This is a genomic window from Pseudanabaenaceae cyanobacterium SKYG29 (assembly GCA_025055675.1).
In the GTDB taxonomy this organism is placed as follows: domain Bacteria; phylum Cyanobacteriota; class Cyanobacteriia; order Pseudanabaenales; family Pseudanabaenaceae; genus M5B4.
In genome coordinates this window covers 57,140-114,810 of the sequence record JANWWT010000007.1, presented here as the reverse complement: position 1 = coordinate 114,810, position 57,671 = coordinate 57,140, and the positions used below count along the sequence as shown (strand labels likewise).

Annotated in this window: 49 protein-coding genes and 1 tRNA gene (2 of these 50 running past the window's edge); 33 read left to right on the top strand and 17 right to left on the bottom strand. The window is 48.9% G+C overall.

Going from position 1 to position 57,671, the window contains the following annotated elements; all coding sequences use genetic code 11:
- From metH to NZM01_11790, 5 genes are all read left to right on the top strand, one after another.
- Positions 1 to 627, top strand: partial view of a methionine synthase gene (gene metH, locus NZM01_11810; protein ID MCS6960718.1) — the final stretch only. It extends 2,895 nt beyond the left edge of the window; 627 of the gene's 3,522 nt are visible here — the last part of the coding sequence; the start codon falls outside the window, past its left edge; its stop codon occupies positions 625 to 627.
- 57 nt (positions 628 to 684) lie between these two features.
- Positions 685 to 2,163 carry a S8 family serine peptidase gene (locus tag NZM01_11805; protein MCS6960717.1) on the top strand — a complete coding sequence of 493 codons (1,479 nt, stop codon included), beginning with the start codon at positions 685 to 687 and terminating at the stop codon, positions 2,161 to 2,163.
- Positions 2,164 to 2,235: 72 nt separating this feature from the next.
- Positions 2,236 to 2,517 carry an ATP-dependent Clp protease adapter ClpS gene (gene clpS / locus NZM01_11800; GenBank protein MCS6960716.1) on the top strand — a complete coding sequence of 94 codons (282 nt, stop codon included), beginning with the start codon at positions 2,236 to 2,238 and terminating at the stop codon, positions 2,515 to 2,517.
- Positions 2,501 to 3,346, top strand: coding sequence for a CPBP family intramembrane metalloprotease (locus NZM01_11795; GenBank protein MCS6960715.1), 846 nt, complete (start codon positions 2,501 to 2,503; stop codon positions 3,344 to 3,346). The genes clpS and NZM01_11795 overlap by 17 nt, the downstream gene beginning before the upstream one ends.
- A gap of 55 nt (positions 3,347 to 3,401) precedes the next feature.
- Complete coding sequence (locus tag NZM01_11790) at positions 3,402 to 3,923, top strand: hypothetical protein (protein MCS6960714.1); 522 nt, start codon at positions 3,402 to 3,404, stop codon at positions 3,921 to 3,923.
- Here NZM01_11790 and pheT read toward each other — a convergent pair.
- Positions 3,920 to 6,304 (bottom strand): phenylalanine--tRNA ligase subunit beta, encoded by a 2,385-nt coding sequence (gene pheT, locus NZM01_11785; protein MCS6960713.1) that lies wholly within the window; start codon positions 6,302 to 6,304, stop codon positions 3,920 to 3,922. The genes NZM01_11790 and pheT overlap by 4 nt on opposite strands.
- A 179-nt stretch (positions 6,305 to 6,483) precedes the next feature.
- Here pheT and NZM01_11780 point away from each other — a divergent pair, with 179 nt between their 5' ends.
- Genes NZM01_11780 through rseP form a run of 5 tightly spaced genes read left to right on the top strand, consistent with a single transcriptional unit; the run spans position 6,484 to position 14,330 of the window.
- The gene (locus NZM01_11780) at positions 6,484 to 8,196 is read left to right on the top strand and encodes a diflavin flavoprotein (GenBank protein MCS6960712.1); all 1,713 of its coding nucleotides are present in this window, start codon (positions 6,484 to 6,486) and stop codon (positions 8,194 to 8,196) included.
- A complete protein-coding gene (locus NZM01_11775) occupies positions 8,197 to 9,690 on the top strand; it encodes a DASH family cryptochrome (protein MCS6960711.1) in 1,494 nt (497 codons plus the stop codon).
- Positions 9,691 to 9,705: 15 nt separating this feature from the next.
- Entirely contained in the window at positions 9,706 to 11,859 is a 2,154-nt protein-coding gene (locus tag NZM01_11770) for an EAL domain-containing protein (GenBank protein ID MCS6960710.1), read from the top strand.
- The gene (locus NZM01_11765; protein MCS6960709.1) at positions 11,856 to 13,217 is read left to right on the top strand and encodes a response regulator; all 1,362 of its coding nucleotides are present in this window, start codon (positions 11,856 to 11,858) and stop codon (positions 13,215 to 13,217) included. Before NZM01_11770 ends, NZM01_11765 begins: the two co-directional genes overlap by 4 nt.
- A 45-nt stretch (positions 13,218 to 13,262) precedes the next feature.
- Positions 13,263 to 14,330 (top strand): RIP metalloprotease RseP, encoded by a 1,068-nt coding sequence (gene rseP / locus NZM01_11760; GenBank protein MCS6960708.1) that lies wholly within the window; start codon positions 13,263 to 13,265, stop codon positions 14,328 to 14,330.
- On the opposite strand, the gene NZM01_11755 is transcribed toward rseP, so the two are convergent.
- Positions 14,327 to 14,794: a hypothetical protein gene (locus NZM01_11755; protein MCS6960707.1), complete on the bottom strand. Its 468-nt coding sequence runs from the start codon at positions 14,792 to 14,794 to the stop codon at positions 14,327 to 14,329. The genes rseP and NZM01_11755 overlap by 4 nt on opposite strands.
- Positions 14,795 to 14,803: 9 nt before the next feature.
- Between NZM01_11755 and cax the strand changes: the two genes are divergently transcribed.
- Together cax and NZM01_11745 are read left to right on the top strand one after the other, a co-directional pair.
- Positions 14,804 to 15,880, top strand: a complete 1,077-nt coding sequence (cax, locus tag NZM01_11750; GenBank protein ID MCS6960706.1) for a calcium/proton exchanger — start codon at positions 14,804 to 14,806, stop codon at positions 15,878 to 15,880.
- A gap of 113 nt (positions 15,881 to 15,993) precedes the next feature.
- A complete protein-coding gene (locus NZM01_11745; protein ID MCS6960705.1) occupies positions 15,994 to 16,314 on the top strand; it encodes a hypothetical protein in 321 nt (106 codons plus the stop codon).
- 194 nt (positions 16,315 to 16,508) lie between these two features.
- Here NZM01_11745 and recF read toward each other — a convergent pair whose 3' ends face one another.
- Together recF and NZM01_11735 are read right to left on the bottom strand one after the other, a co-directional pair.
- A complete protein-coding gene (gene recF, locus NZM01_11740; protein ID MCS6960704.1) occupies positions 16,509 to 17,633 on the bottom strand; it encodes a DNA replication/repair protein RecF in 1,125 nt (374 codons plus the stop codon).
- Complete coding sequence (locus NZM01_11735) at positions 17,633 to 18,859, bottom strand: hypothetical protein (GenBank protein MCS6960703.1); 1,227 nt, start codon at positions 18,857 to 18,859, stop codon at positions 17,633 to 17,635. The genes recF and NZM01_11735 overlap by 1 nt, the downstream gene beginning before the upstream one ends.
- A gap of 38 nt (positions 18,860 to 18,897) precedes the next feature.
- On the opposite strand from NZM01_11735, the gene NZM01_11730 reads away from it, so the two are divergent.
- Positions 18,898 to 19,992 carry a low-complexity tail membrane protein gene (locus NZM01_11730; protein ID MCS6960702.1) on the top strand — a complete coding sequence of 365 codons (1,095 nt, stop codon included), beginning with the start codon at positions 18,898 to 18,900 and terminating at the stop codon, positions 19,990 to 19,992.
- A 16-nt stretch (positions 19,993 to 20,008) separates the two neighbouring features.
- Here NZM01_11730 and NZM01_11725 read toward each other — a convergent pair whose 3' ends face one another.
- From NZM01_11725 to NZM01_11710, 4 genes are all read right to left on the bottom strand, one after another.
- The gene (locus NZM01_11725; protein ID MCS6960701.1) at positions 20,009 to 20,305 is read right to left on the bottom strand and encodes a KH domain-containing protein; all 297 of its coding nucleotides are present in this window, start codon (positions 20,303 to 20,305) and stop codon (positions 20,009 to 20,011) included.
- Positions 20,298 to 20,549, bottom strand: coding sequence for a 30S ribosomal protein S16 (gene rpsP, locus NZM01_11720; protein ID MCS6960700.1), 252 nt, complete (start codon positions 20,547 to 20,549; stop codon positions 20,298 to 20,300). Before rpsP ends, NZM01_11725 begins: the two co-directional genes overlap by 8 nt.
- 130 nt (positions 20,550 to 20,679) lie before the next feature.
- Positions 20,680 to 21,228: a ferritin-like domain-containing protein gene (locus NZM01_11715; GenBank protein ID MCS6960699.1), complete on the bottom strand. Its 549-nt coding sequence runs from the start codon at positions 21,226 to 21,228 to the stop codon at positions 20,680 to 20,682.
- 145 nt (positions 21,229 to 21,373) lie between these two features.
- Positions 21,374 to 22,177, bottom strand: coding sequence for an undecaprenyl-diphosphate phosphatase (locus tag NZM01_11710; GenBank protein ID MCS6960698.1), 804 nt, complete (start codon positions 22,175 to 22,177; stop codon positions 21,374 to 21,376).
- A gap of 52 nt (positions 22,178 to 22,229) precedes the next feature.
- Here NZM01_11710 and NZM01_11705 point away from each other — a divergent pair, with 52 nt between their 5' ends.
- From NZM01_11705 to NZM01_11695, 3 genes are all read left to right on the top strand, one after another.
- Positions 22,230 to 22,388, top strand: a complete 159-nt coding sequence (locus NZM01_11705) for a photosystem II protein Y (GenBank protein MCS6960697.1) — start codon at positions 22,230 to 22,232, stop codon at positions 22,386 to 22,388.
- A gap of 74 nt (positions 22,389 to 22,462) precedes the next feature.
- A complete protein-coding gene (locus NZM01_11700; GenBank protein ID MCS6960696.1) occupies positions 22,463 to 23,659 on the top strand; it encodes a citrate synthase in 1,197 nt (398 codons plus the stop codon).
- A 17-nt stretch (positions 23,660 to 23,676) separates the two neighbouring features.
- The gene (locus NZM01_11695; GenBank protein MCS6960695.1) at positions 23,677 to 24,306 is read left to right on the top strand and encodes an energy-coupling factor ABC transporter ATP-binding protein; all 630 of its coding nucleotides are present in this window, start codon (positions 23,677 to 23,679) and stop codon (positions 24,304 to 24,306) included.
- On the opposite strand, the gene NZM01_11690 is transcribed toward NZM01_11695, so the two are convergent.
- Positions 24,307 to 24,657, bottom strand: coding sequence for a hypothetical protein (locus NZM01_11690; GenBank protein MCS6960694.1), 351 nt, complete (start codon positions 24,655 to 24,657; stop codon positions 24,307 to 24,309).
- 65 nt (positions 24,658 to 24,722) lie between these two features.
- Positions 24,723 to 25,424 carry an SDR family oxidoreductase gene (locus tag NZM01_11685; GenBank protein MCS6960693.1) on the bottom strand — a complete coding sequence of 234 codons (702 nt, stop codon included), beginning with the start codon at positions 25,422 to 25,424 and terminating at the stop codon, positions 24,723 to 24,725.
- Between the two features lie 86 nt (positions 25,425 to 25,510).
- On the opposite strand from NZM01_11685, the gene gyrA reads away from it, so the two are divergent.
- Entirely contained in the window at positions 25,511 to 28,081 is a 2,571-nt protein-coding gene (gyrA, locus tag NZM01_11680) for a DNA gyrase subunit A (GenBank protein ID MCS6960692.1), read from the top strand.
- Between the two features lie 21 nt (positions 28,082 to 28,102).
- A tRNA-Ser gene (locus tag NZM01_11675) sits at positions 28,103 to 28,189 on the top strand.
- Here the strand turns inward: NZM01_11675 and NZM01_11670 are convergent.
- Both NZM01_11670 and NZM01_11665 read right to left on the bottom strand, forming a co-directional pair.
- Entirely contained in the window at positions 28,154 to 29,299 is a 1,146-nt protein-coding gene (locus NZM01_11670) for a HAMP domain-containing histidine kinase (GenBank protein MCS6960691.1), read from the bottom strand. The genes NZM01_11675 and NZM01_11670 overlap by 36 nt on opposite strands.
- A 3-nt stretch (positions 29,300 to 29,302) precedes the next feature.
- On the bottom strand, positions 29,303 to 30,031 hold the full coding sequence (locus NZM01_11665; GenBank protein MCS6960690.1) for a response regulator transcription factor: 729 nt from the start codon (positions 30,029 to 30,031) through the stop codon (positions 29,303 to 29,305).
- An 81-nt stretch (positions 30,032 to 30,112) separates the two neighbouring features.
- Between NZM01_11665 and NZM01_11660 the strand changes: the two genes are divergently transcribed.
- Positions 30,113 to 31,267: a cysteine desulfurase gene (locus tag NZM01_11660; GenBank protein MCS6960689.1), complete on the top strand. Its 1,155-nt coding sequence runs from the start codon at positions 30,113 to 30,115 to the stop codon at positions 31,265 to 31,267.
- Here NZM01_11660 and NZM01_11655 read toward each other — a convergent pair.
- Genes NZM01_11655 through NZM01_11645 form a run of 3 tightly spaced genes read right to left on the bottom strand, consistent with a single transcriptional unit; the run spans position 31,251 to position 33,543 of the window.
- Positions 31,251 to 31,943, bottom strand: a complete 693-nt coding sequence (locus NZM01_11655) for a response regulator transcription factor (GenBank protein ID MCS6960688.1) — start codon at positions 31,941 to 31,943, stop codon at positions 31,251 to 31,253. The genes NZM01_11660 and NZM01_11655 overlap by 17 nt on opposite strands.
- Before the next feature lie 40 nt (positions 31,944 to 31,983).
- Positions 31,984 to 33,090: an alanine racemase gene (alr, locus tag NZM01_11650; GenBank protein MCS6960687.1), complete on the bottom strand. Its 1,107-nt coding sequence runs from the start codon at positions 33,088 to 33,090 to the stop codon at positions 31,984 to 31,986.
- A 51-nt stretch (positions 33,091 to 33,141) separates the two neighbouring features.
- Positions 33,142 to 33,543 carry a hypothetical protein gene (locus NZM01_11645; protein MCS6960686.1) on the bottom strand — a complete coding sequence of 134 codons (402 nt, stop codon included), beginning with the start codon at positions 33,541 to 33,543 and terminating at the stop codon, positions 33,142 to 33,144.
- Positions 33,544 to 33,620: 77 nt separating this feature from the next.
- On the opposite strand from NZM01_11645, the gene NZM01_11640 reads away from it, so the two are divergent.
- From NZM01_11640 to queA, 6 genes are read left to right on the top strand one after another with little or no spacing between them, the layout of a single operon-like run.
- On the top strand, positions 33,621 to 34,010 hold the full coding sequence (locus tag NZM01_11640; GenBank protein MCS6960685.1) for a rhodanese-like domain-containing protein: 390 nt from the start codon (positions 33,621 to 33,623) through the stop codon (positions 34,008 to 34,010).
- Between the two features lie 42 nt (positions 34,011 to 34,052).
- Positions 34,053 to 35,357, top strand: a complete 1,305-nt coding sequence (gene hemL / locus NZM01_11635) for a glutamate-1-semialdehyde 2,1-aminomutase (GenBank protein MCS6960684.1) — start codon at positions 34,053 to 34,055, stop codon at positions 35,355 to 35,357.
- 59 nt (positions 35,358 to 35,416) lie between these two features.
- The gene (locus NZM01_11630) at positions 35,417 to 37,249 is read left to right on the top strand and encodes a serine/threonine-protein kinase (GenBank protein MCS6960683.1); all 1,833 of its coding nucleotides are present in this window, start codon (positions 35,417 to 35,419) and stop codon (positions 37,247 to 37,249) included.
- 2 nt (positions 37,250 to 37,251) lie between these two features.
- The gene (locus NZM01_11625; protein ID MCS6960682.1) at positions 37,252 to 37,908 is read left to right on the top strand and encodes a ComF family protein; all 657 of its coding nucleotides are present in this window, start codon (positions 37,252 to 37,254) and stop codon (positions 37,906 to 37,908) included.
- 3 nt (positions 37,909 to 37,911) lie between these two features.
- Positions 37,912 to 38,793 (top strand): RsmB/NOP family class I SAM-dependent RNA methyltransferase, encoded by an 882-nt coding sequence (locus NZM01_11620; GenBank protein ID MCS6960681.1) that lies wholly within the window; start codon positions 37,912 to 37,914, stop codon positions 38,791 to 38,793.
- The gene (queA, locus tag NZM01_11615; protein MCS6960680.1) at positions 38,786 to 39,832 is read left to right on the top strand and encodes a tRNA preQ1(34) S-adenosylmethionine ribosyltransferase-isomerase QueA; all 1,047 of its coding nucleotides are present in this window, start codon (positions 38,786 to 38,788) and stop codon (positions 39,830 to 39,832) included. The genes NZM01_11620 and queA overlap by 8 nt, the downstream gene beginning before the upstream one ends.
- On the opposite strand, the gene leuS is transcribed toward queA, so the two are convergent.
- Positions 39,829 to 42,363, bottom strand: a complete 2,535-nt coding sequence (gene leuS, locus NZM01_11610) for a leucine--tRNA ligase (protein MCS6960679.1) — start codon at positions 42,361 to 42,363, stop codon at positions 39,829 to 39,831. The two genes, queA and leuS, sit on opposite strands and share 4 nt — an antisense overlap.
- 150 nt (positions 42,364 to 42,513) lie before the next feature.
- On the opposite strand from leuS, the gene NZM01_11605 reads away from it, so the two are divergent.
- The 8 genes from NZM01_11605 to NZM01_11570 all read left to right on the top strand — a co-directional run bounded on the left by NZM01_11605 (position 42,514) and on the right by NZM01_11570 (position 54,938).
- The gene (locus NZM01_11605) at positions 42,514 to 42,879 is read left to right on the top strand and encodes a response regulator (GenBank protein ID MCS6960678.1); all 366 of its coding nucleotides are present in this window, start codon (positions 42,514 to 42,516) and stop codon (positions 42,877 to 42,879) included.
- A gap of 6 nt (positions 42,880 to 42,885) precedes the next feature.
- Positions 42,886 to 43,416, top strand: coding sequence for a hypothetical protein (locus NZM01_11600; protein MCS6960677.1), 531 nt, complete (start codon positions 42,886 to 42,888; stop codon positions 43,414 to 43,416).
- A 2-nt stretch (positions 43,417 to 43,418) separates the two neighbouring features.
- Positions 43,419 to 43,937, top strand: a complete 519-nt coding sequence (locus tag NZM01_11595) for a chemotaxis protein CheW (GenBank protein ID MCS6960676.1) — start codon at positions 43,419 to 43,421, stop codon at positions 43,935 to 43,937.
- 236 nt (positions 43,938 to 44,173) lie between these two features.
- Complete coding sequence (locus NZM01_11590) at positions 44,174 to 48,640, top strand: GAF domain-containing protein (GenBank protein ID MCS6960675.1); 4,467 nt, start codon at positions 44,174 to 44,176, stop codon at positions 48,638 to 48,640.
- 1 nt (position 48,641) lies between these two features.
- On the top strand, positions 48,642 to 50,606 hold the full coding sequence (locus NZM01_11585) for a hypothetical protein (GenBank protein ID MCS6960674.1): 1,965 nt from the start codon (positions 48,642 to 48,644) through the stop codon (positions 50,604 to 50,606).
- Positions 50,596 to 53,391, top strand: a complete 2,796-nt coding sequence (locus NZM01_11580; GenBank protein MCS6960673.1) for a hybrid sensor histidine kinase/response regulator — start codon at positions 50,596 to 50,598, stop codon at positions 53,389 to 53,391. Before NZM01_11585 ends, NZM01_11580 begins: the two co-directional genes overlap by 11 nt.
- 4 nt (positions 53,392 to 53,395) lie before the next feature.
- On the top strand, positions 53,396 to 53,890 hold the full coding sequence (locus NZM01_11575; protein ID MCS6960672.1) for a chemotaxis protein CheW: 495 nt from the start codon (positions 53,396 to 53,398) through the stop codon (positions 53,888 to 53,890).
- On the top strand, positions 53,883 to 54,938 hold the full coding sequence (locus NZM01_11570; protein ID MCS6960671.1) for a hypothetical protein: 1,056 nt from the start codon (positions 53,883 to 53,885) through the stop codon (positions 54,936 to 54,938). Before NZM01_11575 ends, NZM01_11570 begins: the two co-directional genes overlap by 8 nt.
- Here NZM01_11570 and mfd read toward each other — a convergent pair.
- Positions 54,915 to 57,671 carry the 3' portion of a transcription-repair coupling factor gene (gene mfd / locus NZM01_11565; protein ID MCS6960670.1) on the bottom strand. It continues 567 nt past the right edge of the window, so 2,757 of the gene's 3,324 nt are visible here — the last part of the coding sequence; its start codon lies beyond the right edge, outside the window — the gene reads right to left on this strand; its stop codon occupies positions 54,915 to 54,917. The genes NZM01_11570 and mfd overlap by 24 nt on opposite strands.

The following is a 57,671-nucleotide window of genomic DNA, read 5'->3' as shown; positions in this document are numbered from 1 at the left end:
TTGGCGGCCTGGCAAGAGAGAGTGATCCAAGAGCACTTACTAGAACCCCAAGTAGTATATGGTTATTTTCCTGCAGTGGCAGAAGGGAATACAGTCTTTATCTTTGATCCTGAGGAACCTAGGGGAGAATCGATTGCTAGTTTTACTTTTCCGCGGCAGAAGTCAGGACGCCGTTTGTGCATAGCAGACTTTTATGCCCCCAGAGAACTGGGAATAAGAGATGTTTTTCCTATGCAGGCGGTGACTGTGGGAGAGATAGCGACGGAATATGCCCAAAAACTCTTCCAGGACAATCAATACACTGACTATCTTTACTTCCATGGTTTAGCTGTGCAGATGGCAGAGGCATTGGCGGAATGGACACACGCCCGCATTCGGCGCGAGCTGGGCTTTGGGGAACAGGAACCAGACAACATCCATGCCGTCCTACAACAGAAATACGTGGGATCGCGCTATAGCTTTGGCTACCCTGCTTGTCCTAACATGCAAGACCAGTACACCCTCCTTGATCTGTTAGAGGCAAAACGAATTGGCATGTACATGGACGAAAGCGAGCAACTCTACCCCGAGCAGTCCACTACTGCCATCATTGCCTATCACCCCGTTGCCAAATATTTCAGTGCGTAACTTAAACTACCTTTTGGGCATAATAGTCCTAAGAGTGTGCCCCATTGAGGTAATACTATGCAGCCCTGTGATTTGTTTTATGCAGGTGGGATAGACGATCGGGGTATGCTCAGCCCTGAGGTTTTTCCCCTGAATGTGACCCCTGGTAATTCTCTGCCCACAGCCCTAGATATTGGCAACCTGCAGGGGGAATTTCAGTTTACTGATGCAGTGACTGTCACGGACCCCATCGATGTCTTTCGTTTTACCCTGACGGGGACGGGCAACATCAGTATTGATTTGACACAGTTGAGTGCCGATGCTGACCTATTCTTGGTGCGGGATTTCAATGGCGATCGGTTGGTCAACAACAATGAGATTATCGCTAGTTCGGAGCGCTGGGGCAATGCTCCTGAATCTATCCGTCTAACTAACCTGCTGCCAGGAGAATATTTTCTGCTAGTGGAGCAATACCAAGGCAATACCACGTACAACCTCACAATCCGCACAGAGATTACCACCCCCCCCAGTGCAGGGAACTTTAATCCCGTTTTTGGCTTTGGCTTGGTAGATGCCAGTGCGGCGGTTGGTATGGCGTTGGGACAAAAGATTACACCTGGGTCTCCTGTTACTTCTAATGTGCCTAACAACTGGGGTGACCTCAACTTAATCAATGTGCCAGCAGTCTGGGCAAAGGGTATAACGGGAGCGGGGGTGACAGTGGCAGTTCTGGACACAGGGATAGATATTTCTCATCCTGACCTGGCAGCTAACATCTGGGTTAATTTGGGGGAAGTCCCTGGCAACGGTATCGACGATGAGGGAAATGGCTTCGTGGATGATGTCCATGGTTGGGATTTTGGCGACCGGGACAACACTCCTTTCCCTGGCAGGGAAAATGGCTCTAGTCATGGCACCCATGTGGCAGGCACGATCGCTGCTTTACGCAATGGTATCACTACAGACAGCCGGGGCAACCAGTTTGAGGTACAGGGAGTAGCGCCCGATGTCAAGATCATGGCTGTACGCGTATTGGGAGGGAGATTTGGGAATACAGCTAGTACCCTTGCCCAGGGAATTCGCTATGCCGTGGACAACGGCGCAGACATTATTAACCTGAGTTTGGGGGCCAACATGAATGCCAGTGTGCTCCGTGCTGCCCTCAGCTATGCGGAAGAAAAGGGGGTAATTGTGGTATCGGCAGCGGGCAATGAGGCTAATCGCGGGGCAACGGTACCCAGTTTCCCGGCGCGGGATGCGGCTTTGGCGGACGTGGGCATTGCTGTGGGGGCGATCGATCGCAATGCTAATATTGCCAGTTTCTCTAATCCGGCGGGGGTAGTGTTGGGGGAATTTCCCTTTGTTGTCGCCCCTGGGGTGAGTGTGCTTTCCACTTTACCCAATAATCGGTATGGCAGTTTTAGCGGTACTTCCATGGCTACGCCCCATGTGGCAGGAGTGATCGCCCTGATGCTGCAGGCTAACCCTAACCTTACCCCCCGCCAGGTGGAAGAAATTTTAATTGCTACTTCCCGTCCCCTCCCCCTGACTGCTTGATAATGGTTAGGATAGATACAGTAGAAATAATACTTAGTCTATACTTTGGCAGTAGTAGTTAGTGGAAAACCTATGTCTACCCAAACGATCGAGCGCACTAGTACAGTCCGCAAGTTAGCGCCGCGCTACCGTGTTCTGCTCCACAACGACGACTTCAATACGATGGAGTATGTCGTGATGACCTTGATGCAGGTAGTCAACGGTTTAACCCAGCCCCAAGCTGTGGATATAATGATGGAAGCTCACACTAATGGGGTCGCTCTAGTAATTACCTGCGTCAAAGAGCACGCGGAGTACTACTGCGAAGGCTTAAAAAGTAAGGGACTGACAAGCACCATTGAACCCGAAGACTAATCCGCTGCAAAAAATTAGAGCACTCCGTGCCCCTGGCAGATTGGGGCTTTTTTTGTCTTGCCTCCTCCTGTTTTGGCTGCCCATTGCCATCCCCGTTTACTTGACTGTCGGGGAGCAAAGTGGGACATATTTGATGATTTGGCTCTACTGCCTGTTCGTCTGGTTTATTGGCTTCTGGGGCAAACGCATTGAGGAACAATCCCACCCTTACCGATACTATGGACTTCGGTTCGATCGGGGGGCGCTAGGGGAGTTTTTCCTTGGCTTGGGGGTTGGGGCAGGTAGCTACTTGTTACTACTGCAAATTCAAGTGTGGCTAGAGTGGGCAGAGTGGCAGTACCTCAATGAGGCACCTAAATATATTCTCCCTGGGTTATTACTGGGTCTGGGGGTGGGCTTTGCGGAAGAACTCCTATTTCGGGGTTGGTTGTTGACGGAACTGGAACGGGACTATAGCCCTAATCGCTCTCTTTGGATCAGTACTACTATTTTTACTGTCTGCCATTTTTTGAGTTGGGATGCCATCTTTTACCGCTGGACTCAGTTTTGGGGTCTCCTGCTCCTAGGGCGCAATTTGGTATTGGCGCGGCGCTTGACTGAAGGAAGATTGGCGTTACCGATCGGTTTCCATGGGGGCTTGGTGTGGGTGCATGCTGTTGTCGATATGGGGCGCTTATTTTTGGGGCTGGAAGTAGTACCGTCGGTTATTACAGGGATCAGGGGAAATCCCTTGGCAGGACTGCTGGGTTTGTTATTTTTACTGGGCTTGGGCAAAATTGCTGATGTCATCCTCTACCGCCAGCGGAAACCACCTAAGCTCCCCTCCTAGTTTACGTTTAAGCAATACTAGTAAATAATGGAGTAACCGACCATCGTGACAGCCTATGCCCGAGCAAGAACAATCTAGTGTATCTGCCTACACTACCACGATCGATATTATGGACGAGCCGCTGGAGAGCTTCCACCGCTGGACAGGCTTTAACACCTACAAAGACCCCAATTGCAATACTAGGTTCCAAATGCGCGACTTTCCCATCGATTTAGGGATGGCGGTACTGGGTTACGCGATCCTCTGTGACTGGTCGGTAAAATCCCGTAAGATAGAGTTTAAGGGCAAGACTAATATTTTATACGAAGTACGCGGTTTTGGCGAACCACGCCCCGTCCCCCTCCACCGCCAAAATTGTAGTGAAGAGGTGGCAAAATTTTTACAGGAACGATTGATTCGTAGTCTGGATTTTTTGCGCGTTTGTTTTAAGCACTCCGATATTCCCCATGTCCATGTCATCTGTATGCGCAATTTTTATATCATGAGTGCCGTTTGGCGACCTTACCAAAACAAGCTGTGGATGGTGCCCGTCGATCAAATTGAGTCCTTCCGCCAAAAGATAGATAATCCCCGCTAACTGCGTAAAATTACTGAGAATTTTTCCTCCAGCATATCCCTCACTCTCTGATGCACAGGGTTAACATCATCGTCGGTCAGGGTGCGATCGGCTAAACGATAGACTAAACGAAAGGCTAAACTGCGATGTCCTGCCGGTACGCCTTCGCCTCTGTATTCATCAAAGAGAGTTACTGACTCCAAAATATCCCCCGCCGCCTGCACAATCGCCCGTTGAATTTCTGCCACTGTAATATCGATCCTGGCAAAAAAAGCAATATCTCTATCACTGGCAGGAAAGAGAGAAAAAGGCTGGAAGACGGGTACAGAACGATCGAGAATGACATCATACAAAACTTCTAAATCCAATTCAAAAACATAGATGGCAGGGGGTAATTCTCTTTCAGCACGGTATTGGGGATGGAGTTGCCCCAGGGTACCCAAACGATTGCCATTTAGCCACAGGGACGCTGTCCTGCCGGGATGTAAGCGTTGGTCTTTGCAATCCGGTTGATATTCCACGGTCAAATTAAACCGATCGAAGATAGCTTCTAGTAAACCCTTCGCCATAAACCAGTCCATAGGAGGTTGCGCCCGCCACGATCGGTCTAGCCTTGTCCCTACAAGCCCTGCCACATGGTCAGCTTCGATCACTTCCCCGTCTTGCAGACGAAAGACCCGCCCTATCTCAAAAGCAGGAATAATGCCATTCCCTTGACTTAAATTAAAACAACAGGCATCAATTAAACCGCTGATTAGATCAGACCGCAAGGCACTGTATTCCTGGGCAATGGGATTGGTTAACAGTACCTGATCAGACTGACAATCATTAGGTAAGCGCAAGGAGTTGTGCATCACTTCTGTCAAGCCTAGACCCAACAGGCAGGAACGCAACTGCCGTAAAAACTCCTGCTCTGGGGGCAAATATCCCCCCACCGTCAAAGCGGGTAGACTCTCACTAAAGCGGTCGTAGCCGTAGATGCGGGCAATTTCTTCAATTAAATCTATAGGACGCTCAATATCAGCGTAACGGTAGGGGGGCACTGTCACCTGCCACCTATCTGCTTCCTGCTTGGTCAAAGTAAAACCAAGACGACCAAGGGTATCCTCTACAATCTCGCCTGTTATCTCTATCCCCTCTTCCAAGTAGCCTAAAATACTCCGTACTTGGTCCAGACTTAACTCGATCCTGCGGGTCAAAGGTTGGCGATAATCTACCACCGCCTGCTGGCTAACCGTACCTCCTGCTAGCTCCTCAATCAGTTGTAGAGCATGGCGAGCGGCAATTTCTAAGGTAGCTTGGTTGACACCCCGTTCATACCTTGCTGATGCCTCTGTGCGCAAACCCTGACTGCGGGCTGACCTGCGAATCACTGCTTGATCAAAGAGCGCCGCCTCTAACAAAATATTGGTGGTGCTGTCACTGACTTCACTGCTCTCCCCCCCCATCACCCCTGCTAGGGCAACCGCACGATCGTTACTGGTAATAACTAAATTGACAGTTTCCAGGGCACGTTCCTGTCCGTCCAGGGTTTTCAGAGTCTCTCCCCGCCGAGCGTGCCGCACACCAATCTTTAGCTCAGGGTCCAGTTTGTCCCGATCGAAACTGTGCAGAGGCTGCCCCCACAGGAGCAAAATGTAATTAGTAATATCTACTATGTTGTTGATGGGACGCATACCGCAGGCCTTTAGTTTCTGTTGCAGCCAAGGGGGGCTGGGAGCCACTTTTACCCCCTCTACTACTGTGCCAATGTAGGCGGGACAGGCTTTGGGGTCAGCCACCGTCAACCAGTCGGCTAGGGGAATAGAGATCGTTTTTACCTCTGGCAACTTCAATTTTCCCCCGGTGAGGGCAGCTACTTCCCTGGCAATCCCCACGACACTGAGGGCATCCGCTCGATTTGCAGTGGAAGTGACATCTAAAATCACATCGTCTAAACCCAGATAGGGGCGTACATCTGCCCCCAAGGGTAATTCCAGGGGAAATTCATGGATACCGGCAGACTCTTTCTCTAACCCCAGTTCCGCTAAGGAGCAGATCATCCCCTCCGAGCGTTCCCCCCGCAATTTTGCCGCCTTAATCCGCAACCCCTCCCCCGCCTTGGGTAAAAATGTTCCCACCGTCGCCACTGGCACATACAAGCCTGCCCGCGCATTCGCTGCCCCACAGACAATCTGCAAAGGTTGCCCTTGCCCCACATCCACTTGGCAGACCTGCAATTTATCCGCGTTGGGATGGCGCACTGCCTGTAAAATCTTGCCCACCACAACACCCTCAGCCCAACTCCAGCGGTCTTCAATGTCTTCTACTTCAAACCCTGCCATAGTCAACTTTTCCGCCAGGGCATAGGCATCGAGGTCGAAATCTACCAACTCACGCAGCCAACGGAGGGAAATGCGCATAGGGGAACCACATCTAAGGCAGGTCTATATTAGCAAAATCCCAAGAGTCTATAGCCTGTCCTTGCAGTCTACTATTAGTAAAATAAATCACATTTCTGCTCAAGTCCGCCCCTAGACAGGATGACACAGTGCTAAGATGCCAGTAGTTTATACCTAGTACAACCCCAAGGAGATAAGCCATGACTACCACTCTTGCTGCCCCTCGATTGTCCCTGCAGACCCTGACGATCGCAGAAGAGACGGTAACTATACGGTCGTTAGATTGGGACAGAGACAGATTTGATATTGAATTTGGCTTGCAAAACGGCACTACCTACAATTCCTACTTAATTTGGGGGGACAAGATTGCTCTGGTGGATACCTCCCACGCTAAGTTTCGTTCTCTTTACCTGGAAGAGTTACAAAGACAAGTTGACCTCTCCCGCCTAGATTATTTGATTATCAGTCATACAGAGCCAGACCACAGTGGCTTAGTCAAGGATGTCTTGCAGCTAGCGCCCCAGGTGACTGTAGTGGGGACAAAGGTAGCATTGCAATTCCTGCAGGATTTAGTGCACATAGACTTTAAGCAACAGGCAGTCAAAAATGGCGATCAGCTGGACTTAGGCAAGGGACATCTATTGCAGTTTGTCAATGCTCCCAACCTCCATTGGCCCGATACAATGATGACCTATGACCACAAGACGGGAGTCCTTTTTACCTGCGATATTTTTGGCATGCATTACTGCGATAGTTCGGTATTTGACGAAAACCTACCGGCTATTCTGCCTGACTACCGTTTTTACTACGAATGTCTGATGGCTCCCAATGCCCGATCGGTACTTTCTGCCATGAAACGGATGGATGAGTTGCCCCCTGTGCAGATTGTAGCCAATGGGCATGGACCGCTGCTGAAGTACAACCTCAAGGAACTGACGGAGAATTACCGCACCTGGAGCCAAGCCCAGACTAAACATGATACTAACGTGGTAATTTTCTATGTGTCCGACTATGGTTACAGCGATCGCTTATCCCAGGCGATTGCGCGGGGGGTAGGGAAAACAGGGGTAGCCCTGGAAATGCGGGACTTGCGCACTACTGACCTGCAGGAAATTCGGGAACTGGTGGAACATGCCAGCGGGGTTGTGTTCACCACGCCGCCCCAGTCTCTGCCCTCTGTACAGACAGCTGTAGCAACCATCCTCGGTTCTCTGCAGCCCAAGCAAGCGGTGGGTATTTATGAGTCCTTTGGCGGGGATGAGGAAGCGATCGATTTAGTCGCCAATCGGTGCAAAGACCTGGGGATTGTACTGGGCTTCCCCCTCCTGCGCATCAAAGCTACTCCCAGCCAGACTACCTACCAAATGTGTGAAGAGGCAGGCACTGACCTAGGACAACTCCTAACCCGCAAACAGAACATTCAACAAATTAAAGCCCTCGACAGCGATTTAGACAGGGCAATGGGTCGGATTGCCGGCGGACTCTACATTGTTACTGCCAAGAAGGGGGAAATGACCAGTGCTATGGTGGCTTCCTGGGTTTCCCAAGCCAGTTTCAAACCCCTGGGGATTACCGTTGCCGTGGCTAAGGACCGCGCCATTGAAGCCCTGATGCAGGTGGGAGATCACTTTGTCCTCAACATTTTAGAAGAAGGCAACTATAGCCATCTCCTCCGCCACTTCCTCAAACGATTTGCCCCCGGTGCCGATCGGTTTGCAGGAGTTAAAACTCAACCCTCGGCTAAGGGTATCCCCATCCTCACGGAAGCCCTCGCCTATGTAGAATGTCAAGTAGTCAGCCGTATGGATGCCCATGACCACTGGGTTGTCTATGCTGTAGCGGAAGATGGTAAAGTATCCAAGCCAGACGCTCTCACCGCTGCCCACCACCGTAAAGTCGGCAATCACTACTAGATGTCCCCCATTATTCTTTGGTTGCGCAACGACCTACGTCTACACGACCATCAACCACTTGTTGCCGCCCTGCCAGCCCAGGTAATTCCTGTCTATTGCTTTGACCCACGGCAATTTGGGACTACTGACCTGTTGCAGTTCCCCAAGACGGGAGCCTGGCGGGCGCAGTTTCTCCTAGAGAGTGTTGTAGACTTGCGCAAGCAGTTGCGGGAGCGGGGTAGTGATTTATTGGTCTATCGGGGCAAGCCAGAGGAGATTTTACCTGAATTGGTCCAAAAGTGCCAAGCAACGGCAGTCTACTACCATCAGGAAGTCGCCTCCGAAGAAACCAGGGTAGAGAGAAAATTAGCAGACAGGTTAGCTCCCCTGGGGGTAAAGCTAGTGGGCTTTTGGGGACATACCCTCTATCCCCTCCAGGATTTGCCCTTTGCTATTGCCGATTTACCTGAAGTTTTTACCAATTTCCGCCAAATTGTGGAAAAATCCCTCACGCCGCCCCCGCCCCTCCCCACCCCCAGCCATATCCCCACTCCTGACCTCCCCCCCAGTGAACCTTTGCCTACCCTAGAGGAACTGGGATTACCTGTGCCTGTGGTGGACGATCGGGCTGTTCTACAATTTCGGGGAGGTGAAACCCAAGGTTTAGCCAGATTGCGGGATTACATTTGGCAGCAGGACTGTCTTAGGACATACAAAGAAACCCGCAATGGTATGCTGGGGGCAAACTACTCCTCCAAATTCTCCCCCTGGCTAGCCCTGGGCTGTCTCAGTCCCCGCTACGTCTATGCCCAAGTAAAACAATACGAAACCGATCGCATTAAAAACGACTCCACCTACTGGTTGGTGTTTGAACTGCTGTGGCGGGACTATTTTCGGTTTATTGTCCTGAAACACGGCGATCGGGTATTCCACCGCGAGGGATTGCGGGGAATTGACCTGCCTTGGCGTACCGATCGGGACTTATTCGAGCAATGGCGGCTAGGCAAAACGGGCTTTCCCCTAGTAGATGCTAATATGCAGGAACTGCTACTAACAGGGTTTATGTCCAATCGGGGCAGGCAGAACGTTGCTAGTTTTTTGACCAAGAATTTGGGGATTGATTGGCGCTGGGGAGCCGAGTGGTTTGAGTCCCAATTGATCGATTACGACGTATGCAGCAACTGGGGCAACTGGAACTACACTGCAGGGGTAGGCAATGACGCCCGAGGATTCCGCTACTTTAACATCCGCAAACAAGCCCAGGACTACGACCCCCAGGGGGAATACGTCAAACATTGGCTGCCCGTTTTGCGTTCCCTCCCCCCCCACCTTGTGCATACCCCCTGGCAGTTGAACCCTACCGAACAAAAACTCTACCACTTCACCCCCGGTAGGGATTACCCTAAACCCATCGTCGACCTCGATCGCTCCGTGGGGGAGCAGGAGAAAATCTATAATCAGGCGTTGAAAGCCAAAGGGAAGCAAGATAAGATCAAAAAGCGTAGGCGATCGTGACCCTGCCCTAAACCTATGTCCGACCCAGTTAATGGGGTGATTCTTATTGTTGATGACAACCCCAAGAACCTAGAGGTACTCTCGGAATGCCTGGACGAAGCTGGGTTTGATGTCAGAGTAGCCTTGGACGGGGAAAATGCCCTACGCAAAGCTAGCCTGGAATTGCCCGATTTAATCATATTGGATGTGATGATGCCAGGGCTAGATGGGTTTAGCACCTGTGAGCGCCTAAAAGCTTCTCCCCAGACAAAAGACATTCCCGTTATTTTCATGACTGCTCTAGCAGAGACAGAAGACAAAGTTAAAGGATTCAATGCTGGGGCAGTGGATTACATAACCAAACCCTTTCGCCTAGAGGAAGTGATTGCCAGGGTCAAGCTCCATTTATCCTTGCGGTCGATGACCAAACAACTACAGGCAGAAAACCAGGCACGTCGTCAAGCAGAAGAACGACTACGCCATCTAGTAGAACAACAAGAGCGACAGCTAGCAGAAGCAGAACACCACTTGATGGAACTAGAAATTCAGCTGTTTGAGCAGCATAATTTCCAGGAAACCAGTTGGTTCAAAGTCTTTGAAAAGATAGCCCAAAAGTTAAGAGCAGAAGTCCAAGAACGCAAGATCGCCCAAGAAGAACTGTTAAAGCTGAAAGATGCCCTAGAGTTGGAAGTAGCCCAAAGAACAGCCGAGCTACAACAGCGCAATGAAGAGCTAAAACAGAATCAGGCGATCTTACAAAAACAAATGATCAAACTGAGTGCTGCTGTTGCCAGTAAACAAAAAGCTATGCTAGAACTGGAAGCAGCTAACCAAGCCCTCAAACTTGCTAAGGAACAACTACGCTATGATGCCTACCACGACAGTCTGACCAAACTTCCCAATCGGTTGCAGTTCATGGATGCCCTCACCGAAGCAATTATCAAAACGCAAAAAGTAGATGACTACAAGTATGCTGTTTTATTTGCGGACCTCGATCGGTTCAAAGTCATCAACGATAGTCTTGGTCATTTAGTAGGGGATGAACTACTCAGAGAAGCCGCCCAAAGACTGAAAGCAGTAGTAGAGCCACAGGGGGGGGTTGTGGGTCGATTTGGGGGTGATGAATTCATTATCTTACTGCGGGATTTAGAGACCTTTAACCAAGCGGAGACCCTAGCGGAGCAGTTACAAGCAGAATTTAGAAAGCCCTTTCGTTTGCGAGCCTACGAAGTTTGCACAGGGTTAAGCATTGGCATTACTTTTAGCACCAACAATTACCAGGAGCCGGCAGATGTGCTGCGAGATGCCGATATTGCTATGTATCAAGCCAAAGCTAATGGCAGAGGGCGTTATGAAGTCTTTGATCCCTCTATGCAAGCCCTAGCAATGTCACGTTTGCAGTTAGAGCAGGACCTACAAAAAGCTATCGAACGCAAGGAGTTACGCCTATTTTTCCAACCGATCGTCTCCCTCTCTACTGGAGAGATTACAGGGTTTGAGTCCCTCGTGCGCTGGCAGCACAGTAATGGGCAGTGGATTTCACCAGCTAAATTTATCCCCGTTGCGGAAGAGACAGGTTCGATCAAACAGATTGGACAATGGGTCATGGAAAATGCCTTTGCCCAGACTAGAATTTGGTACGATAGGTTTCCAGAACGGAATTTAGTTGTAAACATCAATATCTCCCCTCTACAATTGAATCAAGCAGGTTTATGCGAATCGATCAGTGAGTTACACAAGTATTACAATCTGCCCAGGCGAGCGATCAAATTGGAAATCACGGAGAGTTCGCTATTGGGTGTGCTGGATACAGAGGTGAATGCTTTGATCAACTTGAGACAGGCGGGGACAAAACTCTGTATTGATGACTTCGGCACAGGCTACTCCTCTTTGAGTCGTCTGCATGAGTTACCGACAGATACTCTGAAAATCGATCGCTCTTTTCTCAATCGCATGATTTCTGATAATGGCGGGTTAGCCCTGGTAAGAACCATTATTACGTTAGCGAGGGGATTAAACATGGATGTAGTAGCAGAAGGGATAGAAACGGCAGAGCAGCTAGCCATATTGCAGTCTTTGAGCTGTGACTATGGGCAGGGTTATCTGTTCCATAAACCAAGTCCTGCCGAAGTAGTAACAGAACTGTTACAGCACTGGCAAACCGATCGGGTAATTAGGGGAAAGATATGAACGAAGAGAGAACAGTGATTTTAATTGTCGATGACAATCCCACCAACCTCAATGTTTTATCAGATGTATTAGACGAAGCGGGGTTTGAGGTAAGAGTAGCACAAAATGGTCAAATTGCCTTAGAAAGAGCCACCTATGATCCGCCAGACCTAATCCTTCTTGATGTGATGATGCCTGGTTGGAATGGGTTTGAGACCTGCGAACGCTTAAAAGCTAACCCTAAGACAGCAGAAATACCTATTATTTTCATGACAGCACTGTCAGAGACAGTGGATAAGGTGCGGGGTTTGTCTTTGGGAGCAGTAGACTACATCACTAAGCCCTTCCAGCAGGATGAAGTTATTGCCAGAGTGCGGACTCATTTACAAATTAGCCGTCTAAACAAAAGTTTAGCGCAACAAAACCTGCAACTAAAGGCAGAAGTGACAGCGCGTATGAAGGCAGAAGCAGAGCTAAAAGAACTAGCGGACAACCTAGAGAAACTGGTAGAAAAGCGCACGAAGGAGTTGAAAGACGCACTCCACAATTTGGAACAAACCCAATTGCAACTGATTCAGCAAGAGAAGATGGCAACCCTGGGTCAACTAGTGGCGGGAGTAGCCCATGAAATCAACAACCCTGTCAACTTTATTGCCACCAATTTGGAGCCAGCCAAGGAGTATGTGGCGGAGTTAACCCGTTTAATTCGTCTGTTTATGACCTACTATCCTGACCCTGTAATGGAAGTGGCAGAGGTCTTAGAATTTCTCGATTTAGAATTTATCATCACCGATCTACACAAAATCATGGATTCCTTTCAAGTGGGAGCGAATATGCTCACCAATATTTCTCGCTCCCTGCGCACCTTTTCCCGATCGGATAGCACTACAGCCATCCCTGCCAACATCCATGATGGAATTGATAGTACCCTGCTGGTATTAGGGCATCGTTTCAAAGCCAAAAACCAAAGACCAGAGATTCAGGTTGTAAAAGAGTACGGAGATTTACCGCCAGTAAAATGCTACTTGGGGCAATTGAATCAGGTGTTTATTAATATATTGGCAAATGCTGTTGATGCTTTTGATGAGTATTTTCAGACTGGTCGCGACCGTACACCGCAAATCCACATCCGCACCAAAGTGGAGAGTGACAAAGTAGTTATTCAGATTCAAGACAATGGACCTGGTATACCTGAGGGAATCAAACAGAGAATTTTTGAGCCTACTTTTACCACTAAGCCTGTGGGGAAGGGGACGGGGTTAGGTCTGTCGATTAGTCGCAAAATTGTGGAAGAGCAACATCAGGGTCAAATTACCTGCACTTCTGTAGAGGGAGAAGGCACAGAGTTTACTATTGCTATTCCCCTATCCATCCCATGATGTAGTATAGAAATCTATACAGATTCAGATCAGCCAGCCAGGGTTATGTTTACAGTCATTGCCATACTTGTCCTCGCCGTTTTAGTGTTTGTCCATGAACTAGGTCACTTCCTGGCAGCCCGCTGGCAGGGGATCAGGGTGCATAGTTTTTCCCTGGGCTTTGGTCCTGTTTTATGGCAATGGCAAGGCAAAGAGGTGACCTACTGTGTGCGGGCGATTCCCTTGGGGGGCTTTGTCAGTTTCCCCGATGACAGCGAGGAGGAGACCCAGGATTTACTAGCTCATCGTCCCCTGGGGCAAAGGGCGATCGTGATGTTGGCGGGAGTGACGGCTAACTTTATCTTTGCCTATTTGCTGCTAGTAATTGTGGCGTGGCAGACAGGTACCCAGGTCCTCGACCAACCAGGCTTACGGGTGCTCAACTATAGCTATGCCAATTCCCCAGCGGCGGTAGCAGGGATCAAGCCAGGGGATATTATCCTAGCAGTGGACGATCGTGACCTGGGCAATGGGGAAAACATTATTGCTGAATTTCAAAAGGAGGTGGCGCGCCACAAAGACCAATCGATGCTTCTTACCATATCTCGTCAGGGGGAAAGGCTCTTTTTGTCTGTTTCGCCCCAGGGCAGCCCTCCCCGTATTGGCATTCTCCTGGACTATGCGGGCAGGACAATTCGCCAACCCTTTACCAATCCTCTAGCTGTTATGCAGGCAGCAGCAGTTAGTTTTGCTAATCTCTGTCAGATCACCCTCCAGGGCTTACAGGGTTTGCTGACTAACTTTAGTGAGACTGCCAAACAGTTGGCAGGTCCAGTAGCGATCGTGGCGACGGGCTCCCGCATTGCCCAATCCAGCTGGACGGAGTTATTAAACTTTGCGGCTATTATCAGCATCAACTTGGCAATAATCAACCTTTTGCCTTTACCCGCTTTGGATGGGGGGCAGTTGTTATTTCTCCTCCTGGAAGCCCTGCGGGGTGGCAATCCTCTGCCCAAAGAAATCCAGGAAAATGTTATGCAGGGAGGGTTAGTAGTGCTCCTCAGTCTGGGGATGTTTATGATTTTTCGCGATTCCTATAACCTGCTGCAGGACTATCTGGAACAGATTTTCTAGGGGCTAATGATAATTTCAAGGCGCTCTTCTTCTGGCTCTGAACTGGCAACAGCACTGGCAAACCAATAATACCGATCGTTATTTGTTTTACTCCGCAGATAACTTTCTACTGCTAGGGCGCGGCGGTAGGACAGATTAAGGCTTTCCTGGGGTGTATCCACCGATCGGGAGTAGCTCACCACACGCACATGGCTGCGGGGATTAGGAGGAAAGCTTTGGGCAATTTGGTCGAGGAGGGGAAGGGCTTCCTGCCTGAGGGTAGCTTCGACAGGGAAAAAGAGGCGGTTACTGGCTAAGACAAAGCGCTTACCGGACGGAGGGGTGTGATTGCCCCATAGGAGGGGAAACCACTGGGGTTGCCATTGTGCTAGCCCGATCCCTAGCCCTGTAGAAAAGGCGAACGCCAAGACTAGACCCAGGGGCGAGTGGGGAGTCCTTCTCGTGCTACCCTTAGGTTTGGACATCTTCGGCTGGTGACGATGAAAAATTGGCTTTCCTACTTGCTCCTGTTGTTTATTCCCCTGTCGATCGGGGCGTTTTTTTTCCATGGGGGGGCAGCGTTAGTGTTTTGTACTTCCTGTTTAGCTATCATACCCCTTGCCTCCTGGTTAAGTACAGCCACAGAGGAAATTGCTGTAGTTTTGGGTCCCTCCTGGGGGGGACTACTCAATGCTACTTTTGGTAATGCTACAGAACTGATTATCAGCATCGTTGCTCTCAAGTCGGGGTTTGTCAACATTGTCAAGGCAAGTTTAACTGGTTCTATTATTGGCAACCTACTGTTGGTGATGGGTCTGTCGATGTTACTGGGAGGCTTGCGCTACAAAGAACAGAACTTTCAACCGACCATGGCACGGGTAAATGCTTCGGTGATGAACTTAGCCGTCGTAGCCATTTTGTTGCCCACGGGCTTCAATTTCTTTACTGCTGGTGTCACCGAGTCCAAACTACAGGGACTATCGGTAGCAGTATCGATCGTGCTTATTCTGGTTTACCTGTCTACCCTGTTATTTTCTATGAAAACTCACGCCTACTTGTACGATGTGGGTATGGTGGAATTAGAGGAAACAGAACATGACCCCAGTAAAGTCAACCTCTGGCTGTGGATTGGCGTACTGCTGGCAGCAACGGTATTGATTGCCATCGAGTCCGAGTTATTAGTAGATACCCTGGAGGAAGCGACTGAGAGTTTAGGGCTAACTGCTTTATTTACAGGGGTGATCTTACTACCTGTTGTGGGTAATGCGGCAGAACACGCCACTGCGGTGACTGTAGCCATGAAGAACAAGATGGAACTGTCCATGTCCGTAGCTGTAGGCTCTAGTATGCAAATTGCTCTATTTGTTGCTCCCCTACTGGTTCTGCTCGGCTGGGTACTTGGTCAACCCATGGACTTAAATTTTAATCCCTTTGAACTCCTAGCAGTGGGGATAGCCGTGCTGATTGCCAATTCCATTACCGCCGATGGTAGTTCTAACTGGTTAGAAGGGGCACTGCTCCTAGCTACTTACCTAGTTTTGGGCATTACTTTCTATTTCCACCCTGCCTAGAGATATTTTCGACTGTGCTCTAAACTGAAAGAATACTAGTGGTTGGATACGGCTATAGTCCTGCCCAACCAGAGACCTTTTGCGGGAACATCAACAGAAACAGGTCAACTAAAATGCTTTGGGGCGGTTATCTTTCTCTGTTACTCGCTGTGCACCCCTCCTGCCTACCCTTCCTGCGCCAGACAGAAGAAACCTTGTTCCAGGCACAGACAGCTCTGCAGACCCTGCGGGCGGATTTAGCCAAATTACAACAGCGGACAAAAACAATGACTATGCTGCACCAAGAGGGAGCCATCTCCCGCCGTCAATGGGATAACTTTCAAGCAAAAGTGAAAGAGACACAACAGGAAATCGCCAATCTGGAAAAAATTGCCCAGGCAGCCAAAAACCAACTGAAAACGCTCCAGACCATGCCCCAATGCTCAGCAAGCTAGAATATGTACTCCCCTGCCCAGAAGAGCATATTAGCAAGTGGTTGTCTCGATTTATGAGAGTATACCTCTATGGAGAAGCTGCAATCTTGCGGCTAGGGTATGTCAGTCGTGAGTACAGTTGCAATTTACTTTTACCTACCAGGGATTAAAGGCTAGTTTGGTTGCTCGCTCCCGTTGGGCAACCACAGCCCTAGTCAAACCAATTTCTTACTGACCTGAATTTGCCCGCCATTGACAGTCAAGATTTGGGCAGAGTTGAGCCACCGATCGGCAAAGTTGTGTAGGTGCGTGGTAGTGATAATTGTCTGGGCAGCGGGTTGTACGGCAGCCAGTAGAGCTTGTTGGCGACTGAGGTCAAGTTCTGCTAGGACATCATCGAGTAACAACAGAGGCGGTTCACCGATCACAGTCTGCAATAGTTCTAATTCCGCCAGTTTGAGTGCCAGAACGAGAGTGCGCTGTTGTCCTTGGGAGGCGTATTCTTTAGCAGGCTGGTCATTGATTTGTAGTTGCACATCGTCACGATGGGGACCAACCAAAGTGGTGCCTTGCTGTTGTTCGGCAACTGCCCGTAACTGCAAATGGTCATAAAAGGCTGCTTGAATGGCGTTGATGTCGTTACTGCAGGGAAAGCGAGGTAAATAGCTTAAGCTCAGAGTTTCAGTGGCACTGATGGTGCGATGCCACGCCTGGGCAAGGGGAGATAGACGATCGATTAACTTCCGCCGCCGCCACATCACTTTGCTGCCGATCGTGACCAGTTGTTGGTCCCACAACTCCATTTGAGCAGGGTCATAGCGCATCTTTCCCTGTTTTATATTTTTGAGGAGGGCATTGCGTTGCTGCAAAATTCGTTGGTAGGCCTGCTGTAACCGACTGTAGAGGGGTTCCAATTGCAATAACACCCTATCTAACCAGTCCCGCCGATACTCTGGGCTACCCCGCACTAACTCCAAATCGAGGGCAGAAAAGAGGACAGCATTGAGGTTGCCTAGAAATTCATCTCTGCTTTTGACTGCCACCCCATTGACTACCATCGTGCGCCGCTGTTGGGGAAATAAACGGAGGCATAAATCTACTGTACTGTAACGCCGCACACATTTCCCGTGAATCACCCCTTGGCTCTGACCCCACTGCACTAAATCCTTGTCTCTGTGCACCCGAAATGATTGCAACACTGCCAACAGTTGAATAGCTTCCAATAGATTTGACTTACCCTGGGCATTAGCTCCCACTACGATCGTTTTTGGTTGGTCAAATACTACGAGTTGGTCTGTGTAGTTGCGAAAGCTCTGCAGTTGTAATTGCTGGAGGAACATCACCCAGGGAAGAGAATCAATAGACCCAAGCCCAAACAGGCGATGGCACAGAGATCATAGGCTTCTGGCAGTTCATCAAGGTCATTGCCCGCTGGTGTACGGTCTACATCCACCCAGAACGCTCCTAAAGCAGGCAGCAATAATATGTGGTAGTGTACTAAACTCACTGCCAGTAACACCACGCGGCTAATCCGACTGACTAAAGTTGCCTTGGCACTGCCCACTAAACTATGGAGCAGGTGTCCCCCCTCCAACTGCCCGATCGGTAGCAGACCCAACCCAGTAATCAACAGACCATGCCAACCCGCCTCAGCCCAAGGAGGTAGTCCCCCCAGTTTCGCCCCCAACATACCCCCTAACCAATTGGGAAAACTGACTGCCTCGGCTCTCGGTTCTGCCCCCAGGTAACCTGGCACCAACAACAACAAAGATAAAACTAGCCCTACCACGGCTGGTGTGAGACCGAACCAAAATAGAAAACGGCGATCGGGAGCAGGAATAGTTGTATGCCGTCCCATCCCTAGGATCGGAAAAGCAACATTGCCAGGAATAGTCAACAATGGTGATAGCTGTAACCGTCCCCCTACTCTTGCCCGCGCCCACTCCCTGCCCACTAAAATAGCAAGAATACACAGCACATATAACCAATTCTTCTGCATCATCAAAACAGCCCCCACTGCTGCTAGAAAACGTGATAGCCACAATAACATCGAGTTCTGTCTAGGGACAGGCAAGAGATGACAACTAGGTGATTGAAACACACCCTGAGCAACTGCTACATAGTATTGTTGGGGCAATAAATGATCAAACCGTGTCTGCAATTGCTGTTGGATGAGGGAATAATTATCACTGCGAAATCTGCCCACACAGATTAAACGATCGGAAGTGATGTGAATAGATTCTAAGTTAAACAAACTATCAGCAAAACAGCGGTAAATGGTAGCCTGCTCAGGGGGGCTGACGACTAACTGGGGTCGGGAACCAAGGAGCCACAATTGCACAATTGTTAAGTAACCTAAAACTATTCCCCCCTGAGTTGTAGTTGGTATAGGTAACAGGAGAGCAGCGATGGAAAAAAAAATGGGAATACCCACCAGCCAAACAACTCCCTTTGCCTGCGACTGCCCCCAGTAGGCATACAGGGCACTGCCGATCGCAATGCCCCAACACAGACAGAGCCAGTATGGGTTAACAAATTCCAGATTACTGCTAAAGTTTGCACTCATTCCCATACAATAATTCGGAGTTGGCGAGCAGAAGACCTATGACCATCCTAGAGCAATTCCTACAACGACAACAGAGCAGTGAACTGTTTCTATGGGCACATCTATCCCTCCTAGCAGTACTGCCCCTGGCTCTGATATTGACAATGGCAGGTTTAGCGGTGGGAGACCCCCTGCTGCCCAGCTGGCTGGAGATGCCTATTTTGGCTATCCCCATCATTGCTTATACCGTGTGGCAACAGTGGCAGCGCCCCTTCTACCCTTTTAGCTTGGGGCTGATGTATCAATCCCCAGAGTACCTTAATCTCCGCCAGCGGCAAATTTTAGCTATTGTCAAACGGCCTGCCACGGGTTGGATTGCTCTATTTGTGGGAATTCTGCTCTATTCCATCTTCCGTCAGCTCTACATTGCTGCTCCTCTGGCTGCTGCTATTGCTCCTTTTCCCAGTGGATGGCGATTTTTCGGAATTCTCTGGGCGTTAACCTTCTTTCTCGTAGCTAATGTCTGTGCCCAGTTAGGGGTTGTGGCATTACGAATCCTGGTTCTCCCTGCCAGCGAACTAGAAGAGGAATATAACCCCCAAAAAGTTAAGGAAGACTTTACTCTTCTGGGTGCACCCCGTCAACATCTATGGAGCTTTACCTCAGATACGACAGCCCAGCAAGCTGCTACTACCCAATCAGAGGCAGTAATAGATGATTCTGAACCAAGGACAGCGACGGCAGCTGAAGAGGAACACAGGGAAGCGCCAGCAGTAACTGGGCAAAGCCAACCAGAGACTACCCCAGAAAAAACAACGGAGTCTGCCCCAATGACAGTAACAGTAATGACTGAGCGCAGCCAGCCAGAGACTATCTCAGAAGAAGCAACAGTGACTAGAGAGGAACAAAGAGAAGCACCAGCAGTGACCGAGGAAAGCCAGCCAGAGACCACCCCAGATGAACCGACGACAACAGCAGGACAGCAGAAGTCTACAGAACCGATCGCTGTAGTGTCAGCACCATCTCCAGCACAGCAAAAGCTATCGCCCTCTTCTATCGAATCCTCTTCCCCTGATATACCTGAGCTGGTATTTACAACAGAAACTGAGACTATACAGCCTCAAGGAGAAAACTTGACTGATAGTGATAGTTAAGTAGTCTTATCTGAATCTAGCGGTGGCGGCTGCGGCGGGATTTACGCGGTGAGGATGACCCACTTTCCTCCGTGTAGAGGTTGAGTTCCACAGTTTGACCACTATTTTTAGCAGCCAGTCCCAGAATTGTCTTAATTAAGTTAAGAGTCCTGCCCCCTTTACCAATCACCCGCTCCCGATCGTTGTCAGCTACAGCAACCCGCACTAGGACATAACGTCCTCCCCCCGTTGTTTCGCAATCGATTGCCAATTCTTCTCGGTCCTCTACTAGGGAGGCAAAGACAAAGTGACTGAGTCTGTAGAAATCAACCACGGGCGATCGGTTCTAGGATGTTAGCCTTTTCCAGAAGACGACGGACGGGATCGGTGGGTTGTGCCCCTTGGGATAGGCGACGCTTAATCCCCTCCACATCCAGGCGGGTCTCCTTAGTGCGGGGGTCATAGAAGCCCAGTTCCTCCAAAGGAATGGCTTGGCGACGGGTGGTACTGTGAATAGCAATGATGCGAAAGGTAGGTTTTCCCTTCTTGCCAAAGCGTTTGAGCCGCAGTTTGACCATTTATCTCCACTACTTTATAGACAGACAAATATCATAGCAAATGTTGCTTAAAATTTTGGGTCTAAACCTACAGCCCCTGCCAGTACGGTGTTTACCCCCAATCCTTGGGTGACTGGGGGGCAAGGGTAACTTAAGCGCGGGCAACAAATCCCAAGGTGAGGCTGTCTTGCGCCAAGAAGTGAGCGTTGTGGTAAGCTCTCTCCTCTGTCTTCATGAGGATTTGTTCATACATGTAACGGGTAGCTCTATCTCCTAAGCTCTCTGCCTGCGCTGCTAACCGCCGCAGGAGATTAACCAAAGCCTGTTCGGCTTCCAGGTCATGGCTGAGCATCTCGCGACAGGTAAAAGCTCCATCAGGTTCAGGGGTAAAACAGCACAACTCTGCTAAACGGGCAAAACTAGCTACAGGTACACCACCCAAACCGTTCAACCGCTCCCCGATCGTGTGGATGTGGTCGCGCACCTCATCGGCACTTTCTTGGAACCACTGGTGCAGCATATAAAATTCACTGCCTTCCACCACAAAATGATGCTTTTGATACTGAATTTGCAAAGCTTGGAAACTGGCTAGAGCAATGTTCATCCCTTCACAAATGGGGACAGTGACATCGGTTTCTAAACCAATGACATTAGCCTTTACCGTCCCCCACGCCTGCACCGGTGTAGTCGCAATTGCCATGATTGTTCCCCCTCTATAAAACATGCTGAGTGTTTACTAGCCTGATTATAGATGAAACCTCAGACTATTGTCAATAAGATTCTTTATTGAGAAAGTATTGCTAGATAAGGGTTGAGGGGTGTATTTTTTGCTACTAATTTCTAATTTATTGCCACGGCAGTAGTAACTTACTAGCAATTAAGACTATGCCAAAAGTGAGACGGTACCAGATGAACACCCAACTACTTTTAGTCTGAAAAAACCGCAATAGCCAGGCGATCGCTAAATAGGAGAATACAAAAGAGGAAATCATACCTACACCTAAAAGAAGAAGGGTATCCCTGTGACCAAAGGCTTGCCGGGATTGAAATAAAGTAGCAATAGTCAAAGTGGGAATGCCCAAGAGGAAGGAAAACCGAGCAGCGGTCTGGCGTTCTAGCCCCAGGAACAGGGCAGTAGTTAGAGTGGTACCCGATCGGGATGCCCCAGGGATAAGGGCAATGGTTTGTCCCAAGCCTACCCACAGCCCGTCCCAAATTTGTAAATCGGCAAAGCTGCGTTTCCTCGTACCTTTTAGTTCAGCTAGCCCCAGGAGAATCGCCATGACAATTGAAGTGACCCCAATCACGATCGGGCTTTCAGGAATTACATGGCGGAATATAAACCCCAACACTAAAACGGGCACTGTCCCCACCACAATCCCTGCAGTGATGCGCCATTCCTCCCCTTGCCAGTCCTTAGTTTTGCAGGCTTGAACAGTGCCTGCCACCAGCAACCGGATGTCATTATAAAAATAGAGAATTACCGCTACCACACTGCCAAATTGCATGGCATCGACATAATACTTTTCCCCTACTTCCTGCCAGCCCCAGATTTGCGTTACGACCAAGAGATGGGCCGTACTGCTGATGGGTAAAAACTCAGTGATACCTTGCACTAAGCCTAAGAAAATTGCCTGTAGATATGCCATGGTCCTGGTGAAACTGCGATAATCAAGGATAGATGGTTAAGGAGAATACAGTATGGACATTGATTTAAGACCGTTAATTGTGTTAGCACCGGTAGTGTTAGTAGTGCTGTGGGCTGCTTACAACATTATTGGGGCGGCGCTGCGGGGTGAAGCCAAACTCTTTGGTGCCCGGGGTAACAATCCTTTTGCGCCGGAAAACACCAAGAAGTAAATAAATGTACTAGGGGATGCGAAACTGCTCCCCTACTGGTGCTAAACTGTGGGGCAATTGTACAGAAGTTCACTATGGCAGTTGGAGAGTATAAACCAGGGTTAGAGGGTGTTCCCGCTACGCAGTCAAATATTAGCTACATTGACGGTCAGCGGGGCATACTGGAATATCGGGGCATCCGCATTGAGGAACTCTGCGAACATAGCAACTTTTTGGAAACTGCCTACCTCCTCATTTTTGGAGAACTGCCCACTGCCGAACAGTACGAAACTTTTGTACGGGATGTCACCTACCGTCGGCGTATCAAGTATCGCATTCGGGACATGATTAAGTGTTTTCCTGAAAGCGGTCACCCCATGGATGCTTTGCAGGCCTGTATTGCTGCCCTGGGGATGTTCTACCCCCTGCCTGACCTCCATGACCCCGCCCTTATTTACCATGCTAGTGCCCGTCTGATTGCCAAAATGCCGACAATGGTGGCAACTTTCCACCTCATGCGCCAGGGTAACGACCCCGTACGCCCCAGGGATGACCTCGATTACCCTTCTAATTTTTTGTATATGCTCAATGAGAAGGAGCCTGACCCCCTGGCAGCACGGGTCTTTGATGTCTGTCTGATGCTCCATGCGGAACATACGGTGAACGCCTCTACCTTCTGTGCCCTAGTGACGGCTTCTACCCTCACCGACCCCTATACGGTGCTGACTTCAGCGATCGGTACTTTGAGCGGTCCATTGCACGGGGGTGCTAATGAACAGGTGATGAAAATGTTGGCAGAGATTGGCACCGTGGAAAATGTCCGCCCCTACTTGGAACGCAAGATCAAAAACAAGGAGAAAATCATGGGCTTCGGGCACCGTGTTTATAAGGTGAAAGACCCGCGGGCGACAATCTTGCAGGAGTTAGCTATCAAGTTATTTGACAAGTTTGGTCACGATCGCTATTTTGACGTTGCCATTGAGTTAGAACACCAGGCAAAGGAGTATTTGGGGGATAAGGGAGTCTTCCCCAACGTGGATTTCTATTCGGGTTTAATCTATCGCAAACTGGGCATTCCCACGGATTTATTCACCCCTATCTTTGCGATCGCGCGTACGGCTGGTTGGTTAGCCCACTGGAAGGAGCAACTGGCGGATAATCGTCTGTTCCGTCCCACCCAGGTCTATACGGGGCTGCACGATGTGCCCTATACACCGATCGAGAAACGTGTTTCCACGCTTCAACCGACTGTACCAGATGGTAGTTTGGTCAGTCCCCATCCAGCTGGCTAGATTTTTCTCAGTCACTAATGTTAGTTGTTCAAGATTTGGTTTATCACCCTGCCGCTACCAGCCAACCGATTTTGCAGGGAGTGACCTTGAGTCTGGCTAGCAGGCAACTGGGCGTTCTTGTTGGTCCTAGTGGCTCAGGGAAGAGTACTTTGTTGGAAATTTTGGCAGGGTTTGCCCAGTGGCAGTCGGGGTCAATCTATTGGCACAGTGAAGAGTTACTGCCAGAACAACTAGGGCAGATTTGCGGGCTGGTATTTCAGTTTCCTGAACGGCACTTTTGCGGTAGTACAGTCCTAGAGGAGCTGCGGTTGGGTCATCCCCGCCTCAGCAATGAGGAAATCCAGGGAGCGTTGTGGGCGGTGGGTTTGGGGGATGTCAATTTGGATACTGCGCCGCAGTCTCTCAGTGGTGGACAACAACGTCGTCTGGCTCTGGCTGTGCAATTGATTCGTCACCCCAGCGTTTTACTCCTGGATGAACCAACAGCGGGTTTGGATTGGTCGATGCGGCGGCAAATTGTGCAGCTCCTCACCCAACTAAAACAGGAGTGGATGTTGTTGGTAGTCACCCATGAACCAGAGGAATTGCTGCCCCTTGCCGATCGGGCTTGGCAAATTAGAGGGGGAGTGGTTACCCCCATCAAGTAATTAGTTGCGGCGGATTTCTTTTGCCATGTTGCGGAAGAAGTCCAGACTGTTGGAGTCTTTGGCGCTGCGTCGATCGGTGGGCTGGGGTGTGAATTGGGTTTGGTTAGTGGTACTACTGGAGCTGTCCATACCAGGTTTTTCCTCGATCACCTTCTTTTCCAGGGAAGAGACTTGCACCACTACTTCCCCGCCGCCACCGCTCTTAGTTTTGGCAAAGGTACGCCGCACGGTAGAGGGTTTGCGCATATAGTTTATGTCCCCTAGGGTCTTTGCTGTGTCAGGGTCAAGGAAGTAACTATCCCCACCTTGGTCGTTGTTGCGGTTGAATAACCAGCCGAAGAAGCCTGCCATAGAGTAGTTCCCTTAAGAAATGTAAAGAGCGTGCTCCTTCTAGTTTACGCAATTTAGCCCCACTTTTACAGAACTCCTGCACTGGGCATGACTGTCAACTCAGGGATCAACAGCCGTTCACTCAACAGGAGTAACTGTACTAAACTCTGGGCTACATCCAGGGGGGAGAGCATCTGGGCACGATCGAACTGACTAGATACTGCGGGGTCGAGACCATCCCACAGTTCCGTATCCACTGCCCCTGGACAGAGAGCCATTACCCGAATGCCGTGACTTTGTTCCTCCTGGGCTAGTGCCTGGGTCAATCCGAGCAGGGCAAATTTACTGGCGCAGTAGCACCCCCACTTGGGAAATGCTTGCTTGCCGGCAATGGAGACTATGTTGACGATCGTGCCGCTATGTCTCAGTCGCATGGTGGGCAGCACTGCCTGGATACATTGAAAAACGCTAGTGACATTGAGGTCGAATACCCGCTGCCATTCCTCTAGGGGCGTGTGGATGATTTCCCCCACATAGGCTGTCCCCGCATTGTTGACTAGGATGTCAATGCCACCGCAGTCTGCCACAATCCTTTGTACGGTTGGTTTGACCTGGGGAATATCTAACAAATCCAACTGGTAGGTACGGCAGGGTAAATTCTCGACCGATCGGCTCAGTACTGCCACCTCGACCCCCAACTCCTTTAGGGCAAGGGCGATGGCTTTGCCAATTCCCCGACTACCGCCTGTGACCAGTGCTTTTTTGCCTGCCCAACTCATCCGTATCATCCTCCCCTTGTCCGTAGTAGATTGAGCATACCAGAGAGGGCGTATAATGTAGTAGTAACAAGGATTTGGCGACGATCGTGACCAACTTGACCCCACCTCAAGAAGACCGCATTATCCCTACAGACTTACGGGGAGAAATGTCCCGTTCCTATCTTGAGTACGCTATGAGTGTAATAGTGGGGCGTGCTCTCCCAGATGCCAGAGATGGTCTGAAACCTGTCCACCGCCGCATTCTCTATGCTATGCACGAATTGGGGTTGGCTCCCGATCGTCCCTTCCGCAAGTGTGCCAGGGTAGTAGGGGATGTTATCGGTAAATATCACCCCCACGGCGATACCTCCGTCTACGAAGCGTTGGTAAGGATGGCCCAGGATTTCTCCATGCGCGAGCGCCTAGTGGACGGGCATGGCAATTTTGGCAGTGTGGATGATGACCCCCCAGCGGCGATGCGATACACCGAATGTCGGCTGACGGCGATTGCCCAGGAGGGTTTACTACAGGACATCGAGGCAGAAACGGTTGATTTTGTCCCTAACTACGACGGCTCGCAGCAGGAACCTTTGGTTCTACCCTCCCGTATCCCCCAGTTGCTCTTGAATGGTTCGGCGGGGATTGCGGTGGGTATGGCGACAAATATCCCTCCCCATAATCTGGGGGAGCTAGTGGATGGTTTGATTGCTTTGGTGCACAATCCTGACCTGTCAGCGGTGGATTTAATGGGCTATATCCCGGGTCCGGATTTTCCTACGGGGGCAACGATCGTGGGCAAGGAATCCCTACAGGAAATTTACACCACTGGCAGGGGTTCGATTACAATGCGGGCGGTTACCCACATAGAAACAATCCGCTCGGCGGGTAGGCAGGAGCGAGAAGCGATCGTGGTTACGGAATTGCCCTATCAAACCAATAAGGCGCTGTTGATCGAAAAAATTGCGGAACTGGTCAACGACAAACGTATTGAAGGTATCGCTGATATTAGGGATGAATCTGATCGGGAGGGGATGCGCCTGGTGATTGAACTGAAGCGAGATGCCCAGGCTAAGGTAGTGCTAAACAATCTGTTTAAGATGACGGCACTGCAGAGTAACTTCAGTTGTCATATGTTAGCGTTGGTGGACTCCCGCCCGCTGTTGTTGAATCTCAAGCAGGCGTTACAGGTTTTTTTGGATTTTCGCTATGAGGTCATCACCCGCCGGACACGGTACTTTTTACGCCAGGCGGAGGAACGGGACCATGTGCTCCAGGGTTTGCTGATCGCCTTGGCTAACCTTGATGCAGTAATTGAATTGATTCGTTCTGCCTCTGACACCAGTACTGCTAAGACAGCCCTCATCGATCGTTATCATCTCACTCCTGTCCAAGCCGATGCCATCTTGCAGATGCAATTGCGGCGGTTAACGGCATTAGAAGCGGACAAAATTCAGCAGGAACATGAAGAACTGTTAGCCCGCATTGCTGACCTCAAAGATATTCTCGCCCAGCGCCAGCGCATTTTGGACATCACGGTTGCCGAATTGCGGGAGATAAAAGCTAGGTTTGCTACTCCCCGCCGGACGAAAATTACTGCCAACGAAGAGGAAATTGCGGTAGTTGATCTAGTCGCTAACAACGAAACCCTGATCCTGCTTACTTCCCAGGGCTACATTAAACGCTTGCCCGTCAACACCTTCACTGCCCAAAATCGCGCCACTAGGGGCAAAGCCAGTAGTACGATGAAGGAGAATGATACGATCGAGCATTTCCTTGCCTGTCGGACGCATGATTATCTGTTGTTTTTTACCGATCGGGGGAAGGTTTACAGTCTGCGTGCCTACGAAATACCGGAGGGCAGTCGCACTGCTAGGGGGACGGCGGTGGTACAGATGTTACAGATTGCAGCGGATGAAAAGGTGACATCCCTAGTAGCTGTGCGGGATTTTTCTGAAGAAGAATACTTGGTAATGTTGACAGCAGGGGGCTACATCAAGAAGACTCGTCTTTCTGCCTTTAGTAACATTCGTGCCAATGGTTTGATTGCCATTTCCCTCAACCCCGATGACCAATTGCGGTGGGTGCGCAGGGCAACCAGTAGTAACACAATTTTAATTGGTTCGCGCCAGGGGATGTCTATTCGTTTTCGCGCTGACGATGAACAACTGCGTCCGATGGGCAGAGATACTAAAGGGGTGAAAGCTATGACCCTCAAGGGGGATGACCAGATTGTCAGTATGACGATTTTACCAGCGGGTTTAGCGGAGATAGAAGGGGAAGATAACGAAGAGGACAGCTTAGAGGCAGAAGAAAATGGGGGGGGGAATGATTGTCCTGAAACAAGCAGCGACAAGCAAACAGGACCTTGGGTGTTAGTTGTCACCCAGGGTGGCTATGGCAAGCGGGTACCAGTGGATCAATTTCGCATTCAAAAGCGGGCGGGTAAAGGCTTGCGGATTACCAAGTTCAAATCTGAACAGGATGGTGTGGCAGCTTTGCGCCTGGTAGATGTCAATGATGAAATTATGATCATTACCAGTCGGGGGGTAGTGATGCGGCAAGCAATCGATGATATAAGTTGTCAATCCCGTACAGCGAGGGGAGTAAAACTGCAGCGCCTTGATCCCGACGATGTGATCGTGGCAACGACGTTGGTGCCCCCTGCTCTGCAAGAGGGAGAGGAGTAACTCCTGGTATAATTGAGATTTGGAGAAGTGGCAGAGTGGTTGAATGCGGCAGACTCGAAATCTGTTATGGTGTCACAGCCATCGGGGGTTCGAATCCCCCCTTCTCCGTTCCTGGCGCAGGGGTAGGGTAAGACTAATCCAGGCTCCTTGGGTATCGGGGTGATTATTAGCTTTGATGCTGCCTTGGTGCAGTAGGACGCTCTGTTTGACGATAGCTAAACCTAGTCCACTGCCCCCTAAACCTACGTCAGGACGAGAACGAGAGGGGTCTGCACGATAAAACCGATCGAAAATATGGGGTAGGTCTTCCGCACTAAAACCCGAACCATAGTCAATAATATCGATCGTGACTATTTCTGTCCCTGGGGTTACCTCTAGGCGGACGGGCTGATTAGGAGGACTAAATTTAATGGCATTGTCCAGCAGGTTCAAAAATAAACGGTGCAGGCGGGCTTCATCCCCTTCTAATTCCAGTTGAGCAGGTCCGACGTAGTGCAGGCTGATTTGCTTGCGCTGTGCCAGGGGTTCCAGGGTTTGCCAAACTTGGTGGAGGAGATAGGGGAGGTCAAGGCGGCTGAGGTTGAGGGTGGGCACTTTGCCCATGTCCTGTTGTCCTAAGTCTAGGAGGTCTGCCACGATGTCACTAAGGCGAATCAGTTCCTTGAGGAGCCGATCGAGCCAGGGGCGCAGGTCTGGGGGGCTACGGTCTTGCAAGGTCTCCACCACTAGTCGCATAGAAGTTAGGGGCGTCTTCAGCTCGTGGGCAACATCAGCAGTCCAGCGGTCCCTTTGTTGAGCAAGCTGTACAGCTTCGCAGCGGTCTTCCAGAAACACCCCTACGTGTCCTTGGGGGAGGGGAATACTGTAGGCGCGCAAATGCAGACTGGGGAGGGATTCCAGGGGGTTAGGGGAGACAAGATGGTGCACCCAGGATTTTTCCAGGGCGACTTGCTGGAGGCGGGTTTCTTGAATTAGCTGGTCTAGTTCGTAGGAGCGTACAATCTGCAGTAACAGACGGCGGGGAGTAAGTTTAATGCCTAGGAGTTTCTCCGCCAAGGAATTAGCCCAGCACAGGCGATTTTCCTGGTCTACCTCCAGGTAGGCAATGGGAGCGGACTGCCAGAGATACTGCCAATGCTCTCGCCCGGGGGGGCGCTTGACTCTGTACCAAGTTGCCATCAAGGCAATGCCTACCAAGCATCCCCACAGAAATCCCATTAATCACCCTAAGCGATAGCCAAAGCCCCGCACTGTCAACAGATATTTGGGGTCACTGGGGTCAGATTCTAGTTTTTCCCTGAGCCAGCGGATATGTACATCTACAGTTTTACTATCCCCCACAAAGTCAGTGCCCCAAATTTTTTCCAAGAGCTGTTCCCGCGACCACACGCGGCGGGGATGTCCCATAAACAGTTCTAGAATACGGAATTCCTTGGGCGAGAGACTGATTTCTTCCCCCCGTACTGTAACACGACATTCCTGGGGATACATAGTAATATCACCGAATTTGAGGACGTTCCCCTGTACCTGATTGTCAAAACGGCGGCGGCGCATCAAGGCACGGCACCTAGCAATCAGTTCCCCCATACCAAAGGGTTTGGTGAGATAGTCATCTGCCCCTACTTCCAAGCCTACAATCCGATCGGATTCACTGCCTTTGGCACTTAGCATCAAAACGGGCACACTATTCCCCTCATGGCGCAGCATGCGACAGAGGTCCAAACCGTTGATGTAGGGTAACATGATGTCCAGGATTATCAGATCAAGGGGATTCGATCGGTGAGCCATACTGAGGGCGGCATAGCCATCTTCAGCGAGGAGGACTGCGTATCCTTCTTCCTGTAAGGCTAAGGCAATAGTTTCCCGAATGGTATCTTCATCTTCCACGATCAGAATACTACCCAGGGTATACTCCGGTTGTGGGGGTCTGAGAGCCTCAGTAGAAAGCATAACCAAATCGCTCATCCTAGCAAATTCAGTACGATCGTACCATCAATCAGATCACCCTCTGCTTTTCTTAAGGTCGGGATTATGTTGGCACGCCCCATTTACCTGGACAACCACAGCACTACGCCCCTTGACTCCAGGGTATTGGCAGCAATGCTCCCTTACTTTGGTGAGTGTTTTGGCAATCCCAGCAGTAAAACCCATCTCTACGGGTGGGAGGCAGCGGCAGCGGTTGAGCAGGCACGGGCGGACATCGCCAGCCTTTTGGGGGCAGCACCAGAGGAGATCATTTTTACCAGTGGGGCAACGGAGTCCAATAATTTAGCTATCAAAGGTGTGGCGGAAGCCTATTACGATCGGGGCAAACACTTTATCACAGTGCAGACGGAACATCGGGCAGTGCTCGATCCCCTGCGCTACCTGGAAAGTTTAGGGTTTACAGTCACCTATTTGCCGGTAGATGGGGAGGGCTTAATTGACCCAGAGGATGTTGCCAAAGCTATCAGAGGGGATACGGTTTTAGTTTCGGTGATGGCGGCAAACAATGAAATTGGTGTACTCCAGGATTTAGGGGCGATCGGTCGTATCTGCAAAGCACGGGGTGTTCTCTTCCATACAGATGCAGCCCAGGCAGTGGGCAAAGTTCCCCTGGACGTGGAGGCGCTGGGAATTGATTTGTTGTCTTTCACTGCCCATAAGTGTCACGGACCCAAGGGCATCGGCGGTTTATATGTGCGGCAAAATCCCAAAGTACAAATTGCTCCCCAATTACACGGGGGCGGACAGGAAGGGGGACTGCGATCGGGTACTCTCTACCCCCCCCAGATTGTGGGTATGGCAAAGGCTCTGACCTTGGCAGTAGAGCAGCAAACCCAGGAACAGCAGTATATCCGCCAACTGCGGGAGCGTCTGTGGTCACAACTGCAAGCTTTGCCTGATATTTACCTTAATGGGCACTGGGAAAACCGTTTGGCGGGTAATCTCAACGTCTCCTTCGGTGGTATCAGAGGCGATACTCTCCTCGCTGCCCTAAGACAGTCAGTCGCTCTATCTTCTGGCTCTGCCTGTAGTTCTAGTTCCCCTCAACCTTCCCATGTCCTAACAGCGATCGGGCGTTCCCCCCAGTTGGCAGCAGCTTCCCTACGCTTTGGGATCAGTCGGTTCAATACGGCGGTGGAAATCGATCGGGTTGCCCAATTGGTCATTGAGCAGGTACAGGCACTCAGGACTTCTTTTTGATAGGTACTAGATGATGTTGCAGGGCGTAGCGAACCAGTTCCGTACGGCTGCCAGTCCCCGTTTTGGCAAACAAACGGCTGACATACTTTTCCACATTGCGCACTGTTGTGCCCAAACGTTTGGCAATCTCTTTGTTCATCAGCCCATCTACCACCAATTCTAAGATGTCCTCTTCCCGCGGCGTGAAGTTAATTTCTACATCTGGTTCTTGCTTTTCCTCTTCCGTTTGCTGATGTTTGAGCAAAGCACGGATTTCTGCTAATTGTCCTGCCAAATTTTGAATTTCGGGTGTGCTGGACTGCATCTGTTTGCGTTTGAGTATGTTTTGGACAATTGCTACTAATTCCTCTGGATCGAAGGGTTTAGCGATATAAGCATCGACTCCGCTTTGATAACCTTTGATGCGGTCACTAGTCATCCCCCGCGCCGTTAAGAAGATGACAGGGAGATTGAGAAACCGTTCATCCGATCGGATTTTCTGCAAAAACTCATAGCCATTTACTTGGGGCATCATAATATCGGAAATAACCAGGTCAGGGCGATCGGTTTCGATACTCTGCCAGGCTTCCTTGCCATTAGCCGCTACCTTCACGGTAAAGCCACTATCTTCCAAGTAGGCACTCACCGCCTCCCGCAGTCCGGGTTCGTCATCTACCAATAGTAAATGTCCTGCCATAGCTCTGTCCTTGGTTACTTCCCATTGTAGAGACGTAATGCTAAAAATTTTTGTTGCGGTCACAGATTAGGCGGGGCAGCCGCTGTTTGAAACTGCAGAGAATCTCCCAGGGAATGGTGTGCAGTTTACTTGCCCAGTCCATTGCATTTGCCATCACCGTTAGAGTGTCGCCTACCTGGACTTGGGGCAAGTCAGTTAAGTCTACCATACATTGGTCCATAGTGATCATACCAATTTGAGCCACTGATTTGTCCTGGTATTGAAACTGCACGCGATTGGATAACCCCCTGCTCAGTCCGTCTGCATAGCCGATGGTCACTACCCCCAAGCGCGTTTCCCTCGTCGTGTAAAAGTGATGACCATAGCTTACTCCCGTACCAGGGGGCAGGGTTTTGATGTGACTGATTCTCGCTTTGACCGTCATAGCTGGTTGCAATTCCACCAAGTGCTGAAAATGGGGCGCAGGTACATAGCCATAGATGCCCAGACCTACCCTAACTAGGTTGTAGTGCAAAGCCCGATCGAGTAATAAGCCCGCCGTATTACACAAATGCCCATAGGGAATAGCAAAACAGGAAAGAAGCGCACGGAACCGATCGTGTTGTACTGCCACGAAACTGGTATCTGGTTCATCCGCCGTTGCCAGATGGGAATATAAGCCGACTACATCTAAGCAGGAAAACTTTTGCACCGCCTCAATAAATTCAGCTCCCCTGTGCCATAGCACACCCAGCCGGGACATACCCGTGTCGATCTTGACATGGACAGGCAGACATAGACCAAGGGTTTGGGCTACCCCCTGACAGAGCTGGGCTTCCGCTAAGTTACTAACCGTGGGTTGCAAACGGTATTCCAGCAGAGCGTAGGCTTCTTGCCTTGTCGTTGTCGCCCCCAGGACTAAAATTGGCACCGTGATACCCTGTTGCCGCAGTTCTATTCCTTCCTCGATCGTGGCTACCCCTAACCAACTCGCCCCCCCAGCAATAGCGGCTTTAGCCACTGCCACTGCCCCATGCCCATAGGCATCTGCTTTTACTACTGCCATAAACCCTGTCTCTGGGCGCAACAATTGCTTCAGTTTCTTGACATTACTGGTGACAGCATTCAGATCAATTTCCACCCAGGCACGATGGTTTGGCTGTAACATAGCTTTCCCTTATGACTGGGCTAGATTGTACCCCCTCGAGGAAGAAATGGTCTAAATTTTGTAGTAACTGGGGCGGTTACCGCGAGTAGGGTCTTTGCGCCATCCGTAAAGCGTTCCACCTTCCGACAGACGTTTGCGAAAAACACCCTGAGAGATCAAACAACCCTGGGCTACTGCATCATTGTAAGCCTCCTCTAGGGAGTAAAAGGGAGTATCTTCTGCAGGGAGTTTGACTTCCTCTGAGGCGGCAGGCCGATCGGGCATCGCTGAACCTGTTTGTTTTCTCTCCCCAATGGTCAGTAAGATTTGATAGCAATCGATCGCCTGTTTGATCACTCGCACCAGGTCTTTTGTCTGTTGTAAAGAGCTATTGCCCTGGGCAGCCTGTCTTTGTAGCCAGTTAATGATTGCTACTTGGTTGTTGATGATGTCATTGTTTTGGCTTGATAGCATAGTTGGTTATACCATCTGATAGCTATATTGTAGCGGATTATCTGTCTCAGCTAGTTAAAAGACTAGCAGGTGTTTTGGTGTATGCTCATTGGTTAGTGCTAGTAGACTATGAATTGACGATGATATTACCGAATTTTGCCACTGTGACTGTCCAGGAGCTAGCCCAGAGGTTGCAACAGGATACCTCCCAGCTACAACTAGTGGATGTGCGAGAACCAGAAGAGTTAGAACTGGCAAGAATTCCCGGCTTTCTCAATTTGCCCCTCAGTCAGTTTCCCCAGTGGTATGGCACAATTTGCCAGACTCTTAACCCTGATAAGGAAACCCTGGTACTTTGTCATCACGGTATCCGATCGGCGCAGGTATGTGCAGTGCTTGTTAACTTAGGGTTTAGGCAAGTCAAAAACATTGCTGGCGGCATTGATGCCTATGCGCGAGAAATTGACCCGACAGTGGGTCTCTATTGAGCCATAATATGGAAGTTGATGATAGCGACAGATAATAAAAACATGGTAGCAAGCACTTTTAATACTTCCCGTTCTCAAGCAGTATTCAAGCGGGCAAAGGAACTCATGCCGGGGGGAGTCAGTTCCCCAGTGCGGGCGTTCAAATCCGTCGGGGGTGAACCTGTAGTGTTCGATCGGGTAGAAGGAGCCTACGCCTACGACATTGATGGCAACCGCTACATCGACTATATAGGCACCTGGGGGCCAGCGATCGTGGGGCATGCCCACCCGGAGGTGATCGAGGCAATTCAAAAAGCTGCCACCAAGGGCACAAGTTTTGGCGCTCCTTCGGTATTGGAAAATCAGTTGGCAGAGATGGTGATCGAGGCAGTCCCTTCCATTGAGATGGTGCGCTTTGTCAACTCTGGTACGGAAGCCTGTATGTCTGTATTGCGCTTGATGCGGGCGTTTACGGGACGGGACAAGGTGATCAAATTTGAGGGTTGCTACCATGGGCACGGTGATATGTTCCTGGTGCAGGCGGGGTCGGGTGTGGCTACCCTGGGCTTACCTGATTCCCCCGGTGTGCCCAAGTCTGTGACTGCCAATACTTTGACGGCTCCCTACAACGACCTAGAGGCAGTGAAAGCCCTGTTTGAGGCTAATCCAGACACGATCGCGGGGGTAATTTTGGAGCCGGTGGTGGGCAATGCTGGTTTTATTATGCCCCAGCCGGGCTTTTTAGAGGGCTTGCGGGCGGTTACCCAGGAGTACGGGGCGTTATTGGTGTTTGATGAAGTGATGACAGGTTTTAGGATTGCCTATGGTGGTGCCCAGGCTAAGTTTGGCATTATGCCGGACCTAACCTGTCTAGGCAAAATCATTGGTGGTGGTCTGCCCGTGGGTGCCTATGGGGGCAGAAGGGAAATTATGGCGATGGTAGCTCCGGCAGGCAGTGTGTATCAGGCGGGGACTCTCTCTGGCAACCCTCTGGCAATGACAGCTGGCATCAAAACCTTGGAAATTTTGCAACGCCCCGGCACCTATGAATATCTGGAGAACATCACAGCTAAACTTAGTCAGGGAATGCTGCAAGTAGCGAAAGAGACGGGACACGCTGCCACTGGTGGTCATTTAAGCGCTATGTTTGGCTTGTTTTTTACCGATCGTCCTGTGCACAACTACAGTGATGCTAAGACCAGCAATCTAGCGAAATTTAGCAAATTCCACCGCGGGATGCTGGAGCGGGGGGTCTATTTGGCACCTTCCCAGTTTGAGGCTGGTTTTACCTCCCTTGCCCACACTGAAGCAGACGTAGAAGCTACTTTGGCAGCGATGCGGGAAGTCCTCAGCCAGATTGAACCCTAAAACCTAACTTTTGCCCTGACTGGTCTGGCATAATGGGACTAGGAGTCGGGGCAAGAGCTATGATCGGACGACTGCTGGATGGGCGCTATCGCATCAAGAAACTACTGGGTAAGGGCGGTTTTGGTCACACCTATCTAGCAGAAGATACTAAACGACCGGGTAACCCTCCTTGTGTAGTCAAACATCTCCGCCCTCGCAGTAACAATCCTGAATTTCTAGCAGTTGCCCGTCGACTCTTTGCCACAGAAGCAGAAACCTTAGAAAAACTGGGAGACCTTGACCAAGTCCCTCGCCTTTATGCCTATTTTGAAGAGGATGAGCAATTCTATCTGGTACAAGAATTCATTGACGGTCGCCCCTTAAGTGAGGAGTTAGAGCCAAACAAGCCCTGGGATGAACCCCAAGTGATAGACTTTTTGCAAAACATTCTGTCTATTTTGGTAGTCTTGCACAAGCGAGGGGTGATTCACCGCGACATCAAACCAGAAAATATCATGCGCCGCCACAGCGATCGGAAGTTGGTGCTAATTGACTTTGGCGCTGTCAAACAGGTCATGCAGGATACAGATGATAAAAGCAATGTCTCAGTAGCGATCGGGACTTCTGGTTACATCCCTGCTGAGCAAGCCCAGGGCAAACCTAAATTTGCCAGTGATATTTATGCTGTGGGGATGGTAGCAATTCAGGCTTTGACAGGTGTTCCCCCCAGTCATTTCGGAGAAGACAGCCAAGGGGAAGTGCAATGGCAGATGTGTGTGGATATGAATTTAATCAGCCCCAATCTAGTTGCCATCTTGGAAAAGATGGTGAAAAGAGATTACCGTCAGAGATTTGCTACAGCTGAAGAGGTGCTACAAGCTTTGGAAGTCAGTACTCTGGATATAGCTCCCCATCCCCCCACGGAAGTGTCAGAGAAGAGAAAGTTGTCTTTTCCGTCTGTCAAATCCTTGGGTATGGGTGCCCTTGCTGTTGCTATTCTTCTTAGTGTGGTGGGTGGTCTTTTTGTTGCGGTTAATGTCAGAGCCAATGCTTGCAGAGAGTTGCGCTCCTGTCGCAGTGTGACTAAGGGGTCGTTTCGCTTTAGCAGTGGTGCAAGTTGGCAACCCGTGCGGGAACGCCTAGAGAAAGAGTTAAAGACTACTCATCCAGAGTTGATTTTTGCTTTTGTCAAACCGATCGATGGTCAACCCAGCAGCGGCAAAGCGATCGAAATGCTATTAGATGGGGAGATTGATTTTGCTTTGATTTCTCGCCCTCTAGAGCAAGAGGTCTGGGACAAGGCTAAAGCGAGGGGTATTGAATTGCACCAGGAAAAGGTAGCGATTGGGGGATTGGCAGTAGCTGTCCATCCTTCTGTCAACATTCCTGGTTTGACCTTGGAACAGATACAGAATATCTACTTGGGCAAGATTAAAAATTGGCGGGAAGTGGGGGGCAATGATTTAGAAATTAAACCGATCGTGCGTCCCAGTGTGTTGGACGGAGGAGCAAAGTCAATTTTGGGTCATGGAATTAGAAGTCATTCGCTGCCTTTATCTGTCACTAGAGTGAAAACAGCAGAAGAGGGAATAGATATGCTAAAGCAGAGAGCAGGCTCTATTTTTTGGGCTTCTTTGGGGCTTATGAGTAAAGCCTGTGAGGTAAAAATTATTCCTATTGGTCTTAGTTCTGGTAAATTGGTATCCCCTGTTTTGAATAATGATGACTGTCCCCGCAAAGCTAATATCGCTGCTCTTATTAATGCCGACTATCCTGTCACTAGTTTCATGGTGGTTGCCTTCAAAAAAAATGACAAACGATCGTTAGAAGCTGGCACAGCCTATGCAAAACTCTTACGGACAAAGGAGGGGCAGCAAATTTTTACAGAGGAAGGGTATGTTAGCTTGAATTAGAGATGGTCATCGATCGGTTCCTGGACTTGTTTTTACAGCGGCGGTGTCCTATTTGTGGGCGTTCTACCCCTGATTATGTTTGTGTCTATTGCAGTCGTGCCCTGATGGCTTGCCAAGCAGAAAAATTTTGGGAAATGAATCTACCGCAACCTCTCTTTTGCTGGGGAATATACGATGATGCCTTAAAACGAGCAATCGCTACCTGCAAATACAATAACCAACCCCGTATTGCCACATTTCTGGGGCAGCAGATGGGTTTAAGATGGGGCAAGGAGAAAGAAACACAGAAACTGACCAAGATGGCGGTAGTACCCATACCCTTGCACCCAGAAAAGCTGAAGCAGCGCGGATTCAATCAGGCAGAGCTGTTGGTCCGGGGATTTTGTGATGTAACGGGTATGCCCTGTCGTCCTAGGTTACTACAACGGATTAAAAACACTAAGCCCCAAATGCAAACAAAGAGCGCAGAAGAGCGTAAAGAGAATCTAAAGGGAGCTTTCACTGCTTGCCCAAACAAGACAAAACAATCAATTCTCTTACTAGATGACATTTACACTAGTGGTGCTACCATTAGGGAAGCAACTGCAACTCTCACTCAAGCTGGTTATAGAATAGGTGCTGTTCTGGTTTTGGCAAGGACGGGGTTACACGATCGTTAGCCTATGGTCTCTAGTCTGCTAGTCAAACTCAGTCGGCAACTTTATACAGAGGAAGATAAACAACTGTCTTTTATTCAAGCTTTGACAGAACCCCAACCCCTCCACCCTTCTATTTTATGGTGTCATGACTATCAACCCAAACCTTTCCCCTGTCTTACTCCCTTTCCTTGGCAGCCATCTTTTACCGATCGGTTACCTGTTGACAGCAGACCCGGTAAGCATCAACTACATGACCAGGGATATTACTACTGTTTAGACCTGTCTTCCATCTTTGCAGCTAGCGTGTTGATGGCGATTCCTGAGAAAGTAGAAGTTGTCTTTGATCTCTGTGCTGCTCCTGGGGGAAAAGCAATTTTTGCCTGGCGCTTGTGGCAACCCCAGATGCTCTATGTCAATGAAGTAATTGCTAAACGATCGTGGGTCTTGGCAGCTAATCTCAAACGTTGTCGCATCAGCAACTACTATGTGTTACAATCGGACGTAGAGTTTGTGGCGAGCAAGTATGCTGAGCAGGGAGAAGTAGTGATTGTGGATGCTCCCTGTACTGGTCAGTCTCTGTTAGCCAAGCAGCAGAAAAACGAAGGTTGTTTTCATCCTACTATGATCACCCGCAATGCCCAGAGACAGCGCCGTATCCTGGCTAATGCTGCCAAAATTGTGCAAAAAGGGGGGTATCTAGCCTACATGACCTGTACCTATTCGCCAGAAGAGAACGAAGAGAATGTAGCTTGGTTTTTGCAACGATTCCCTCACTTCCAAGCCCAGGTGGTACACCATTTGGCAGAGTATCAGTCCCATTTGACACCGATTCCCTGTTATCGTCTCATGCCCCAGAGTTATATTGGTGCTGGTGCTTTTACTGTCCTACTCAAAAGATATGACTAATCCTGATCATCTTCTCTCTAACTATGACTACGTCTTACCTGAGAGCGCGATCGCCCAAATGCCTGCTGTGCCTAGGGACCACTCCCGTCTCATGGTCATCACTCCCGATCGGCAAATCTCTCACCACTATTTCTTTGACCTACCCCAATTCCTACAACCTGGTGATCTGCTAGTATTCAATGACACCAAAGTAATTCCCGCCCGTCTGTATGGCTATAAGCAAACAGGAACAAAAGTAGAAGTTTTGCTGTTAGAGGAGATAGAGACCGATCGGTGGTTAGCTCTAGTTAAACCTGGTCGCCGTGTACCAGTAGGGACAATCATCTTTTTCAATGAGGAGTTTTGGGGAGAGGTGATTACCAGAGAAGAGAAAACAAGGGGGCGGATCATACAGTTTCATCATCCCCCCCACCAAACTGTGATAGAACTTTTATCTCAATTTGGCACAGTGCCTCTTCCCCCCTACATCACCGAGAGCAAGACCAGTCCTGACCAATATCAGACCGTCTATGCCAAAACACCAGGAGCTGTAGCTGCCCCCACCGCAGGGCTGCATTTTACCGATCGGTTGTTATCTGAATTACAAGAGAAAGGCATAGAACTAGCTTGGTTGACACTTCATGTGGGTGTGGGCACGTTTCGTCCTGTAGAAGTGACAGACATTACCCAACACAAAATGCACGAAGAATGGTTACAGGTGACAGAAGCAGTGGCAGACAAAATCCAAAGGACGAAGGCGGCAGGCAAGAGAGTGATTGGTGTAGGTACAACCGTAGCAAGAGCATTGGAAAGCACCAAGGGCAAACCCTTTGTCGGTAAGACTGATTTAATGATCTATCCGGGTTATCAGTGGCAAGTCCTAGATGGACTGATTACTAACTTTCACCTCCCCCGCTCAACTTTGTTGATGTTAGTGGCTTCTTTTTTGGGAGAAGGGGGAAGAGAATTTCTCCTCCATACCTATCAGATTGCCCTGGAGCAAGGTTATCGCTTTTACTCCTTTGGTGATGCCAATCTCATCCTGCGTAAGTCAGCTTAGACCACAAAGTTGACTAATCTACCAGGCACGGCAATCACTTTTTTCACTGCCTTACCCTCCAAGTAGCGCTGGGCTGCTTCCGAGTTGCGGGCATAGGCTTCCAACAACGCCTTATCCTGGGCATCTTTGGCAGGTACAAGAATACTCCCCTTCACTTTGCCATTGATTTGAATCACCAGCGTAATTTCTTCCACCTCTAAAGCAGAAGGATCAACTTCTGGTAAGCGCTCCAGATGAATAGACCGATCGTGTCCTAACCGATGCCAGAGTTCTTCGGCAATGTGGGGCGCAAAAGGAGCTAGCAACAGTAGTAGAGTTTCTATGCCTTCTTTATAGGTAAGAGAGCGTTTGTTTTCCGCATCCTGGAGAGCATTACTGAGAATCATCAACTCGGAAATAGCCGTGTTAAATTGATACCCCTCTTGGAAGTCCTCCTTGATCGCTTGGATTGCTTTGTGAATCGATCGGCGCAGTTTCTTATCGGTTCCATCCTCTACTTGGTGGGGGTCAAACTCTGTTACCAGTCGCCATACACGATTGAGAAAACGGAACTGACCTTCTACATCAGCATCATCCCACTCCAAATCTTTCTCGGGCGGCGCTTTGAACAGCGTAAACATTCTCACAGTATCTGCTCCATACTTGGCAATCACATCCCCCGGATTCACACCATTGTATTTGGACTTGGACATTTTCTCATATACAGTCACCAACTTTTCGCCCGTGTCAGGGTCAGTGGGATTATTCAAGTCAGCAATCAAATGCGGCGGGATAAACTTACCAGTTACAGGATTTTTGTAGGTCAAGCCCTGCACCATACCCTGGGTCAATAAACGATCGAAAGGTTCTTCGCAGGTAACTAGCCCCCTGTCATAGAGAGCCTTGGTGAAAAAGCGGGAGTAGAGCAGGTGCAAAATAGCGTGCTCAATGCCACCCACATATTGATCTACCGGTAGCCACTCTCTTATCTTTTCAATGTCGAAAGGTCTTTCTGTATTTTTGGGGTCACTATAACGAAAGAAATACCAAGAAGAATCAATAAATGTGTCCATTGTATCTGTTTCACGTCTGGCGGGTTTGCCACAGCGCGGACAATCTACCTTTACCCACTCTTCCAACTTAGCTAACGGAGAAGGTCCACGTCCTGTAAACTCCACATTCTCTGGCAACAAAACCGGCAACTGGTCTTCTGGTACAGGGACAACCCCGCAGTCCGGACAATGAATAACAGGAATCGGACAACCCCAATACCGTTGCCGTGAAATCAACCAATCCCGCAATCGATACTGTACACGTTGTTTTCCCCATCCTTCCTTCTCTGCCTTAGCCACAATCAAGTCTTTTGCTGCTAAAGAGGTCTGTCCTGTAAATTCCCCTGAATTAATTAGTACACCAGGTTCTGTATAAGCCCGATCGGTAATCTCTTCCCCCGTAGGCGGCACAATCACCTTCACCACAGGCAAAGTATACTGCTTAGCAAAAGCAAAATCCCGTTCATCATGGGCTGGCACTCCCATCACTGCCCCCGTACCATACTCATACAAAACATAGTCAGCAATCCAAATGGGAATCTCTTTGCCTGTGAAAGGATTAATAGCATAAGCACCGATAGGAATCCCTTGTTTAGGTCGGTCCGCTGCTGTCCGTTCCGTTTCTGACTCTTGCTGTACCCGTTTAATAAATTCTGTGACTGCTGGTAACCGATCGGGGGTCGTCAACTCCATGACGAGAGGATGTTCAGGCGCTAAAACAACATAACTCACACCAAACACAGTATCAGGGCGAGTAGTAAAGACCGTGATCTTAACTTCTTTCCCCACCACAGGAAAATGCAGCTCTGCTCCCACTGATTTACCAATCCAGTTAATTTGCATCGCCTTAACTTTTTCAGGCCAATGGGGGAGTCTGTCCAAATCCTGTAACAATCTCTCCGCGTAGTCCGTAATCTTCAAAAACCACTGGCGCAACTTACGTTTCTCTACCAATGCCCCCGATCGCCATGAGCGCCCCTCATTATCCACCTGTTCATTGGCTAGTACCGTCTGATCCACAGGGTCCCAATTTACCGTTGCTTCCTTCTGGTAAGCCAAACCCATGTCAAACAATTGCAGAAACAGCCACTGCGTCCAGCGGTAGTAGTCCGGCAGACAAGTTGTTACCTCCCGCTCCCAGTCATAGGAGAGACCCATCTGTTGCAACTGCTCCCGCATCTGGGCAATATTCTGTAACGTCCAAGTGCGGGGGTGAATCCCCCGATCGATGGCAGCATTTTCCGCGGGCAGACCAAAAGCATCCCAACCCATGGGGTGTAGCACCCGGTAGCCAGACATGCGATACCAGCGAGCAATTACGTCAGTGATGGTGTAGTTACGCACGTGCCCCATATGCAAGCTGCCGGAGGGATAGGGAAACATAGACAAGGCATAGAACTTAGGACGGCTATCCTCCTCCGGGGTAGCGTAAATACCGTTTGTTTGCCATTGAGCCTGCCATTTAGCTTCCAGGGAGAGGGGGTCGTACATAGAACTCATTTTTGCTACTGATAATACACTTGATTGTAGGGGGAGTTGTTCTGTTTTGCGCCTACTGATTTGCGGAATTTTTGCACTTGTTTAGCAAGGGGCATAGCAAGCATAACAGTTGATGCTAGACTAGAGTTTGTCATGGTTTGTGTTAACTATATGCGCAAAATCCTAGTGGTGGAAGATAGTCTGACAGAGCGGGAGCAGATCAGTCTCTATCTTACTAATGCTGGTTTTACAGTGCGGGCTGTTGGTTCCAGTGAAGAAGCGGAAGCAATTATAGCTACCGATCGTCCCGATGCTATTGTGCTGGATGTTATACTCCCTGGCAAGAGTGGGTTCGAATTTTGCCGTCGCATCAAGAATGACCCCGCTACCGCCAACATCCCCGTTGTTATTTGCTCTACCAAGAACACAGAAGTAGACAAAACCTGGGGACGCATGGGAGGAGCAAACTCCTATCTCACCAAGCCTGTTGAACCAGAATTGCTAATTACCACGGTCAAACAAGCCCTCAACATCTAAGGTCCCATGACCAGCAGCCCCCTCGACCCCATCCATGCAAGGCTCAACAACCACGAAGTCTTGATTAACCAACTTATCCAAACCCAAGCCACTATGAACACTAACATAACTCTACTCACAGAAATCCTGCAGAGGGTGGTCGACCAGCAAGAGCGCCATAACGCTGAGATGCAACGCCTCCACGAACGCCTCGATGCCCAGGAAGGACAGCTGAAAGTCCTGATCGACCAGTTTTTAAGTGGCTTTAATCTGCAGACCCTCCGTGAGATCGTGCAAAACTTCGACAGCAAATTCGAGGAAGTATTTCGGCGGCTGGAAGAGAACGATCGGAGGTTCAAGGCAGTATTTCAGCGCCTAGCGGAACATGACCTGAGATTTGATCAAATGCTCCAGGAGCTGCAAACAACCAGGGAAGAGATGCGCCAGGAGCGAGAAAGGAGCGATGCCCGCTTTAACGAAATGTTACAACGTCTGGATGAACAAGATGAGTACATCCGATCGATGCTAGAACTTCTACAGAGAGAAAGGGAGAACTAATTATGGAGTTAGCAACTTTAGATGTGTTTACCAGGGAAATCACGGCAGATTTATTCAACGATCGTGCCATTCCTGTCTTCACCGAGCAAACCCGTTTCTTACAGTTCCCCTTGGGGGGGTATGAATTTTTGTTTCCCCTAGCAAATCTGCAGGAAATCTTTAGCATCAATCTTGCCCAAGTTACCCTCATGCCTGGGCTAGAGAAATATGTACTAGGTATTTACAACTGGCGGGGGAATCTGGCTTGGTTAGTAGATTTACAGGAACTGTTGACAGGTATAGGGAGCAATTTTCGGGAAAACTGTCTGTGTTTGCTCATGCCCCTAGAGGGACAATATTTGGGGATGGTCGTAGAACAAGTTGAAGGTATTGCTACCTTGAACAATACCGATTTATTGCCCCTGACGGCGCAAATAGTTGACCCGATTCCCAGTAGATTTATTCAAGGTTACTACCTCCAGGACAAACCCCTATTAGTCCTAGAACCCCAAGGTATAGTCGAAACCTTTTTGGGTGTATAAGTGTTACAGAAACTTAACAAAAGTCGATAAATAACCTAGGGTTTGTTTTTCTTTCTTTACATAGATTTTCTTCTATAGATTTAGATTCTGTAGTAGGATTTTGCTATGTAAATAATGAACAAGTATGAAAAATATTACTAACTCAATACTCTATTTTTAGTTCTAAGTTAGAATACATTACAACTAAGTATGGTTTTGCCCATCCCTGTCTGCTGTTTTAGGTTTTAGGAAAGGCTATGAACTCCCAACAACAACTCCTCAATGAACTCACTGCTTTAGTTAACGACAGTAGTCGTGCACGGCAAGTCGATAGCAAGGTTTTACAGGAAAAGCTATTGCGCTTAAAGGAAATCGCCAACAATCTTAACTTCCATGAGGAACCGTCTACAGTGTGGCAGGACTTGATTGCGGCTCTTCGAGGTTGTGACCGGCAGCAGGATTTGCTCACACAGGCTGTTCGAGGCTTACAGGAAGCCCTTAAGCTAGACCGTGTCCTGGTCTACCAATTGGCAGGAGAAGTGGTGGTGGCAGAAGCACTCACGCCAGGATTCACACCTGCTTTGGCCCAGAAGTTACCGATCGTGTTTGTTGGCAATGGGGAGGCCGTGACAATAGCAGACGTGAGTCGGGGAGAATTTACGCCCTATCAGAAGCAATTGTGGGAGCAGTATCAGGTGCGGGCAATGGTGGCAAGCCCCCTATTAGTGGAGGGTAAGCTTTGGGGAGTGTTGGTGGGTCATCAGTGTAGCGGGACAAAGGACTGGACAAAGGCGGAGTTGACGGGTTGGGAGCGGGTTGCTCAAGAAGTGGAAGCCCAGTTGCTGGTACAGCGGGTCAAGGGAGAAATGGCCCAATGGCAGGCTTTGAGTGACTACGCCCAGCAGATTCAAGCCAAGATACAGCGACTGCAACCTTCCCAGAGTTTGGAGCAGCTTCTACATGTTGTCACGATCGATGTGCGTCAGGCATTGCAGGTCGATCGGGTGGCAATTTATCAATTTGCTGCTGACTGGACAGGAGACTATATTGTGGAGGCGGTTGCGCCTGGGGTGCCGCCCCTAGTAGGTGTCAGCATTGCCGATGAACATTTCCATTCCCTCAAGGGGGGGAGGTTTGCCAAGGGGGAAAGTTTAGTAGTGGATGACATCCACAACGGCAAGGTAGCAAGTTGTCTTGTACCTGTGTTAGAGCAGTTTCAGGCAAAGGCATTGATAAGTGTGCCGATCAGAGTAGAAGAAAATTGGCGCTTGTGGGGCTTGTTGGAGGTTTATCAAAACGATCGGGCGCGGCAGTGGCAACCGGCGGAAGTGCAGTTTTTACAGACAGTCAGTCAAATTCTGGAAAAGTATCTGGCTTACCATGCCTTCAGCGCTTACCAAAAGCTAGACCAACTGGGCAGTCGTTTGAACAACACGCAAAATGTGACGGAACTATTACAGGTAGCGACCCAGGAAGCCCTCTATCGGTTTCATCTCGATCGGGCAGCGGTCTATCAATTCAACCCTGATTGGAGTGGGGATTATATTGTAGAAGCCTGTGCCCCTGGTATGTTGCCCTTAGTTGGTAATTCGACAAAGGATGAGTGTTTCCAGGAGATGAAGGGGGGACGCTATGTCAGCCGAGAGATTTTTGTCATTAACGATGTGGACAAGTCGGACCTAGATGCTAAGCACAAGAAGTTATTAGCAGGGGCAGAAGTGCGTTCCTACGTCTCTGTGCCTTTATTTGTGGGCGATCGATTATGGGGTCTGTTGCTGTTCTACAGTCGCAAGGTCAGACACTGGCAAAACCTGGAGATTAAGTTGATGGAGCATTTGGGGCAGGTGGTCAGCCAAAGCCTGAGTTATCGCCAGCAGCAGGACTACCTCGATCGGTTTGAGAAGCAGGAAGAAGAAGCCACCAAGTTCATCTATCAATTGGGGCAAAGAAATGTTGTGCAGATGCAGGAACGATCGTCTTTGGAGAATATATTTGCCTACACGACCAAGGAATTACGGAGGGTATTAAAAGCCGATCGGGCGGTAGTATATCAGTTCTTTGCAGATTGGAGTGGTCGGTTTATTTATGAAGATGTGGGGGAAGAATGGATCAAGCTGGTGGGTTCCGACCTGAAAGACGAATATCTGCAACAGACCCAGGGCGGTCGTTATCGCTTGGGGGAAAGCCTGCGGGTAGATGATATTTATAGCCAAACCAAGGATGAATGCCATCTCAATTTACTGAAGCAGTGGGGGACAAGGGCTTACATGCTCACTCCTATTTTTGAAGGGCAGAAGTTATGGGGGATTCTCGGGGTCTATCAAAACAGTGGTCCGCGCCATTGGGAGAACTATGAGTTAGATGTATTGATTCAGGCGGGGGTACAACTAAGTATTGCTTTGCAACAGGCGGAATATCTGGATCAGATTGAAGCTCGTTCCCAAGCCCTCACCCGCAAGGCAGAACTAGAAAGGGTACTGAACAAGATCACGGAAAAAGTCCGTCTGGCACAAGACCTAGACACTATCTTTCGTGTCACCACGGAAGAAATGCGCTTGGCAGTGGGTACTGATCGGGCGGTGGTCTATCAGTTCAATCCTGATTTCAGCGGTCAAGTAGTAGCAGAATCCGTCGGCGCTGGTTGGGTGTCTCTTTTGATTGAGCAACAAAATGACCCCGTCTTGCAGGGGGATAGGACCCAAAACGATCGGTGTATCCTGCGCAAATGGTCAAGCGGTGACATCATCGAAAGAGATACCTATCTGCAAGAGACCAGGGGGGGCAAGTATGCTCAGGGAGAGATTTTCACAGCGATCGATGACATTTACGCTCAGAACTTCCCTGCCTGTTATGTGGCTTCTTTGGAGAAATACCAGGCTAAAGCCTATGTGATTGCGCCTGTCTATCAAAGCGGCAAATTATGGGGACTGGTGGGGATTTATCAAAACACAGGAGCGAGGAAGTGGACAGATGACGAATGTTTCTTTGTCAAGCGAATCGCTCAACAGTTGGGGTTAGCGTTGCAGCAGGCAGAGTATCTCAAGGAAATTCAAGCCCGATCGGAGGAACTGACACAAATTGCTAACCTAGAGCGGACCCTTAATCGCATTTCCGACAAGATTCGGCAGACCCAGGAGTTAGAGATTGATACTATTTTCAGAGTGGTCACCCAGGAAATTCGCCAAGCCCTCAAAGCTGATCGCACCGTTGTCTACCAATTCAATCCAGATTTCAGCGGGCAAGTGATTGCTGAGTCAGTGGGGGCGGGCTGGGTGTCTCTCCTAATTGAACAGACAACAGACGAAGTGTTAAGGGGGGATAGGACCCAAAACGATCGGTGTATTCTCAGGAAATGGGCAGGGGCAGACATCATCGATCGGGACACCTATTTACAGGAGACAAAGGGCGGTAAATACGCTGAAGGTGTGACCTGCACAGTAGTAGAAGATATTTATCAGCAAAACTTTCCCCAGTGTTACATTAACTCCCTGGAGAAATACCAAGCCCGCGCCTATATCATTGTGCCCATCTACCAAAAAGGCAAGCTGTGGGGTCTAGTGGGAGCATATCAGAACTCAGGGCCGCGCCAATGGAAGGAATCAGAAGTGACCTTCATGCAACAGACAGCCCAACAGCTAATTGTCGCTTTGCAACAGGCAGAGTATTTAGCACAAATTCAAGCCCAAGCCGAACAACTTGCCATTGCTGCTGAGCGGGAAAAACAAGCGCGAGAAAACTTACAACAGTCAGCCCTGCGCATTTTGCGAGCGATCGAGCCCTCTTTCAAAGGGGATTTGACTGTGCGAGCACCGTTGTCGGAGGATGAAGTGGGGACAATTGCCGATGGTTACAACACGACGATTCAAACTCTGCGGGAGTTAGTACGGCAAGTGCAGGGAGCAGCCACAAGGGTAACCCAGGCTTCTAGTAGTAACAGTGCGGCGGTGAGTGAGCTATCCCAACAAGCGCAAGAGCAGGTGAACAAACTAGAACAGGCGTTGCAGTACCTCCAGCAAATGTTGCACTCTGTGGAGGCAATCACCACCAGTGCCCAGACCGTGCAACAATCAGTAGAAGAAGCGAATCGAGTTGTCCAGCAAGGGGACTCTTTAGCAGAGTTGACAGTTGCCAGTATCCTAGAGGTACGAGAGACAGTGTCAGAGACAGCGAAGAAGATCAAACGCCTAGGGGAATCTTCTCAGAAAATCTCCAAGGTGGTGAACTTGATTGAGAACTTTGCCACCCAGACCAACTTGTTAGCTCTGAATGCCGCCATTGAAGCCACCAGGGCAGGGGAATTTGGCAGAGGTTTTGCTGTTGTAGCCGACGAAGTCCGATCCTTAGCCTATCAATCCGCCAATGCCACCACAGAAATTGAACGGTTGGTGCAAGAAATTCAAACGGAGACTAACGGTGTGATTGAAGCAATGGAGATGGGGATCAGTCAGGTAGTGAAAGGCTCCAACCTGGTCAACGAAACGCGCCAAAGTTTGCAGAGCATTGCCCAACTGACGCAGAAAATCAGCGAGTTAGTGACTGGCATTACCCAGGCGACCCAGGTGGAAGAACAACAATCGCAAATTGTCACGCAGCAAATGAATGATGTTGCCACGATCGCCCATCGTACTTCCGTACGCGCTGCTGAGATAGCCCAAGCCTTCCAGGAACTGCTGCAGACCGCCCAGGCACTGGAAATTACTGTTAGCAAATTCAAGGTGGACTAAGATGAAAGCGCCAACGAGGGAAGAACAGTTCATTGTCCGACTCCTAGAGGAGACCTACACTAGTAATGGTAATCCTGCCAGAGTCTATCCCATCCTGGAGGAACACAAAGAGTATCACAGTCAAATTGATCGTCTACTATCTGTATGGGCAGAGCGGAAGTTACAAAGTTCTAATCTGGCCACAATTAAGAAACTAGTGCGGTTACTCTTGCGGTTTTGTCTTTTGATCCAGGGTTATGAGGGGATTCCTCGCCCACAGCGACTGCAAATTGCCCTTGTTGGCTGTGAAAAAATCAAGCAAGCGATTACAGCAGAGACAGCCCCTGATGAAGCTGATCTGACTAATTTAGTTGAAGGCTTTTGTCGGCAGGCAATTCAGGGGTTAGAAGCCTCTAGCAAGGAACTAGAACAGGAACGCGAACAGTTAATCCATTTGACAAAAAACCTGGAAGAGAGACAGTCCCATTTGCAGGCGATGCAGACAGCCTGGGAACAGCAAAGACAGCAAGCGATCGAGCAGTTAGAAGCGGAATTAGCCCAGAGAAGACAACTAGCTGACCAAGAAATCGAAGCCCAGCTGATTGCTCTCAAAACTGCCCAAGAAAAATGGGAAGCGGAGAAAGAAGTAGAGCAGCAAAAAATAGCGCGGGAATGGGAGAAACAGCTAAATGCTATGCAGGAGTTACAGACAAGGTTTGAATTGGAGCAACGTCAAGCCAGGGAAAGAATAGAACAAGAGTTGATTCAGAGACGGCAAGCCTTCGAGTTAGAACAAGAGGAACAAATTGCCCAGGTGCAGCAGATGCAGCAGCAAGTCCTCCTGGAACAACGGCGGGCACGGGAAGAGATAGAGGCAGAAAGACAAAAGACACTCCAGGAACTAGAGCAGCTGCGCCAACAAATTTTAGCCGAGCAACAGCAGACAAGGATACAGCTGGAACAGGAAATCAGTCAGGTTAGACAGGCCTTGCAACAGGAGCGAGAAGCGTGGGAGGTAGAAAAACGCCGTCTAGAAGACCAATTGGCAGCGCAACAAAATCAAGCTAGAGCGGAACTGGAACAAGAAATTACCCAGACAAGACAGGCACTACAGCAAGAGCGAGAAAGTTGGGCAGAGGAAAAACAGCGTTTACAACAGCAACTCGCCTTGGAACTAGAATACCAACGACAAGAAGTGGAACGCAACCTGCAAAATCTCTTACAGGAAGAATATCAACAGGGTAGACGGGAATTAGAAGTCCAATTAGAACAACAGCGGCAGGAAGAGTGTCTTCTTCTGCAACAGGAGTTGGAACGACAGCGCCTAGAACAACAAAAAAGATTGGAGAGAGAAACGATCGAAGCAAAACAGCAATTGCAGTCAGATATAGAAACATTACGGCAACAGATGTTAGCCGAGGTAGAACAACAGCGTCAGCAGCAACAGCAAGAACTAGAGCAAGAACGACAGGAAGCCCTCCAGAAGTTACAGGCAGAAATTGAAGCGGAAAAATCATTCAGACAATTGCAACAGCGGGAGCTACTCTTCCAAGAATATCAAAAACAACAGGAAGAGAATCAAAGATTGCGCGAAAGAGTACAACAGGAGATCAGTCAACGTCTAGTTCAGCTAGAGGAAGAAATGCAGGTGCGATTACAGGAGTTTGAGCTACAGTTGCGGTGGCAGCGTCAGAAATTGGAGACAGAGAAGGCAGAGACAAGAAGGCTGCTAGATCAAGAGATACAAAGAGCGAGAGATGAATTAGAAGTAGAACTGAAAGCAAAACGGCAGGAGTGGGAGCATCTACAAGCAGAAAAGCGACTCCTGCAGGAAAAAGCCCATGACCTCAAACAACAGGAACTGCGGTTAAACGCCGATCGGGAACAGCTAGAACTCGATCGTCAGGCTTTACTGCAAGAGCGCCAGCTACTGCAATCGACTGCGCAAAAACTAGCGAACTTGCGGGGGATGAACTATGACCACTGATGCGGAAATTCAACAACAGATATATCAATACTTTCTGATTGAAGCGCCAGAGCTGATGCAAAAGATAGAGCAAGACCTCTATCAACTGCTGGCAGGTCACTCAGTAGAACTAGTGCACAACTTAATGCGGAATGCCCATACCCTCAAGGGTTCAGCAGCGAGTGTGGGTAAGACAACAATTAAAACGATCGCTCATCACCTGGAAGATGTCTTCAAGTCCTTATACGACCCCAATATCGAATTTGACAGTGAGTTAAGCGGTTTGTTGATTGAGGGTTTTGAGTGTCTGAAATTACCTTTAACAGCAGAGATAAATGGCTTGCCATATGATGAAGAAGAGATACTCGATCGCACTGCCACCGTATTTGCTCGTCTACAAAACAAACTAGGGGATTTCTTTGGACAAGAAGCACCTGTTCTAAGTTCTGCGGATTTGGGCTATGATGTTGTTGCGGCAATTTTCCAAGACAGTATTCCTGAAGAATTGAACCAACTGGAGGTAGTAATTAACAGAGGTGATGAGCAGGAAATCCGTTCTACCTTGCAACAACAGGCGGAATTCTTTTTAGGGATTGCCCAATCCTACAACTTGCCAACGTGGCAAAACTGTGCCCAACAGGTACTAGATATGTTGAGTACCCAGCCAGAGCCAGAGACGCTTAAGATGATGGCACAGGTAGCTTTGGAAAACTATCGGCAAATCTGTCAGGAAATAGTAGCAGGCAATCGCGGTACACCTGCACCAGCCCAACAAGTGGTTACTGGCGAAGAACCGCAGAAATCAGAACCAACTTCTATAGCAGTAGCCCAGACCACATCTGTAAAACCACAACCTACTGTGGAGAAAGTGGCAGAGGAAGCAGCAGAAGTTAAGACTGTTTTGACAGTGAGGGTACCGATTGAGCAACTAGAAAATCTCAACTATGATTTAGGGGAGCTACTGATTAATTTCAACCAGCAGTCCTTAAACAATGAACAGATTGGAGCAACAACAAAGAATTCTTTGTTAGTACTCTATGACTGTCGCGAAAAACTGAGACGAGTAAAAGATTGGTCCGATCGTTATCTGGCGGGCACAGTGAATATAGCCTTTCGGGCAGGGCAGTTTGATAGTTTGGAAATGGATCAGTATGGCGAACTCCATATCCTGCTGCAGGCAACTTTAGAGAGTATGTCAGCTCTGGAAGAGAAACTAGAGGATGTCAATTCCCTTTTACAGATAGGGCAACTGACTCTCAAGAAACAAAAACGTATTTTAGCTGATGCCCAAGAACATCTGGTGCAGGCACGTACTGTACCTTTAGTGACTCTGCTAGAGCGTTTCCCACCAATGGTACAACAGTTAGCCCATTCCTACAAGAAACGAGTAGAGTTACAGATAACGGGCAACCCCACTCTAGTTGATAAGGGTATTGTCGAACAGTTATACGAACCACTCCTCCATCTTATTCGCAATGCTTTCGATCATGGCATTGAAACACCTGAAGTTCGCCGCCAGAAGGGTAAACCCGAAACAGGCAAAATAGTCATTCATACAGAACATTTTGGTAATCGTATCACCATACAGGTAAAGGATGATGGACAGGGGATTAACTGGCAAAGGATCAGACAGAAGGGGATAGAGAAAGGGCTAATCAGTGAAACCGACCGCTTATCACCAGAAGAACTGGCAGAACTGTTATTTGTACCTGGTTTTTCTACTGCCTCTCAGTTGAGTGAACTATCAGGTAGGGGGGTAGGTTTGGATGTTGTAAGGAGTAAACTAAAAACGATCGAGTCTTCGATTTCCCTCCACTCAGAAGTAGATATTGGTACTACTTTTACCTTAGAAATTCCCGTCAATTTAACAACTCTTAATCTATTAGTTTGCCAATCCCAGGGTATTCCCTATGGCTTCTTAATTGACAGTATTCACCAGATTCTTTTGCCTTTACCTGAGCAAATACAAATCCAGAATCACAAACGTCTACTAACTTTCAATGGTCAGTTACTGCCAATTTTGTCCCTAGCAGACTTAATCACATACAATCGTACAAATCCCTACGTTGTTGGAGCTAATACCTCCCTACAGGCAGGGTTCTATGCGCTAGGTAAACAACAGGCTAAACCAGTGTTGATCCTTAAAAACCAAAATTTTTGCTTAGAAGTCGACCAAATTCTAGCAGAACAGGAGTTAGTATTAAAATCATTTCGTCCCTTGCCACGCTTGCTACCTTATCTATTAGGTTATACTGTATTGGGTGATGGTAAATACACTCTAGTGATAGACACCGATCGGTTGATTTACCGTAGCGCGACCTCTGCTAGTCTTCCTGTTACTGCTAAGAAATTGGCGTTAGCCCCACCAGTGGAGGAGACTAAGATAGAGTCCAGTATAGGTGCATTACCACCAGAAACTTTTGAGCTAGGTAAGCTGAGGGACTATTTAATTTTATTAATAGATGATTCCATTACGCAAAGGCAAAGTATGTTACTCACTTTAGAGAAAGCTAACATGAGAGCAATACAGGCTAGGGATGGCTACGAAGGGTTGGAACAGATCAGCCAAAATCCCACTGTGGACTTAATTATTTGTGATATAGAAATGCCACGCATGAATGGGTTTGAGTTTCTGCAGGCTTATAGGAATAATCCCCATTTGAAACAGGTACCGGTAATTATGTTGACTTCTCGCAGTAGTGAAAAACATAGACAAACCGCTATGGAACTGGGGGCAACAGCCTACATGACTAAGCCCTACAAAGACCAAGAGCTTATCGCCCAAATTCAAACGTTAGTAGGATAAAACTATGCTGACTACTCCTTTTACGCCTCAACGCCTAGCCACCAGAAGTGACAATGAGAATCTCCTGCGTTTAATAGTATTTGCCGTAGCAGATTACTGGCTAGCTTTGCCTATTAATGCTGTGATCAAGGTCATCCCCTGCCCCTCTATTATTAGTAACAATGACCAGGGGCTTGGTATGGTCAATGTCGGTAATACTGTTGTCAGTGTGGTGGATTTGCACTTCCGCTTTACTGCCAAGGGCTTAGCTAATCCCCGGTTTCTTATTCTCTCATTCAGTCAGCGCCGTGAAGTGTTTGGTATTCCTACCGATCAAGTACCTGGTATGGTGGAGGTTTCCTTGGAACAAATATTACCTTTACCAACTGCCTACAGACAAGTAGATGCCCTTGGTTTATGTAGTCACATGGCAATTTTGGCGCAAGAAAAGGTGACAGTTTATCTCCTGGATGTTGGTAGCTTTACTATAGATGTTACCAAACAATTGCCAAATGGATGAACAAGAGCTGTTCCAGTATTTTTTAGAACAGGAGCCATTTATTACTGATCCAGAGCAAGATAAACTAGCCTTCCTCGATCGGGGTTATTTTGCTTCCTGTTGGTCTAATGAAGTCCATTTATTCAGTCGCAGACTAGAGCAGACAACTATAAATAATCTACCCCAGGGCAAAGTACCGCTGATAGACGATTGTTTTCTCTCTTTCTTGCATCCAAGTATAACGGAAGCTTGTGTCTCTGTTATTGATGCTAAAGGGAATTTACACTGGTACGGCAGAAGGGCAACTCAGCCTGTACAACTGTGGAGTGGGACTAAGTTCTTGCCAATATATTACCTATTGTCACAGGTAGATGTAGAGGAATCTCCCTATGAGTGGTGGATCAGAGATGTAGATAACGATCGTTTGTTTTCTTTTGCGGCATTGGTAGACTTGGTATTTACATATATTGAAGGGGACAATGTATCAAACAGCATAGCTTTAATGTTTAAGAGTTTTTTCAGTCCTGAGGAGTTAACCAGGTGGTTACAAAAACTCACAGGTAACCAGGATGACATTTTTCGGGGGGGCTATGGTGGTCCTGCTTTTCTCGCTTATCCCATTTTGCAAACTAAAGATGCTAGGGAGATAATGAGGGGACAGCATCACCATCGAGGGCAAAATTTAGTTTCTGTTTATGCTCTAACCCGTGCTCTGTCAGAACTGGCTTGGAGCGATACCAAACGAAATCCCGATCGTTATGACCTCCTGATTCAAGGGATGGCAAAAGATACTGCTCGTTACCTAGATGTTGCTCTTGAGCATCTATCTTTGTCCCTCTCACAAGTTGTCATCATCTCCAAGATGGGGTTTGGTCGCAGTGAAGAGAGAAACCGATCGGAGTTAGTCTACGCTGCCCTTCTCTCTAGTCAGGAATTAAACATTTGTTTAACTTTTAAGACTGCTCTCAATTCGCACGACCCTGCCCAGGAAGCCCGCCATCTGGATGCGCGTATGGCAACAGAAGTAACAAAAACAGTTACAGCTTTAGGACACTTCTACACCCTCTAACCACTCAATTAGATTTTGAATCTGTTTGTCCACTGGTAAAACGCCTAAACCCCGCACAATCACTTTGCCAGGTTGAAAGACAAACCGACTTTGCAAGTGTGCGGGTATCTGTTCCCAAATAGTTCTCCAGGCTGGTTCTTCCATCTTTGTCTCTAGGATAACGTTTTGTTTGTTTTCCAGTTTGATGCGGTAAAAACCCAGCTTTTTGGTAATCTGTTTTAACTCCATGACTTTGAACAGCTGCTCCACTGGATTGGGAATTTTGCCGTAGCGGTCTTGCCATTCTAGGGCAATCTGTTGTAGTTCTTTACGGGAATTAGCAGCAGCGATCGCCCGATAGGCACTCAGTTTCTGTTCATTGTCGGGTATGTACTCGTTGGGAATGAAGGCGGTGATAGGTAAATCGATCTGCGTGTCATCTACTGCTGTGATTTTGGAGCCGCGAATTTCCGCGATTGCCTCTTGTAAAAGAGTCATGTAGAGGTCAAAGCCGATCGTGTCCATCTGACCTGATTGTTCGGCACCTAAAAGATTACCTGCACCTCTAATTTCCATATCCCTAAGTGCCAGTTGGTAACCCGACCCCAGTTGGGTAAATTCTTGAATTGCACGCAGTCTTTCCTGGGCTGCTGGTGTCAGTTCTCCTTGGGCGGGATAGAGCAACCAGGCATGGGCTTGTACACCTGCTCTGCCGACACGTCCCCGCAGTTGATAGAGTTGTGCTAGACCAAATCTATGGGCATCTTCAATAATAATCGTGTTAACTCTGGGGATGTCTAACCCTGATTCTACAATGGTTGTACAAACTAAGACATCGGCTTCGCCACTGTTGAAAGTCAACATAGTCAATTCTAACTCTGCCTCTGGCATTTGACCATGGGCAATGGCGATTCTCACGCCTGGAATCATCTCTCTAATTTTGGCTGATACTTCTTCTATGCCCTCTACGCGGGGAACAACATAAAAGACTTGCCCGCCCCGATCGAGTTCCTGTCTAATAGCGGAACGGATGACATCGGGGTCATAGCGCAAAAGGTGAGTTTTGATGGAACGACGGTTGGGGGGTGGTGTGAGAATTAGACTCATCTCTCTTACGCCTGAGAGTGCCATGTAAAGAGTGCGAGGAATAGGAGTGGCTGATAAAGTGAGGACATCTACTTCAGTTTTGAGAGTTTTAATTTTCTCTTTTTGGGCCACACCAAAGCGTTGCTCTTCATCTATCACTAACAGACCAAGATTCTTGTAGCTGACTTCCTTGGATAGTAACTGGTGGGTGCCAACGACAATGTCTATCTCCCCTGTTTTAAGTTTGGCAATAATCTCTTTCCTTTCACTAGCAGAGCGAAAGCGGTTTAACAGAGCTACATTGATGGGATAGGGAGCAAATCTCTCTTTCAAGGTGTGATAGTGTTGTTGGGCTAGGATCGTGGTGGGGACAAGCATTGCCACTTGCTTACCTGCTACTACGGCTTTGAAGATGGCACGCACTGCTACCTCTGTCTTGCCAAATCCGACATCCCCACAGATCAGTCGGTCCATCGGTCGTTCACTTTCCATGTCTTTTTTGACATCCTGGGTAGCTTTCAGTTGATCGGGAGTGGGTTGATAGGGGAAAGAGTCCTCCATTTCCTGCTGCCAAGGGGAATCGGGGGGAAAGGCAAATCCCTTCTGTTCCGAGCGTTTCGCATAGAGCTCTAGCAAGTCAAAGGCAAGTTTACGGATGGCTTTCTTAGCTTTCGCTGTTGCATTCGCCCAGGCTTTGCTCCCTAGTTTGTTGATTGGCGGTGGTTCATCCTTTAAGCCGCGATAGCGGGATAGACAAGCTACTTGATCTGCTGCTACTCTTAATAGTCCATCTTCGTATTGAATGACAATGTACTCCCGTGTTTCTTTGTTGATAGTCAGTTTTTCCAGCTTTAAGAATTTGCCAATTCCATGCTGTCGATGGACAACATAATCCCCTGGGGCCAATTTGTTCAGGTCAACCTGCTGGGAAACTGCCCTGCGGCGTTTGCGTACATAGGAAACTGTTCCTAAAGTATGCTGTCCAAAAAATTCCCGATCGGTGACAATCACTAACCGAAATAGGGGACAGTGAAAACCCTGAATTTCCGCTGTACCTGCATATTTGATGCCCACGGGAGTGCGACTCTGATGCAGTTTCTCGATCGTATTGTAGTCCTTGGGATTGGGGACAAATTGAGCAGGACAATCGTGCTCCTGTAACAGAGAAACCGCGCGGGAAGGTTGGGCAGAGATGATAGTAATTTGACAGTTTTGTTGCCGATACTCCCGTAGTAACTTGGCTAGATTACCAAATTGATGGGGGACAATAGGCAAAGGACGGCAGGGAATATTGATGTAATTTTCAGTTTCTAATTCCGACAGATAAATGATGGGAAAACGATCGCTAATTCTGGTTAAAATCTCAGGGAAAGACCGATGTAAAGGTGCATCAGGGGGAGCAATTTTTACCGCTGCTTCGTACCAACTTTGACAGTGGGCTTGGCAATGATTAGGTTCATCAATAGTAACAATTGTGTCTGCAGGCAGATAATCCAATAAAGAGGCACTGGCTTGGGGATGAATGGCTTGGCTGTAGGTACCAAGGATGCGATCGAAATGTACAGGTGCTAAAATAACCTTATCTAGCGGGTCAAGGGTTCTTTGGCTGGCAGGGTCAAACTCGCGGATGCGTTCTAGCTGGTCACCAAACCAATCCAGACGGACTGG

Coding starts and splice junctions, on each gene's coding strand:
- NZM01_11805 (MCS6960717.1), top strand. CDS start 685: ATGCAGCCCTGTGATTTGTTTTATGCAGGTGGGATAGACGATCGGGGT.
- clpS (MCS6960716.1), top strand. CDS start 2,236: ATGTCTACCCAAACGATCGAGCGCACTAGTACAGTCCGCAAGTTAGCG.
- NZM01_11790 (MCS6960714.1), top strand. CDS start 3,402: ATGCCCGAGCAAGAACAATCTAGTGTATCTGCCTACACTACCACGATC.
- pheT (MCS6960713.1), bottom strand. CDS start 6,304: ATGCGCATTTCCCTCCGTTGGCTGCGTGAGTTGGTAGATTTCGACCTC.
- NZM01_11780 (MCS6960712.1), top strand. CDS start 6,484: ATGACTACCACTCTTGCTGCCCCTCGATTGTCCCTGCAGACCCTGACG.
- NZM01_11775 (MCS6960711.1), top strand. CDS start 8,197: ATGTCCCCCATTATTCTTTGGTTGCGCAACGACCTACGTCTACACGAC.
- NZM01_11770 (MCS6960710.1), top strand. CDS start 9,706: ATGTCCGACCCAGTTAATGGGGTGATTCTTATTGTTGATGACAACCCC.
- NZM01_11765 (MCS6960709.1), top strand. CDS start 11,856: ATGAACGAAGAGAGAACAGTGATTTTAATTGTCGATGACAATCCCACC.
- rseP (MCS6960708.1), top strand. CDS start 13,263: ATGTTTACAGTCATTGCCATACTTGTCCTCGCCGTTTTAGTGTTTGTC.
- NZM01_11755 (MCS6960707.1), bottom strand. CDS start 14,794: ATGTCCAAACCTAAGGGTAGCACGAGAAGGACTCCCCACTCGCCCCTG.
- NZM01_11745 (MCS6960705.1), top strand. CDS start 15,994: ATGCTTTGGGGCGGTTATCTTTCTCTGTTACTCGCTGTGCACCCCTCC.
- recF (MCS6960704.1), bottom strand. CDS start 17,633: ATGTTCCTCCAGCAATTACAACTGCAGAGCTTTCGCAACTACACAGAC.
- NZM01_11735 (MCS6960703.1), bottom strand. CDS start 18,859: ATGAGTGCAAACTTTAGCAGTAATCTGGAATTTGTTAACCCATACTGG.
- NZM01_11730 (MCS6960702.1), top strand. CDS start 18,898: ATGACCATCCTAGAGCAATTCCTACAACGACAACAGAGCAGTGAACTG.
- rpsP (MCS6960700.1), bottom strand. CDS start 20,549: ATGGTCAAACTGCGGCTCAAACGCTTTGGCAAGAAGGGAAAACCTACC.
- NZM01_11715 (MCS6960699.1), bottom strand. CDS start 21,228: ATGGCAATTGCGACTACACCGGTGCAGGCGTGGGGGACGGTAAAGGCT.
- NZM01_11710 (MCS6960698.1), bottom strand. CDS start 22,177: ATGGCATATCTACAGGCAATTTTCTTAGGCTTAGTGCAAGGTATCACT.
- NZM01_11705 (MCS6960697.1), top strand. CDS start 22,230: ATGGACATTGATTTAAGACCGTTAATTGTGTTAGCACCGGTAGTGTTA.
- NZM01_11700 (MCS6960696.1), top strand. CDS start 22,463: ATGGCAGTTGGAGAGTATAAACCAGGGTTAGAGGGTGTTCCCGCTACG.
- NZM01_11695 (MCS6960695.1), top strand. CDS start 23,677: ATGTTAGTTGTTCAAGATTTGGTTTATCACCCTGCCGCTACCAGCCAA.
- NZM01_11690 (MCS6960694.1), bottom strand. CDS start 24,657: ATGGCAGGCTTCTTCGGCTGGTTATTCAACCGCAACAACGACCAAGGT.
- NZM01_11685 (MCS6960693.1), bottom strand. CDS start 25,424: ATGATACGGATGAGTTGGGCAGGCAAAAAAGCACTGGTCACAGGCGGT.
- NZM01_11670 (MCS6960691.1), bottom strand. CDS start 29,299: ATGGGATTTCTGTGGGGATGCTTGGTAGGCATTGCCTTGATGGCAACT.
- NZM01_11665 (MCS6960690.1), bottom strand. CDS start 30,031: ATGCTTTCTACTGAGGCTCTCAGACCCCCACAACCGGAGTATACCCTG.
- NZM01_11660 (MCS6960689.1), top strand. CDS start 30,113: ATGTTGGCACGCCCCATTTACCTGGACAACCACAGCACTACGCCCCTT.
- NZM01_11655 (MCS6960688.1), bottom strand. CDS start 31,943: ATGGCAGGACATTTACTATTGGTAGATGACGAACCCGGACTGCGGGAG.
- alr (MCS6960687.1), bottom strand. CDS start 33,090: ATGTTACAGCCAAACCATCGTGCCTGGGTGGAAATTGATCTGAATGCT.
- NZM01_11645 (MCS6960686.1), bottom strand. CDS start 33,543: ATGCTATCAAGCCAAAACAATGACATCATCAACAACCAAGTAGCAATC.
- hemL (MCS6960684.1), top strand. CDS start 34,053: ATGGTAGCAAGCACTTTTAATACTTCCCGTTCTCAAGCAGTATTCAAG.
- NZM01_11630 (MCS6960683.1), top strand. CDS start 35,417: ATGATCGGACGACTGCTGGATGGGCGCTATCGCATCAAGAAACTACTG.
- NZM01_11625 (MCS6960682.1), top strand. CDS start 37,252: ATGGTCATCGATCGGTTCCTGGACTTGTTTTTACAGCGGCGGTGTCCT.
- NZM01_11620 (MCS6960681.1), top strand. CDS start 37,912: ATGGTCTCTAGTCTGCTAGTCAAACTCAGTCGGCAACTTTATACAGAG.
- queA (MCS6960680.1), top strand. CDS start 38,786: ATGACTAATCCTGATCATCTTCTCTCTAACTATGACTACGTCTTACCT.
- leuS (MCS6960679.1), bottom strand. CDS start 42,363: ATGAGTTCTATGTACGACCCCCTCTCCCTGGAAGCTAAATGGCAGGCT.
- NZM01_11605 (MCS6960678.1), top strand. CDS start 42,514: ATGCGCAAAATCCTAGTGGTGGAAGATAGTCTGACAGAGCGGGAGCAG.
- NZM01_11600 (MCS6960677.1), top strand. CDS start 42,886: ATGACCAGCAGCCCCCTCGACCCCATCCATGCAAGGCTCAACAACCAC.
- NZM01_11595 (MCS6960676.1), top strand. CDS start 43,419: ATGGAGTTAGCAACTTTAGATGTGTTTACCAGGGAAATCACGGCAGAT.
- NZM01_11590 (MCS6960675.1), top strand. CDS start 44,174: ATGAACTCCCAACAACAACTCCTCAATGAACTCACTGCTTTAGTTAAC.
- NZM01_11585 (MCS6960674.1), top strand. CDS start 48,642: ATGAAAGCGCCAACGAGGGAAGAACAGTTCATTGTCCGACTCCTAGAG.
- NZM01_11580 (MCS6960673.1), top strand. CDS start 50,596: ATGACCACTGATGCGGAAATTCAACAACAGATATATCAATACTTTCTG.
- NZM01_11575 (MCS6960672.1), top strand. CDS start 53,396: ATGCTGACTACTCCTTTTACGCCTCAACGCCTAGCCACCAGAAGTGAC.
- NZM01_11570 (MCS6960671.1), top strand. CDS start 53,883: ATGGATGAACAAGAGCTGTTCCAGTATTTTTTAGAACAGGAGCCATTT.